Source organism: uncultured Desulfobulbus sp., from assembly GCF_963662935.2.
GTDB lineage: Bacteria > Desulfobacterota > Desulfobulbia > Desulfobulbales > Desulfobulbaceae > Desulfobulbus.
In genome coordinates, this window is sequence record NZ_CAXXTL010000002.1 from 2479718 (window position 1) to 2537155 (window position 57438).

At 54.5% G+C, this 57438-nt stretch carries 49 protein-coding genes, 2 tRNA genes, 1 pseudogene and 1 riboswitch (2 of these 53 only partly in view); of the genes and pseudogenes, 23 read left to right on the forward strand and 29 right to left on the reverse strand.

Annotation, left to right across the window (positions count from 1 at the left end):
• Positions 1 to 311, reverse strand: partial view of a DUF1566 domain-containing protein gene (locus ACHZCX_RS15220; protein WP_319588054.1) — the 5' end (the start) only. It extends 631 nt beyond the left edge of the window; 311 of the gene's 942 nt are visible here — the first part of the coding sequence; it begins with the start codon at positions 309 to 311; its stop codon lies off the left edge, out of view.
• Positions 312 to 590: 279 nt separating this feature from the next.
• Between ACHZCX_RS15220 and ACHZCX_RS15225 the strand changes: the two genes are divergently transcribed.
• On the forward strand, positions 591 to 1673 hold the full coding sequence (locus tag ACHZCX_RS15225) for a transposase (RefSeq protein WP_394708828.1): 1083 nt from the start codon (positions 591 to 593) through the stop codon (positions 1671 to 1673).
• A 133-nt stretch (positions 1674 to 1806) separates the two neighbouring features.
• Here the strand turns inward: ACHZCX_RS15225 and ACHZCX_RS15230 are convergent, their stop codons facing one another.
• Both ACHZCX_RS15230 and ACHZCX_RS15235 read right to left on the reverse strand, forming a co-directional pair.
• Complete coding sequence (locus ACHZCX_RS15230) at positions 1807 to 3726, reverse strand: potassium transporter Kup (RefSeq protein ID WP_319588055.1); 1920 nt, start codon at positions 3724 to 3726, stop codon at positions 1807 to 1809.
• Between the two features lie 56 nt (positions 3727 to 3782).
• A riboswitch (cyclic di-AMP (ydaO/yuaA leader) is annotated at positions 3783 to 3912 on the reverse strand.
• 189 nt (positions 3913 to 4101) lie between these two features.
• The gene (locus tag ACHZCX_RS15235) at positions 4102 to 5811 is read right to left on the reverse strand and encodes an NAD(P)-dependent oxidoreductase (protein WP_319588056.1); all 1710 of its coding nucleotides are present in this window, start codon (positions 5809 to 5811) and stop codon (positions 4102 to 4104) included.
• A gap of 229 nt (positions 5812 to 6040) precedes the next feature.
• Here ACHZCX_RS15235 and ACHZCX_RS15240 point away from each other — a divergent pair, with 229 nt between their 5' ends.
• From ACHZCX_RS15240 to ACHZCX_RS15250, 3 genes are all read left to right on the forward strand, one after another.
• A complete protein-coding gene (locus tag ACHZCX_RS15240) occupies positions 6041 to 7312 on the forward strand; it encodes an NAD(P)/FAD-dependent oxidoreductase (protein ID WP_319588057.1) in 1272 nt (423 codons plus the stop codon).
• Between the two features lies 1 nt (position 7313).
• The gene (locus ACHZCX_RS15245) at positions 7314 to 9062 is read left to right on the forward strand and encodes a YgiQ family radical SAM protein (RefSeq protein WP_319588058.1); all 1749 of its coding nucleotides are present in this window, start codon (positions 7314 to 7316) and stop codon (positions 9060 to 9062) included.
• Positions 9063 to 9275: 213 nt separating this feature from the next.
• On the forward strand, positions 9276 to 10364 hold the full coding sequence (locus ACHZCX_RS15250; RefSeq protein ID WP_319588059.1) for a hypothetical protein: 1089 nt from the start codon (positions 9276 to 9278) through the stop codon (positions 10362 to 10364).
• A gap of 85 nt (positions 10365 to 10449) precedes the next feature.
• On the opposite strand, the gene ACHZCX_RS15255 is transcribed toward ACHZCX_RS15250, so the two are convergent.
• On the reverse strand, positions 10450 to 10623 hold the full coding sequence (locus ACHZCX_RS15255) for a hypothetical protein (RefSeq protein WP_319588060.1): 174 nt from the start codon (positions 10621 to 10623) through the stop codon (positions 10450 to 10452).
• A gap of 262 nt (positions 10624 to 10885) precedes the next feature.
• On the opposite strand from ACHZCX_RS15255, the gene ACHZCX_RS15260 reads away from it, so the two are divergent.
• Complete coding sequence (locus tag ACHZCX_RS15260; RefSeq protein WP_319588061.1) at positions 10886 to 11068, forward strand: hypothetical protein; 183 nt, start codon at positions 10886 to 10888, stop codon at positions 11066 to 11068.
• A 624-nt stretch (positions 11069 to 11692) separates the two neighbouring features.
• Positions 11693 to 12073 (forward strand): hypothetical protein, encoded by a 381-nt coding sequence (locus ACHZCX_RS15265; RefSeq protein WP_319588062.1) that lies wholly within the window; start codon positions 11693 to 11695, stop codon positions 12071 to 12073.
• A gap of 331 nt (positions 12074 to 12404) precedes the next feature.
• Here the strand turns inward: ACHZCX_RS15265 and ACHZCX_RS15270 are convergent, their stop codons facing one another.
• The 7 genes and pseudogenes from ACHZCX_RS15270 to ACHZCX_RS15300 form a co-directional block, all read right to left on the reverse strand.
• A complete protein-coding gene (locus tag ACHZCX_RS15270; RefSeq protein ID WP_319588063.1) occupies positions 12405 to 12746 on the reverse strand; it encodes an HGGxSTG domain-containing protein in 342 nt (113 codons plus the stop codon).
• Positions 12747 to 12748: 2 nt separating this feature from the next.
• Positions 12749 to 13369 (reverse strand): hypothetical protein, encoded by a 621-nt coding sequence (locus ACHZCX_RS15275; RefSeq protein WP_319588064.1) that lies wholly within the window; start codon positions 13367 to 13369, stop codon positions 12749 to 12751.
• A 288-nt stretch (positions 13370 to 13657) separates the two neighbouring features.
• Positions 13658 to 14029 (reverse strand): hypothetical protein, encoded by a 372-nt coding sequence (locus ACHZCX_RS15280; protein WP_319588065.1) that lies wholly within the window; start codon positions 14027 to 14029, stop codon positions 13658 to 13660.
• A 191-nt stretch (positions 14030 to 14220) separates the two neighbouring features.
• The gene (locus ACHZCX_RS15285) at positions 14221 to 14544 is read right to left on the reverse strand and encodes a helix-turn-helix domain-containing protein (protein WP_319588066.1); all 324 of its coding nucleotides are present in this window, start codon (positions 14542 to 14544) and stop codon (positions 14221 to 14223) included.
• Between the two features lie 377 nt (positions 14545 to 14921).
• The gene (locus tag ACHZCX_RS15290; RefSeq protein WP_319588067.1) at positions 14922 to 15965 is read right to left on the reverse strand and encodes a hypothetical protein; all 1044 of its coding nucleotides are present in this window, start codon (positions 15963 to 15965) and stop codon (positions 14922 to 14924) included.
• Between the two features lie 16 nt (positions 15966 to 15981).
• Positions 15982 to 17241 (reverse strand): annotated as a pseudogene (locus ACHZCX_RS15295) (tyrosine-type recombinase/integrase).
• A 182-nt stretch (positions 17242 to 17423) separates the two neighbouring features.
• A tRNA-Ala gene (locus ACHZCX_RS15300) sits at positions 17424 to 17499 on the reverse strand.
• 225 nt (positions 17500 to 17724) lie between these two features.
• Here ACHZCX_RS15300 and ACHZCX_RS15305 point away from each other — a divergent pair.
• The 5 genes from ACHZCX_RS15305 (at position 17725) to rodA (ending at position 23623) form a co-directional block, all read left to right on the forward strand.
• Positions 17725 to 18762 (forward strand): rod shape-determining protein, encoded by a 1038-nt coding sequence (locus tag ACHZCX_RS15305; protein ID WP_319588070.1) that lies wholly within the window; start codon positions 17725 to 17727, stop codon positions 18760 to 18762.
• 84 nt (positions 18763 to 18846) lie between these two features.
• Entirely contained in the window at positions 18847 to 19731 is an 885-nt protein-coding gene (mreC, locus tag ACHZCX_RS15310) for a rod shape-determining protein MreC (protein WP_319588071.1), read from the forward strand.
• A gap of 88 nt (positions 19732 to 19819) precedes the next feature.
• Positions 19820 to 20362: a hypothetical protein gene (locus ACHZCX_RS15315; protein WP_319588072.1), complete on the forward strand. Its 543-nt coding sequence runs from the start codon at positions 19820 to 19822 to the stop codon at positions 20360 to 20362.
• A 58-nt stretch (positions 20363 to 20420) separates the two neighbouring features.
• The gene (mrdA, locus tag ACHZCX_RS15320; protein WP_319588073.1) at positions 20421 to 22502 is read left to right on the forward strand and encodes a penicillin-binding protein 2; all 2082 of its coding nucleotides are present in this window, start codon (positions 20421 to 20423) and stop codon (positions 22500 to 22502) included.
• Positions 22503 to 22552: 50 nt separating this feature from the next.
• Positions 22553 to 23623, forward strand: a complete 1071-nt coding sequence (rodA, locus tag ACHZCX_RS15325) for a rod shape-determining protein RodA (protein ID WP_319588074.1) — start codon at positions 22553 to 22555, stop codon at positions 23621 to 23623.
• Here rodA and hemH read toward each other — a convergent pair.
• Positions 23613 to 24602, reverse strand: coding sequence for a ferrochelatase (gene hemH / locus ACHZCX_RS15330; protein ID WP_319588075.1), 990 nt, complete (start codon positions 24600 to 24602; stop codon positions 23613 to 23615). The genes rodA and hemH overlap by 11 nt on opposite strands.
• Before the next feature lie 275 nt (positions 24603 to 24877).
• On the opposite strand from hemH, the gene ACHZCX_RS15335 reads away from it, so the two are divergent.
• The 4 genes from ACHZCX_RS15335 (at position 24878) to ACHZCX_RS15350 (ending at position 30620) form a co-directional block, all read left to right on the forward strand.
• Positions 24878 to 25420, forward strand: a complete 543-nt coding sequence (locus tag ACHZCX_RS15335; RefSeq protein WP_319588076.1) for an HPF/RaiA family ribosome-associated protein — start codon at positions 24878 to 24880, stop codon at positions 25418 to 25420.
• Positions 25421 to 25656: 236 nt separating this feature from the next.
• A complete protein-coding gene (polA, locus tag ACHZCX_RS15340; protein ID WP_319588077.1) occupies positions 25657 to 28341 on the forward strand; it encodes a DNA polymerase I in 2685 nt (894 codons plus the stop codon).
• 404 nt (positions 28342 to 28745) lie between these two features.
• Positions 28746 to 29126 (forward strand): PilZ domain-containing protein, encoded by a 381-nt coding sequence (locus ACHZCX_RS15345; RefSeq protein ID WP_319588078.1) that lies wholly within the window; start codon positions 28746 to 28748, stop codon positions 29124 to 29126.
• A gap of 69 nt (positions 29127 to 29195) precedes the next feature.
• Positions 29196 to 30620: a DUF4139 domain-containing protein gene (locus ACHZCX_RS15350; protein ID WP_319588079.1), complete on the forward strand. Its 1425-nt coding sequence runs from the start codon at positions 29196 to 29198 to the stop codon at positions 30618 to 30620.
• Positions 30621 to 30714: 94 nt separating this feature from the next.
• Here ACHZCX_RS15350 and ACHZCX_RS15355 read toward each other — a convergent pair whose 3' ends face one another.
• Entirely contained in the window at positions 30715 to 32016 is a 1302-nt protein-coding gene (locus tag ACHZCX_RS15355) for a citrate synthase (RefSeq protein WP_319588080.1), read from the reverse strand.
• Positions 32017 to 32357: 341 nt separating this feature from the next.
• On the opposite strand from ACHZCX_RS15355, the gene ACHZCX_RS15360 reads away from it, so the two are divergent.
• Positions 32358 to 33032 carry a hypothetical protein gene (locus ACHZCX_RS15360; RefSeq protein WP_319588081.1) on the forward strand — a complete coding sequence of 225 codons (675 nt, stop codon included), beginning with the start codon at positions 32358 to 32360 and terminating at the stop codon, positions 33030 to 33032.
• Between the two features lie 121 nt (positions 33033 to 33153).
• Here ACHZCX_RS15360 and hflC read toward each other — a convergent pair whose 3' ends face one another.
• The 3 genes from hflC to ACHZCX_RS15375 all read right to left on the reverse strand — a co-directional run bounded on the left by hflC (position 33154) and on the right by ACHZCX_RS15375 (position 36362).
• Positions 33154 to 34095: a protease modulator HflC gene (gene hflC, locus ACHZCX_RS15365; protein ID WP_319588082.1), complete on the reverse strand. Its 942-nt coding sequence runs from the start codon at positions 34093 to 34095 to the stop codon at positions 33154 to 33156.
• 54 nt (positions 34096 to 34149) lie between these two features.
• Entirely contained in the window at positions 34150 to 35271 is a 1122-nt protein-coding gene (gene hflK / locus ACHZCX_RS15370) for an FtsH protease activity modulator HflK (protein WP_319588083.1), read from the reverse strand.
• A 203-nt stretch (positions 35272 to 35474) separates the two neighbouring features.
• Positions 35475 to 36362, reverse strand: a complete 888-nt coding sequence (locus ACHZCX_RS15375; protein ID WP_319588084.1) for a rhomboid family intramembrane serine protease — start codon at positions 36360 to 36362, stop codon at positions 35475 to 35477.
• A 217-nt stretch (positions 36363 to 36579) separates the two neighbouring features.
• Between ACHZCX_RS15375 and ACHZCX_RS15380 the strand changes: the two genes are divergently transcribed.
• Both ACHZCX_RS15380 and ACHZCX_RS15385 read left to right on the forward strand, forming a co-directional pair.
• Positions 36580 to 37551, forward strand: a complete 972-nt coding sequence (locus ACHZCX_RS15380) for a Tim44 domain-containing protein (RefSeq protein ID WP_319588085.1) — start codon at positions 36580 to 36582, stop codon at positions 37549 to 37551.
• Positions 37552 to 37706: 155 nt separating this feature from the next.
• Positions 37707 to 38045 (forward strand): tRNA-binding protein, encoded by a 339-nt coding sequence (locus ACHZCX_RS15385; protein WP_319588086.1) that lies wholly within the window; start codon positions 37707 to 37709, stop codon positions 38043 to 38045.
• 110 nt (positions 38046 to 38155) lie between these two features.
• On the opposite strand, the gene ACHZCX_RS15390 is transcribed toward ACHZCX_RS15385, so the two are convergent.
• The 10 genes from ACHZCX_RS15390 to ACHZCX_RS15435 form a co-directional block, all read right to left on the reverse strand.
• The gene (locus tag ACHZCX_RS15390; RefSeq protein ID WP_319588087.1) at positions 38156 to 39073 is read right to left on the reverse strand and encodes an electron transfer flavoprotein subunit alpha/FixB family protein; all 918 of its coding nucleotides are present in this window, start codon (positions 39071 to 39073) and stop codon (positions 38156 to 38158) included.
• 9 nt (positions 39074 to 39082) lie between these two features.
• Positions 39083 to 39853 (reverse strand): electron transfer flavoprotein subunit beta/FixA family protein, encoded by a 771-nt coding sequence (locus tag ACHZCX_RS15395; protein ID WP_319588088.1) that lies wholly within the window; start codon positions 39851 to 39853, stop codon positions 39083 to 39085.
• A 62-nt stretch (positions 39854 to 39915) separates the two neighbouring features.
• Positions 39916 to 41895 carry a heterodisulfide reductase-related iron-sulfur binding cluster gene (locus tag ACHZCX_RS15400; protein ID WP_319588089.1) on the reverse strand — a complete coding sequence of 660 codons (1980 nt, stop codon included), beginning with the start codon at positions 41893 to 41895 and terminating at the stop codon, positions 39916 to 39918.
• Positions 41896 to 42036: 141 nt separating this feature from the next.
• Entirely contained in the window at positions 42037 to 43182 is a 1146-nt protein-coding gene (locus ACHZCX_RS15405) for an acyl-CoA dehydrogenase (protein ID WP_319588090.1), read from the reverse strand.
• A gap of 180 nt (positions 43183 to 43362) precedes the next feature.
• Positions 43363 to 43812: a PaaI family thioesterase gene (locus tag ACHZCX_RS15410; RefSeq protein WP_319588091.1), complete on the reverse strand. Its 450-nt coding sequence runs from the start codon at positions 43810 to 43812 to the stop codon at positions 43363 to 43365.
• Between the two features lie 31 nt (positions 43813 to 43843).
• Positions 43844 to 44695, reverse strand: coding sequence for a 3-hydroxybutyryl-CoA dehydrogenase (locus ACHZCX_RS15415; RefSeq protein ID WP_319588092.1), 852 nt, complete (start codon positions 44693 to 44695; stop codon positions 43844 to 43846).
• A gap of 63 nt (positions 44696 to 44758) precedes the next feature.
• The gene (locus tag ACHZCX_RS15420) at positions 44759 to 46048 is read right to left on the reverse strand and encodes a thiolase family protein (RefSeq protein ID WP_319588093.1); all 1290 of its coding nucleotides are present in this window, start codon (positions 46046 to 46048) and stop codon (positions 44759 to 44761) included.
• A gap of 39 nt (positions 46049 to 46087) precedes the next feature.
• Positions 46088 to 46879 (reverse strand): enoyl-CoA hydratase-related protein, encoded by a 792-nt coding sequence (locus ACHZCX_RS15425; protein WP_319588094.1) that lies wholly within the window; start codon positions 46877 to 46879, stop codon positions 46088 to 46090.
• A gap of 478 nt (positions 46880 to 47357) precedes the next feature.
• On the reverse strand, positions 47358 to 47738 hold the full coding sequence (locus ACHZCX_RS15430; RefSeq protein WP_319588095.1) for a RidA family protein: 381 nt from the start codon (positions 47736 to 47738) through the stop codon (positions 47358 to 47360).
• Positions 47735 to 49147: an FAD-dependent oxidoreductase gene (locus ACHZCX_RS15435; RefSeq protein ID WP_319588096.1), complete on the reverse strand. Its 1413-nt coding sequence runs from the start codon at positions 49145 to 49147 to the stop codon at positions 47735 to 47737. The genes ACHZCX_RS15430 and ACHZCX_RS15435 overlap by 4 nt, the downstream gene beginning before the upstream one ends.
• 373 nt (positions 49148 to 49520) lie before the next feature.
• Between ACHZCX_RS15435 and ACHZCX_RS15440 the strand changes: the two genes are divergently transcribed.
• A complete protein-coding gene (locus ACHZCX_RS15440) occupies positions 49521 to 50501 on the forward strand; it encodes a class II fructose-bisphosphate aldolase (RefSeq protein WP_319588097.1) in 981 nt (326 codons plus the stop codon).
• A gap of 153 nt (positions 50502 to 50654) precedes the next feature.
• Positions 50655 to 51194 (forward strand): oligoribonuclease, encoded by a 540-nt coding sequence (gene orn, locus ACHZCX_RS15445; protein WP_319588098.1) that lies wholly within the window; start codon positions 50655 to 50657, stop codon positions 51192 to 51194.
• 100 nt (positions 51195 to 51294) lie between these two features.
• Here orn and ACHZCX_RS15450 read toward each other — a convergent pair whose 3' ends face one another.
• From ACHZCX_RS15450 to ACHZCX_RS15460, 3 genes are all read right to left on the reverse strand, one after another.
• Entirely contained in the window at positions 51295 to 53784 is a 2490-nt protein-coding gene (locus ACHZCX_RS15450) for a glycogen/starch/alpha-glucan phosphorylase (protein WP_319588099.1), read from the reverse strand.
• 457 nt (positions 53785 to 54241) lie between these two features.
• A tRNA-Leu gene (locus tag ACHZCX_RS15455) sits at positions 54242 to 54328 on the reverse strand.
• 71 nt (positions 54329 to 54399) lie between these two features.
• Complete coding sequence (locus ACHZCX_RS15460) at positions 54400 to 54609, reverse strand: hypothetical protein (RefSeq protein ID WP_319588100.1); 210 nt, start codon at positions 54607 to 54609, stop codon at positions 54400 to 54402.
• A gap of 93 nt (positions 54610 to 54702) precedes the next feature.
• Between ACHZCX_RS15460 and ACHZCX_RS15465 the strand changes: the two genes are divergently transcribed.
• The 3 genes from ACHZCX_RS15465 to ACHZCX_RS15475 form a co-directional block, all read left to right on the forward strand.
• A complete protein-coding gene (locus ACHZCX_RS15465) occupies positions 54703 to 55701 on the forward strand; it encodes a bifunctional riboflavin kinase/FAD synthetase (RefSeq protein WP_319588101.1) in 999 nt (332 codons plus the stop codon).
• Positions 55702 to 55831: 130 nt separating this feature from the next.
• Positions 55832 to 56464, forward strand: coding sequence for a tetratricopeptide repeat protein (locus tag ACHZCX_RS15470; RefSeq protein ID WP_319588102.1), 633 nt, complete (start codon positions 55832 to 55834; stop codon positions 56462 to 56464).
• Between the two features lie 5 nt (positions 56465 to 56469).
• A protein-coding gene (locus ACHZCX_RS15475) for a DVU0298 family protein (protein WP_319588103.1) crosses the window boundary here: on the forward strand, positions 56470 to 57438 show its 5' portion. The gene runs 183 nt beyond the window's last position; only the first 969 of its 1152 coding nucleotides appear in the window; the start codon lies at positions 56470 to 56472; its stop codon lies beyond the right edge, outside the window.

Sequence of the window (57438 nt, forward strand, 5' to 3'; positions counted from 1 at the left end):
GCATCAAGGGCATGCACTCGGCGCAGAATGGAGGTTGTCTCCGGGTTGGCGACACAGGCGCGCACTGTTTCGTCCGGGGCGTTGATTTGCGCCAAAACCCTCGCGTATTTGACTCCCTGCTCCATCAGCAGGAGTTTGGGCGTCTCTCCCCAGGTGTCGACATAGCAGTAAAGCACCCTCTGTTTGGTCGAGCACTGTTCTTCATGAAAGCCGGAACAGGTAAACATCCGGTAGGCCAAATCCGGGGTCATCTCCAGGTCGAAGGCCCGAACCGCGGTTTCGCTGATGTCTAGTTGCTCGAATAAATCCATGCTCTCTCTCGGAGGATTATGGTCCATAAGCCATTCGGGAAGGCATTGCTGAACCATTGAAGTCTACCGGGCAGGACGACTACTGGGAACGATATCACCTACGAGCCTTTTGCAAAAAGACGAGAACTATCGGTAGCCGAGAGGGGCGACTGCCGCACAATTTTCAGTTTAACAATCTGAAATAATTGAGCTTAATGGCATTTCACGGTAAAGTTTTGTATCCAGCAAAACAGAACCGAGGAGAATGCCATGAAGCTCACGGAAAAGATATCATGGTTGATGGGGCGTGTCCAAAGAAGTCTGTTCCCCCATCTGAACGAATGTTTGCCAGCGCCGCTTACCGAGCAGGAGAAGCGGTTGGTGTCGATCCTGGAAATCGTCCAGATAGAACGACATGTGCCCAGGATCGTCACCCGGTATCGGTATCCCGGCCGTAAGCCTCTTGACCGGCAGGCTTTGGCCCGAGCGTTCGTAGCCAAGGCGCTCTATCGTCATCCGACGACCAGCGACCTGCACCGCGCCCTGCAATCGGCAACCAACCTGCGAAGGATATGTGGATTCGGGGCTTCAGGTACTCTGCCGTCAGAGGCCACCTTTTCACGTGTCTTTGCTGCATTTGCTGCTGGCAGTCTGGGCAATGTGGTGCATGATGCGTTGGTGGTGGAATACCTGTCGCGTGAGCTTGTGGGCCACATAAGTCGGGATTCCACGGCGATTGTTGGCCGCGAGAAACCGGTGAAGAAGGTTGCCAAAGAGCCGAAGCCGCGCCGCAAAAGAGGCCGTCCCGCCAAGGGCGAACAACGTGAAGCGGACACTTTAATAAAGCGGATGGATCGCCAGGTGGACCAGACCGCAGAGGAGGCCATTGACGAACTACCGATTGTCTGTGACCGCGGGGCCAAGCAGAATGCCAAGGGGTACAAAACAGCATGGAACGGCTACAAGCTGCATCTGGATACCAATGATATCGGTCTTCCGATCAGCGCCCTTGTTACCTCTGCCTCTCTGCATGACAGCCAGGTAGCTATTCCGCTGATCAAACTGACCAGCCAAAAGGTAACCTACCTCTACGACCTGATGGATGCCGCTTACCACGCCCAGCGGATTGAAGAGACCAGCCGGGAGTTTGGGCATGTCCCGATTGTCGATAGAAATGGACGGGGCAAGGAGGTTGTACCCATGGCCCCTCACGAGGCAGAGCGCTACAAGATTCGATCGTGTGCGGAACGGGCGAACAGTCGGTTGAAAGAAGACTTCGGAGCCAGCAATGTCATGGTCAAAGGGCACAGCAAGGTAAAACTCCACCTGATGCTTGGTGTTGTCGTCCTGTTTGCCGATCAGTTGCTTCGACTGGCCGGATAGAATATCAAAGATCAGAAAATGAGGTTTGTACCCAACGGGGCAAATAGTTCATTTTGCAAGAGGCTCCTACAATAACAACTTTCGGTTTGCCACTTATTCGCCAGGTCGTTGAAAGAAGAAAAAAACAACAGCCTCAGATCTCGACCTGATTGCCGAGCTCAACCACCCGATCCGGTGGAACCTTGAAGAATGAGGTGGCGTTCCAGGCGTTGCGGGACATGAAAATAAAGAGGTGTTTGCGCCACCGGGCCATGGGGGCCGTTCCAGTGGGGAAGAGGGTTTCACGGCCAAGAAAAAAGGAGGTTGTGTAGATATCAATCATTAATCCGTTTTTCCCTAGCAATTCAATGAGTTTTGGCATATTGGGGCTTTCCATGAAACCATAATAAGCCTTGATCCGATAAAATCCCTGGCCCAAATCCTCGAAATGCACCCGCTCCTCGACAGGGACAGTCGGCGTCTCTGCCGAAAGCATGGACAGCATCAGCACTCGCTCATGCAAGGCTTCATTGTGTTTAAGATGATGCAATAACGTATGAGGAATGCCTTGAGGATTGATGGACATGAAGACAGCGGTGCCGGCAGTCCGTTGCGGACTGTATTTGGCAAGATCATTGAGAAAAATATCGGTCGGCATCCGCATGAGCTCGTAATGCTTGGCAAGCAAGGCGCGGCCGTCACGCCAGGTAATCATGGCGGTCAGGATTGCCGCGGCAATACAGATGGTGATCCAACCGCCGTCAACCACCTTCAGCATATTGGCAGCCAGAAAGGAACTGTCGAAAAAGAGAAAAAGAACAAACAGGGCCAGGCTCTGCCACAACGGCCAGTTCCATTTGATCCGTGTGACCTGAAAATACATGATCGAGGTAATGGTCATCGAGGCTGTCACCGCAAAGCCGTAGGCTGCGGCAAGACGCGAGGATTCTTTGAAAACCAGCACCAGGGTCAGGCAGGCGATCATCACCATCCAATTCACTGTCGGGATATAAATCTGGCCCTTGGCTTTATCAGAGGTATGGACGATGCGCATACGCGGGGTGAACCCCAACTGCACAGCCTGCTGGGTGAGGGAATAGACCCCGGAAATCATCGCCTGTGAGGCAATGATTGTTGAAAAGGTGGCGAGCACCACCAGGGGATAGAGTAATGATTTGGGCGCAAGGGCGAAGAAGGGATTGATGTCGGTGATGTCCGGATTCTGTAAAAGATAGGCTCCTTGTCCGAAATAATTGAGCAGCAGGCCAGGCAGAACCACGAAGTACCAGGTCAGTCGAATGGGTAGGCGCCCAAAGTGCCCCATGTCGGCATAGAGCGCTTCGCAGCCGGTAATACAGAGGACAACAGAAGCCAGGGCCACCGTGCCATGCAGGTGATTGGTGGCAAAATAGTTGATCATATAGTACGGGTTGAGGGCATTCAGGACCTCGGGTTGCTTGAGGATGGAGAGAAGCCCCAGGGTTCCCAAGGTGCCGAACCAGATAATCATGACCGGGCCGAAAACCTTGCCGATGACTGCCGTGCCGTGCCGTTGTACAAAAAATAAGGCAGTCAGAATTATGCAGGTCAGCGGGACTACAAAATTTGCGGCCGCGTCGGTGGCCATATTCAGCCCTTCAATGGCCGATAGAACCGAGATGGCCGGGGTTATCACGCCGTCGCCATAAAGCAGCGATGCACCTGAAGCGGTCAAGAGGGTCAGGATAGCCCAGCGTCTTTTATCGTTTTTCAGACGACTGCGCAGCATGGCCAGCAAGGAAAAGGTGCCGCCTTCCCCCTTGTTGTCGGCCCGGAGGACAAACAGAACATATTTAAGGCTGACCACGAAAATCAACGACCAGAAGACCATCGAGAGAATCCCCAGGATATTGGCCGGTGTGGTCGCCACTCCGTGGGTTCCGGAAAAACATTCCTTGATGGTGTACAGGGGGCTGGTGCCGATATCACCGTAAATAATTCCTAGGGCCGCCAGGGCTAAATGGGCAAAGGGGACATTGGGGTGGTGAGCGTGCGTGTCTGGCTGGGGTGGTGCGGATAGAGCGGTTGCGTCCACAAAGTTCTCCTGTTGACATGCCAAGGCATAAGCAGCCTCCTCTGGCGTAGACTACCGGAGGCTCCCATTGACGCAGGCGAGGTTAGCTGACGGGCTCAGGCTGAGAGATGCCTTACGCATATGCGATCCGCCCCGTAAATCTGGTTCCCCCGCTCCCGCTGCCGCAGGATTAAGCGTTGTGTGTACTGCGCTTTCTTCAACTTGTTAAAAACGTAATATTTACCCTCGTTGCATTGCCTTTTGCAATTGAATTCTTCCCAGGGATGATCGTCATAGTTCGTAAAGGGGAAGGGTGAAAGCCCCATCATACGATAGGCTACGGGGCGAAGAAAAGACGCGCTGAATCGTTTCCCGCTTCCCTGTCGTGCTTCGCCATTAATCCTTGACCAACGGGCTGGTCCAGGATTGACCGGAAATCGTCTCGCTGCATAAGTCCTCCAGTTGGGTGGCAATTTTCTCCAGACGTTTGTTGGTTTTCGGCGGCGGCATCTTCTTGAGTTCCTCCAGCAGAAGGGGGGATTGCAGCCGGGACAGTTCGATATGATCCTCAATCTGATCGATGGCCATGTGGATGGTCATGGTGATATAATCGTCGGCCTGGGGTGTCAATTGCTGAAACTTTGACTGGGCCCGGAAACGCTGGATCAAGAACTCACCGATGATAAACAGGCTGCGGCTCACCAGGCCGTTGTCGAAACCTGATGTCATAGGGAGGAAAGCAATAGTGTGGGCATACTGTTGCATCATCGGGCGGTTTCGAGTCCGCATGACCGTAACAATCAATTGGCACAGGAGCTTGATGAACGAGTTGGCAACTGTTCTATCCATGGCCTGCAATGCCCGGATGCAACTCGATTGCGCGTGGGGTTGTTCCGCTTCCAGCAGCGGTGTCGTTATTGATTGAACCACGGCATCACGAGCCATTAATTGAGCCATTATTGATTGAACCACCGTGTCACGGTCTGTATCCATGGCATCACACAGCAGGTCATGAAGGACAAGATGAGGTCGGTCGGAACCTTTATGAAGCATGGCCTCATTCCAGTTGCGCCAGAGTTCCGGATTCTTTTTCATGTTTTCGATAAGAAAGACCAACCGCCGGGTAATGGATTTGCGCGGCGTCGGCTTCCAGGACAGCTCGCGGCGGGTCCGAGAACTGTCCGCGACAAGTTGTTGATCAATATATCGCAGCATCCACAACTGCTCGAAGGACTCCTTGCTCTGCAAATGACACAGGGCCAGCCGTGCCATGATCATGGGGGTGAGCAGCCATCTGGGGGCAAAAAAAGGTTTGACGGTCTTGTTGTAATAAAACTGGGTCGCGATGCTAAACAGCTCCAGGTGAGACACCGTGCCATCCGGTCCTGCATTGAAGGTGCAGAGCCGCTCCAGGGTGTCACTTTTTTCGATGACCCGCAGGAAGAATTGTGCCAGATCCTGGACATGGATATAGGGAATAGCCGATAGGCCGCGGCCGGCAAGGATATGCGACTCGAGAAATTTTCCGGAACACCAGTTGTTGAGCATGGTGTAAAGTGGCGGATATTCGCACCAGTCGCTGAACACCGCCGCGATTCGGATGATGGCACCGGGAACCCATGGTGCGTATTCCTGGACCAACTCCTCGCCTGCTCGTTTGCTCCGCGCATAGGGAATGTCGGCATCGGGCGGGGTCTCCTCGGTCACCACCGCGCCAAACGGGCAGGCCGCCTGCGAACTGGCAAAGACAAACCGTTTTGCACCCAGCTCTTTCGCCAAATCGAGCATGTTTTTTGTCCCCCACACATTGGTGCGGACATATTCGGCATGTTCCTGGTTGGTAAAATCGTAGTATCCAGCCAGGTTGACCACATAATCAACCCCACCGTAATCCCGTAACCGTTGCGCAAATCCCAGCACTTTGTCCCGGTCGGCGATATCCACCTGGATCCAGCGCAGATTGGCTTCCGGCTGCACTCCGGCCTCCTCCATGGAACGCCGGGCAACGCAGAACAAACGATACCTGCCGGCTGCAGCCTTAATGAAATTACGCCCGACAAAGCCAGAGGCGCCGGTCAGTATCAATCCTGGTAACGCATTGTCCATTGAACTCCCTCCGAGAATGCTTGCGGCTCTCTAACCGGCCATGCTTCTGGCAAATATGCATGCCTGTTATGGTTAGTGGAACAAAAGCAATCTGTCAAGAATGAGAACGCCGCTGTTCAGACTCCTGGCGGCAGAACTGCGGATTGTGGTGTTTTTTTTCGTGGCTTGGTGTAGTACAGGGGACATGCATTCCACCTCTCCTTCCCGACCGAAAAGCCGCAGCACCTCGATGAACGCAACGGGACAAGCGCGTCTGGTGGTCGTGGGGGGCGGCGCCGCCGGCCTGATGGCCGCCGGTCAGGCTGCACTTCTTGGGGCGGATGTGGTTGTCCTGGAAAAAATGCAGCGGCCGGGCCGCAAACTCTGCATCACCGGCAAGGGCCGCTGCAACCTGACCAACGTCGCCCCCCTGGCCGAATTTCTTGGCCATTTCGGCCCGACCGGCCCCTTTCTCCGCCAGGCCTTTCATCGCTTTTTCACCCCGGAACTCCTCGAGTTTTTCCAGGAACTGAGACTTCCCGTGGTCACTGAACGCGGTGGCCGCGTCTTTCCCACCTCGGGCAAGGCCCCGGAGGTGCTGGCAGTGTTTGAGCAGTGGCTGGCGCGCTGCGGGGTGACCATCCGCACCGGAGCGACGGTTGATCGTCTGCACATCGAGAACGGTGTGCTCACCGGAGTTTCTTGCGCCGGCGCCACCATCACCTGCTACGCGCTCATCCTGGCCGCTGGCGGAGCCTCCTATCCACTCACCGGCTCCACCGGCGACGGGTACTGGATGGCCGAGCAGGCGGGCCATCGGATTGTCCCGATCCGCCCGGCCTTGGTGCCCCTGATCACCGGGGGCAGCTTTGCGGCCCGGATGGAAGGCCTGCAACTGCGCAACATCCTGGCGCGGCTGTTCGTTGACGGCAAGAAACGGGCAGAAGCATTTGGCGAGCTGGCCTTCATGGAGTTCGGTCTGAGCGGCCCAGTGATCCTGACCCTCAGCGGCCGGATCGTCGATGCCCTGCACGAGGGCCGGGAGGTCGAGCTGCTGCTGGATCTTAAGTCCGCCCTGGATGAGAAAAAACTTGATGCCCGTCTGCTGCGCGATCTTGAACAACGCCGACTCGAGCCTCTTGCCGATGTCCTGCGCGGCCTGCTGCCCAAGGAGATGGTGGCCGTTGCTTTAGAAGAGATCGACCTGCCCGCTGAACGTCTTGCCGGAACCATCCGCGCCGAAGAACGCAAGCGCTTGCGCCACTGGCTGAAGAATTTCCGTCTGCGGATCACCGGCCACCGCCCACTGGCCGAGGCCATCGTCACCGCCGGCGGCGTCGACACCCGCGAGGTCGATCCCCGCACCATGGAATCACGGCTGGTGCGTGGCCTCTATTTTGCCGGCGAGGTGCTCGACATCCAGGCGGACACCGGCGGCTATAACCTCCAGGCCGCCTTTTCCACCGGCTGGCTGGCTGGATGTGCGGCGGCAGCCCGCCTCACCTCTCGCGCCGAGGAGTAAGATGTTTCTCCCCGCCACTCAAGAAGAAATGGCCCAATTGGGTTGGGATGCGCTTGACGTCATTCTGGTCACCGGCGACGCCTACATCGACTCGCCCTTTATTGGCGTGGCGGTGATCGGCAAGATCCTGGCCCAGCACGGTTTCCGGGTCGGCATCATTGCTCAGCCCGATCTCCTGTCGGAGCGCGACATCACCCGCCTCGGCGAGCCCGCACTTTTCTGGGGCATCACCGGAGGCTCGATCGATTCCATGGTCGCCAATCGCACCGCTTCAAACCGCAAGCGCAAAACCGACGATTATACCCCCGGCGGCCTCAACACCCGCCGTCCGGACCGGGCGGTGATCGCCTACGCCAACCTGATCCGTCAGCATTTCAAAGGGACCGTGCCCCTGGTGCTGGGGGGCATTGAGGCCAGCCTGCGCCGTATCGCCCACTACGACGCCTGGGATAACAGGATCCGCCGTTCGATCCTCTTTGATGCCAAGGCCGACTACCTGCTCTACGGCATGGCGGACCGGAGCGTGGTCCAACTGGCCCAGGCCTTGACGGCCGGACAATCGCCGCTCTCGATTCGCGGCCTCTGTTATGCAGCCGCTGCCCCGCCGGAAGGAGCCCTGATGCTGCCCACCTACCAGACGACTGCGGCCAATAAAAAGGCCTTCATCTCGATGTTCCGGACCTTTTACGACAACAACGATCCGGTCTCGGCCCAAACCTTGGTCCAACAGCAGGACAGCCGTTTTCTTGTCCACAACCCGCCGCAGCCACCGCTGTCCACCGAGGAACTCGATGCGATCCACAGCCTGGAGTTCGAGCGCGATCTCCATCCCCGGGACCGGCAGGCAGGCCGGGTTGCAGCCCTTGACACCATCCGTTTTGCCCTGACCACCCACCGGGGTTGTTACGGCGAGTGTCATTTCTGCGCCATCGCCGTGCACCAGGGGCGAACTATCCAGAATCGCAGCGTCGATTCGATCGTGCGGGAGGCCAAAGTGCTTGCCGCCCACCCGGCCTTCAAAGGCACCATCGCCGACGTCGGCGGCCCGACCGCGAATATGTACGGGTTTGAGTGCACTAAGAAACTCACCAAGGGCGCTTGCCGGGACAAGCGCTGCCTGTTTCCCTCGGTCTGCCCCAGTCTCAAGGTCGACCACGGGCCGCTCATGGCTCTGCTGCAACGGCTGCGCGCCATCAATACCATCAAGAAAATTGTCGTGGCCTCGGGCCTTCGCTACGATATGATTCTCGCTGATCGCAAAAACGGTCTCAACTACCTGCGCGAGGTTGTTCGCCATCATGTCTCCGGACAGATGAAGATCGCGCCGGAACACAGCAATGCAGGGGTGTTGGCGGCCATGGGCAAACCGAGCGCAGACGGCCTCGTCCAATTTCGCCAGTTGTTCAACCGCCTGACCAAGGAAGAGGGCCTGGAGCAATTCCTCACCTATTACCTGATTGCCGCCCATCCGGGCTGCACCCAGGCGGCCATGGAAGAATTGCGCTCTTTCTGCCAAAAGGAGCTGCATCTCCTGCCCCGGCAGGTGCAACTGTTCACCCCCACTCCCTGCACCTGGTCCACCCTGATGTACTGGACCGAGACCGACCCCTTCACCAACACACCCTGTTTCGTCGAAAAAAGCGAAGCGGGCAGGGAGCGGCAGAAGGCGGCGATAGTCGGCGATGCCGGCCGGCCAAATAACGGCCCAAGGGCCAACCGTTTCGCCGCTCCCAAGAAAAGAAATAAATGATTTCCCCGCCTCCCTGTTTCGAGAAAACAGCGGGCTGCTCCGCCATTACTCTCAAGGTTGGTGTCCTCCCGGAAAAGAGTTCTCTGGCCGCCCCTTCCGGCAGATACTCCATGCAATCTTCAGCGTTTTATCGTATATAACCCGACACAACCGGCTGTTTACCCGCTCTGGATTCTCAGCCCGATCTCTGTTCTTTTCCGCGAAACACAAGCGATGACATCTTCAGGAACAACAACGCAAGCGCAGGCCACTAATTTCTCGAATGTGGCTGGAAACTGGTTTCCGGAAAATCTGGCGCAGATCACAGGCAGACTCAACGCCATCGTCACGCAACCAGCGACAGTGAAACCGGTGGCCGTGTTTGATTTCGATAACACCTGCATCTTCCGTGATGTGGGGCAGGCCGTGTTCCGCTATCAGGTGCAGCACCTGCACTACCGCCTGACCCCGAAACAGCTGGCCGCCATCCTGCCCAAGACCGGCGGCGCGCTGGACGGTCGGCCGATGACACTACTCACCACTGTCTTGACAGAGGCCTATCGGGCACTCTACCCCCTGATTGCCGCCGGCAAGCAGGAGGAGGCGCAACTCCTGCCGGAATATCAGCTGTTTGCCGTATTGATGCTCTGGATTACCGACAAGGCCCGCAAAGACGAGCACCTGGGGCCGCGTTTTGTGCTGCCGTTTATGGGTAAGATGCTGGCCGGATTTTCCACTGCCGAATTGCGGAATCTGGCTGTTGAAGTGGTGCAGGTGGTCCGCAGGGAACCGCTGCGGGAGGAGACATTGACTGTGGCGGCCCCGGAACCGATCGGCCGGATCGAGGCGAGTTACCCGCTGGGCCTCCATCCCCACCCGGAGATGCTGGCCCTGATGCACAGTCTGGCGAATCTGGGGATAGAGCGATATGTGATTTCGGCGAGCACCGAATGGCTGGTGGAAGGGGCCGCAACACTGCTGGGATTCCCGGTGGATGCGGACCACATTTTTGGCATCCGGGTCGGCCTGGAGGAAGGCGAAGTGCTCACCATTGACGATCCCGCCGCATACCCGGTCACCTTCCGCGAGGGCAAGGCCGAGATTATCGGGAAATGGATCAGTGGCAGGCCAGTACTGGTTGCCGGCGACGCCGATACCGATTTTGAGATGCTAACGCTGCCCGGGGTTGACATCCGTCTACTGGTCAACCGGCGGCAACGCGGTCTGATCAGCAGTCTGTACGAGGACCCCCGCGTTCTCCTCCAGGGGCTGGACCTGAACAGCGGGCGCTTCCGGCCTTCGCGTGAGTCGATCGGCGATTGAAGCGGCTCGATCGCTCTCCCCGGGGTGAAACAAAAAAAGCAGAGCCGTTTGGCACTGCTTTTGGTCTTTCGGATTTGGGGAAAATTTAATCTTTTGATTTTTCGGCAGCCTTAGCCAGCAGAAGTAAACCGATACCGAAGAAAAGCATGCTCTCCGATTCAGGTATCTGTACATGGGCAAGGAAGGCAGGGCCTGCAACGGCGCTTGTAATTGTTCCAAGCATCATGACGGCTGCAAAAATAACTGATAACTTTCTCATCTCGATGCCTCCTTTGGTCGGGTTGAACTCTTATTAATAAGTGAGCAACAACCGGGCCATTTTACACTGGAAGGCGCCGCGAATAATTTAACGTGAAATCAGCACATTAAAAAAAGGTCATTTTTTTCAAACGCGCTGCCTTTTCCGGTTTTCCACTTTTCCGAAAAAAAATCCGTAAAACTGGAAATGTGGCCTTGTGGTTCGATGGCCACGGAAGTGGCCCGTCTTTCAACTCCAGCCTTTGTCATTTTTTGACGCTCTCGTGCTCAATACCCAACATCAACGCCTGCTCGACCGGCTGATCAAGGAAGATGGGGGGCTTGCTCCCGGACCGCACCCCGTGGTGTATCGGGGCGAGGTAAAGAGACTATCATCAGGGGGGCGACATCGGCGCCGCTGTCCGGCAAGTGATCGACGGAGCGGTGGATGCCGGGCAAGTGATTGATCTCTTCGCGGTGGCGGAACTTTCGACGGCAAATAAAGAGCAATGAGAAGGGCGGCGGCGCCAGATACGGAGAACGAGAAAAGGGGTTATCTGATTATCTGTAACCCGCTAAGCTCTATCGAATAAACATAATAAATACTTGATTTCGATTAAAAAAATAAACATCAGAAAAGCGACATGCCCCCAAATGTACCCCCAAAAATAAATCCACACCCTCTGTAAAAAAAATCCGCCGACAAGTATCAGTTTGGGGATATCCGTTCAAAGTGATAAAAAAAAGTCGGGTCAGCCTGGCTTCAGGGTAGGCACTTCTCGCCACCCCCTATCTGGTAAGGAGGGTCACCAGTGAAAACCAAACGACTCGACTTATACCAGCCTAATCATTCTGACCTAATCGGATAGCTACCGTTTGTACGTCCGATCAATAATCGGTACGCCCCGAACAAGCCGTCGGGCATCCGTTTGGGGGAGGGCAGAATTTCATTGACTGTAGTATTATAATATGAACGACAGATGACACTGACAAGGCCCGCGTTTCTTTTGCCCTTTTCCTTGAAGTGAAAAATTGCCCGCCAGCATGCGCTAATTGATACTTGGGAGAGGGCAGGGGGATAAAATTTTATTATGATCCACAAAATACTAATCAATTGCATAGTATTATTCCTGTTTTCCGTGCCAGCAGTTGCCCAGGTGGCCGTGAATCTTGGGACAAAACCCGATGGGTTCGGGACATCAGCCCAGGCACTCGCCATTATCGATCTGATCATTCGAAACCCTGGGAAGGCCAATTACCAGATCACATATAAGACCAGCACCGACATTGTCGTTTTTGAGTGTGATTTCAACCAGGACACTATCACCCGCACCTATAAAAAATCGAAAGGAAGGAATACCATTGAAAAATGGACCGGGCAGGCTATCCCTCGCCTAAAACATGCCGCGAATGGTGGAGACTTGAATAACACGCCGGAAGGGTATATCCCTGGTACAATTCGGACCTTTTGAACGATCAACCCAAAACTAGAGTCCTAAAAAGGCAGTCCTTCCGTTACCGTGGTATGTTCTTTTACTAATTGTTTCCGTGGAAACCATTGTGGAAACCATTTCCTTTGAAACCCGCTCGGGGCTGCGCACCTGAGTCGCACCTGTGCCTCTTTAATAAGCCAGTCGTGCTATCAACCCCGCCCAACAGTACTAGCTTTGCCTCTTGCTGTTTGATAATTCCTTTGATTATGGTTGGCGAATATCAAACCCGGGAAAATTATCTCCGAATGCGAGGACAAGCGGTTTCCGAAAACGAAAAGCTGTGAAGATTGATCCCATACCCGCCGGACAATCAAAGAACATTATCCTTTGCCTGAATGATGATCTTTGAAAGGGTATGGTGCCCTTTGATGGTTGTGCATTTGTTAACTTCCTCAGTAATGCGCGGATAGACCTCACATAGCTTCATCGTGTCTTTCACTTCCTGCAAGAGCACCGCAAGTCGCCGCCTCTCTTCCTTTGCGATTTTGGTAAACTGCCCGTGCTTGTACCTGCCATGAGCTTTGCCTGATAGGCTCTTACCGCCGTGGAGTCTGCAACGTCCGTTTTGCATAGAGGGTTGCTTGCATGAGCCTCCTGAGCGCGTCTTTGCACCGCAGAATGCCCGTGGCATGGGGTAAAGGTTGTTTTCCATACTCACCCCTCCCTCCGGTCGTTAGATTGCTCCACGGTCCCTACAATCGCTTGGCCGCCATCGTTGACGGTGACATGGTGCACGGTCACTTTCTGTTCGCCGCCGGTACGGTATCGCTTTAAGGTCTCCATTTGTGTGGCAAATGTTCGGGCCAGTTTGTTCAAGGCACGCTCGTTGCTGTCCTGTTGTGGGATGGTTTCTGAATTGGCCAGCCTTCGAGCTTGGGTCATGGTCGCCGCATGGATAGCGGCCATTTGAGTCGCCAGCATCGTTTCCAGTTCGTCACGGGGTTTGATGCCTGCTATAACAGCAAAAGCAAAGTTTATTGCTGCCGGGTCCGGCTCTTTCCCTTTTGAGAAGGCGCTGTTGAGTTGATTCAGGATTGCCACTGAAAAATCGATAGAAGTTGTTCCGAGAGATTTCACCAGTATGGCCCATCCCATCCCTGAATCAAGGTGATCCATTTCAATCTTGCCCTGGTTCACCTTGACCGCTGGAGTCGGCGGTTTAGCAGCTATCGCTGCACGGAGCGCCATCCTTAGTTCCCGTTCTTGGTCCGTTGGTTCATATTTTGCCACAGCCTTGTTTTCTTTCTGAAGGACTGGCGTTTTTTTCCGTGCCATCTATGTTTTCTCCATCAAAAGTAATTGCGCTTTTTGACCCGTCCGCGTTTTCACCCTCATTTCCTCACCATTGAAAGGGTCGAAAGGCCTGCCTGAATTTGCCATGGTATGGCTTAAATTAAGTACATGCAGGTTCGCAGTAGTAAGGGCTGTTTTTGACATGGGGTGCAATTTCGCCCGCAATCCCTTGCCCTGCCTTGGTTTGCTGTGATTTTCCTACTACTGCGAGTTCGCATGAGAAGAAGTGAAATTCCAGTTTCTTCTCATGCGAGTCTGCATGTAAGGTTCTCATGCGAGTTCGCACCCCTTTTCTAATTTTCGAGCAGGGCAGAACACTCCACTGCCGGGAAGGCAAAATCCTTTTCCTTTGCACATCCCGGCCTTGGTGTGGACTTCGACGTCACCTTTTCGCCAGACTCGCCAATCATGTATCAGGCGATACTTGCTCATGTCTCCTTTGCCTCGACCACCAATTGCCACGGGCTCTAAAAAACTAACTCGCATCAAATTAATAACCGCCCGCGTGATCGTGCTTGGAACCGGCGGTGGTGCCTTCATTCGACTGAAAAACTCTTTGACTGCAATATGCGGGATTGTCATTTCATGGCCATTCAATGGCGACCAATAATCCCTGGGATTTTTCTTTTTCCCTTTGGCCATCGGATAACTCCGCCGTGAATAAATGAAAAGGAGCAGGTCACTTTCTATTTTGGTTAGATCGCGATACGCATCTGAGTGCAGCAATTCGGGAACAATCCAAAATACTCTTGGCTGAGGAGACCAATCAAGTTCGGGTCGCGTCCGCTTCGTGACAGGTTTATACGCCTCGAATTGATCCAAGGGCGATACCATCACCGGTCACCATCTTCAACTTGTTGTAAAATGTACCTGCCTACCCGGTGGAGCCCCCCTGCATCGGAAAGTTCCAATGTCCAGACAGTCTGAATATTGTACCCCATTCGCCGCAGCTCCATGCATCTGCCGCCGGGGTGCATGATGTCAAGTTTCTCCCGCGCTTCCAGAGTGGTTAGAGATGAACGTTGAAGCCAATCCAAAATTCGCTGACGTTGTGCTGCTGCCGATTGACAGTTGGCAGGAGTAGCGGTAATCTTTTTAATAAGGTTTGTTTTGTCTTTTGCCTCACCCTGGCCGGTGAGGCTTTCTTTTTTGGTCATCGCATCATCCTCCCAGCCGTTCGGCAAGATTCAGAATATCTCGGACTCGCCAAGCTGTGCACCGCTCCGACAGCTTAACAGGTTGTGGATAGCGGCCCGATTTTACACCAGCCCACCAAGTCGATTTTGAAACAGGAATGATTGCAGGGGTCGGCGGTTCAGTTTTATTGTCACCGACAATTTGGGAGAGCCGGATGAATCCGGTTTCGGAAAGGGAATTTTGCATGTATCACCTCATGTCTTAATAACGGCCAAGGGGAATCCATGGCCTTTGAGGTGATAGTATGACGTTTTAATTATGTTTTCATTGCAACTGCAACAATTTGCATTGCAACTGCAATTACGATTGTTGCGGTGAAAAAAATCGCTTTAGATTTTCAGTCTAGCTCTTCACTGATTGATTTTTTGGCTAAGGCGAATTTTTCAGAGAGAGTTCGTTCTGATATTCCCGAGAATCCGGCATATTTTTGAGTTAAATAATCTTTCAGATCAGTCTCGGTGGTAAACTTACCCTTGCCATGGTCACCCTTGAGGACTTCAAGCATAGCACCAATGATATTGAGGTAGGTTCTTTCCGCTCGAGGACCTTGTGGCTTTTTCTTTGATGGTTCTTCCAGCGATAGCTTTTCCTGAAGGTTAATCAGTGCTTGGGTGCGAACCACCAGAACACTATCCTGGGGCAGGTTAAAAGTACGGGAAAAATTGTCAGAGTATTTTTTCTTTTTACGTGAATCCAGATACTCTTTACGATCTATCTTATGTTGACTTAAAAGTTCCTGCGTCTTCTCCTCTTCGATATTGTTTTTTGCTATGTATTTATTTATTTTTTCCAGTTCAGCGGCAGAACCACTATGAAATTCGTTTTCATCAAAACCCGTTTGAAGCTGGCATATTTCACCATTCTCTCTTTCAACAAAAACGCCGTTATTTACCCGTAATCCTTTTTTTACCTCTGGACCATTTGTTAATATCTGATATTTATTTTCAATTTCATCCCGCTCAATTCCGATCATTGGCAAATCCCAAACGCCCTCAATGGATAGAACCTCACCATCTAAAAGGACATAACCACGATGTGAAAAAACATCAGGAAGTGCTGTAAGGAACGAATTGATAATCTCATGTGATAATTCAACATCCACATCTTCTCCCAGTGACTTGTGATGTAGCCATTCTTTATCAAATATAGAATTCCATGCCACACATTTTCCAAACATTGCACTGGTATAATTGACGAAATTAACAGACAATTTTAAATGCCCATCCAACGCAAACCTCAATACATCGGCCTCAGTAACCTCTTCACCGAAAACGATCGATAAATGTCGGGCAGCGTCAGGAACAGTCAGCCATTCTTTCAATTTGAACAGCTTACTTTTAGTGTTTCGATTATTTTTTGGCTCATTGGTATTGCTCAACATAACACCATCTCCTTCCTCAAGCCGCTGTCCGGATTGGTATGATTTCAGCTCCGGCCTTGAGCTTGTCCAGATAGTCGGCCCAAGCCTGCATCATCTTCTTGCGTTCTGGCAGATGGGTTGTGCGGTTGTATGCTCTGCCCAGGGGGTCGCGTACGGCATGAGCAAGCTGGTGTTCCACGATCTCCGGGCGTACATGTAGCACTTCATCAAGTATTGTCCGGGCCATTGCTCTGAAACCATGACCTGTCATTTCTGTTTTGGTGTCGTAACCAAGCCGCCGCAATGCCCCGTTTACGGTGTTATTGCTCATTGATCTTGATGCTGATCTTGTAGATGGGAAGACGAAGCGGCCAGAGCCGGTTAACGCGTGGAGCTCTCGCAGAATAGAAATTGCCTGAGAAGCCAAGGGGACGAGGTGAAATTCTCCACCACGTCTGATTTTCTCCGACATCTTGAGCTTCAATCGCTCAACCGGAACATTCCACGTTGCTTGATCAAGGTCGAACTCGGCCCATTTTGCCTGCCTCAGTTCTCCTGGCCTCAGGAAAAACAATGGTGCCAGCTTTAATGCGCAAATCGTGACAAGCCCCCCATTATAGCCGTCAATGGCTCGCATGAGCTTAGCCACCTCGATTGGGTCCGTTATGGCCGCATAGTGTTGTTTCTGGACGGTGGGGAGTGCGCCGCGAAGGTCTGGCGTAGGGTCTCGGTCTGCCCTGCCAGTGGCAATGGCGTAGCGGAACACCTATCCGCAGTTTTGCTTTGCCCGGTGCGCTGTGTCGAGAGTGCCTTTTTCTTCAAGACGTCGCAAGCATGCAAGCAGGTCAGGGGCTGTGATGGAGCGGATTGATTTGTTGCCTAGCCAAGGGAAAATGTAAAGTTCAAGGCGGCGAATAATTTTGTCGGCGTGGCCAGATGCCCAGGAAGGAGAAAATTTATTGTGCCACTCTCTCGCGATAACCTCGAGAGTTTCAGTCTCTTCAGTATCTGCCGCCTTTTGAGCCTTTTTTACTGCTCCGGGGTCAATGCCTTTCTCGAGTAATGACCTGGCGTCGGTACGTTTCTGTCTGGCTTCGTTGAGTGTGGTTTGGGGGTACGTGCCAAGGGTGAGGGATTTCTCGGTACCCCCAAAACGATATTTTAATCGCCATAGCTTGCCGCCGGTGGGGGTGATCAGCAAGAAAAGACCACCGCCGTCAAATAATTTTATTTTGCTGGTTGATGGTTTGGTGCTCTTAATTTTGATATCCGTCAATGGTACGATTTGCCTAGGCATAGCGGGCATCTCCACTTTTTGGGGGTATCTGTGTTGGGGGTATGGCCCGGTACCCCTACACGTACCCCCAAACCTTGTGGATTTTATCGTATCATGACGTACATCACTGGACAACAAAAAACCCGCAATCCTTGGAGGAGTGCGGGTTTATGAACGGTGTTGGACACCGTTGGACTGTCTAATGGTGGAGCTAAGCGGGATCGAACCGCTGACCTCTTGAATGCCATTCAAGCGCTCTCCCAGCTGAGCTATAGCCCCTTGCGTTCATCGGGGCAATTACCATGCTTTGCCGGGGCCTGTCAAGTTTTTCTCAATTCTTTTTCGGGTGATTGCCATATAGATTGCCAAGCTCCGGTTCTATTGGTAATGTGCCGAGATTATCCACATCAACATTTTTCATTGTTTCGGCTCCCGGCTCCACCCCTATCATCTTTGCGATGATGAGCGGGCTGATAACATTTAGACTTTATAGGTGACACCGGAATGTTCTCTCCGTTTAATTTTCTCTTTGGCTGGCTGTCCAACGATTTGGCGATCGATCTCGGGACCGCGAATACGGTTTTGTATGTGAAAGGAAAGGGGATTGTGCTGCGCGAACCCTCGGTGGTTGCGGTCCGCAAGGACAGTCGCGGCAGCCGGGTGCTTGCCGTGGGCAAGGAGGCTAAGGAGATGCTGGGCCGGACGCCCGGCAACATCGTTGCCATTCGCCCCATGAAGGATGGCGTCATTGCCGATTTCGAGGTGACCGAGGCTATGCTCCGCTACTTCATCAACAAGGTGCATAACCGTCGCACCCTGGTGCATCCACGGATCATCATCTCCGTACCCTCGGGTATCACCCAGGTGGAGAAGCGGGCGGTGCGCGACACGGCAGAATCCGCCGGCGCCCGTGAGGTGTATCTGATTGAGGAGCCAATGGCGGCCGCCATAGGGGCCGGCCTGCCGATCACCGAACCAACCGCCAACATGATTGTCGATATCGGCGGCGGCACCACCGAGGTAGCCGTCATCTCGCTTGCTGGCATCGTTTACGCCAAATCGGTGAGGGTGGCGGGCGACAATATGGATGAGGCCATCCTGCAATACATCAAGAGAAAACACAACCTGGCCATCGGTGAACGAACCGCTGAGGAGATCAAGACCACCATTGGCAACGTTTTGCCGGAGGAACCCTACGAAACCATGGATATCAAGGGGCGTGACCTGGTAGCAGGCATTCCCAAAACCTTGACCATCACCTCCAAGGAGATCCAGGCCGCTATTGCCGAGCAGGTCGACGTGATTGTCGATGCTGTGCGGGTTGCCCTGGAGCAGACTCCCCCTGAATTGTCCGCCGATATCGTCGATCAGGGCATCGTCCTCACCGGCGGTGGCGCCTTGCTGAAAAATCTCGACAAACGGCTGAAACTCGAGACCGGAATGCCGATCATCGTTGCCGACGATCCGCTCTCGTCCGTTGTGCTCGGTTCCGGGCAAGCTCTCGATAACCTCGAGATTCTCCGGGAAATCGCCATCGATTAGCCGCAAAAGAAACCGTACGGGGCGTTTGGTGTTTCAAGTTTATTGCTTTATTGCCTTGCCGATTTCCGCAGCCACTCCTCTCCCATGAGAAAAAAGCCCACCAGAAAACGAAGCGACCACTATCGCCTTTTTCGCATCGTCATTCTTGCCGGTTTTTTACTGACTCTGGCGTTTATTTTTCTCGTTTCCACTTTAGGGAGCCAGAAGTTCGGATCCCTGCACAAACTGGTGCTCGAGGCGGTGGGGCCGTTGCAGAAAGTGGTCACCATGGGGAGCTCCTATGTCGAGACCTTTAAGAGCGAATATATCGATATCCTTCAGGACAGTCTCCGTCTTCGCGAAGAGAATAAACGGCTGATCCAGCAGTTGCAGGAAAACGAAAACATCCTCAATAAGAGCCGCGAGGCCATGGCCACCAACGCCAGCCTGCGCAAACTGCTTGAGTTCAAGAATACGCTGGACCAACAACAGTCCGTGGCGGCGACGATTGTCGGTAAAGACCCCTCCACCCTGTTTCGCTCGGTGATTATCGACCGAGGATCAAACAGCAGCGTGATGAAGGGGAATCCCGTGGTGAACAACGACGGGGTTGTCGGTCAGGTGTTCACCGTTACGCCCAACTACGCCAAGGTGCTGTTGGCGATTGCGCCATCAAGTGCCATTGACGTTCTTCTGCAGAAATCGAGAGTGCGCGGCATCCTTAAGGGCGACGGCACTTTGACCTATCGCCTTGAGTATATTCTTAAAACCGCTGAAATCGAAGAGGGGGAACATGTGGTCACCGCTGGTTATGGCGGGGTCTTTCCCACTGGATTGCAGGTGGGCGTGGTCTCGAAGATCATTAAGAAACCTCGGGGCATGTTTCATGAAATCGAGGTGACGCCTTCGGTTGATTACCAGAAGCTGGAACACCTGCTGATTCTCCAGCAACCGAAACTTGGCGAAATCAAAGAGATGACTCGTCCTTAAAAGGCTGCAAGCAAGCCCCCTTGGCTGCGCCTGAAGTGGTCTTGCGCCGGCAGGTTGCAACAGGGCGGTGCGAACGGGAAAGAGGAAGATGGTTATTTTTAACTTCATAGTCGTTGGCCTTTTGCTGGCCATCCTGCAAACGACCATCTGTATGCCCTCACCTATATGGCTGCCAGCACCCGACTTTTATTATATTCTGGTGGCCTATCTGGCCTTTCGGCTGGACCTGATGCGCAGCCTGATCATCCTTTTTCCCCTGGTTTGCATTCTCGATGTCCTTTCCGGTACGATTCTGGGGATGTATGCCCTGCTTTGTTTCAGTAGTTATTTCCTTCTTCGTCTGCTTTCCGCAAAGCTGCCGGTCAACCAATTTTTATATCAGATCCCGTTGGTCGGTTTGAGCTATTTGGCAGTTTCATGGGTGGTGTATCTGCTGCTGGAATTCCTCGAACCCGGGCAGCAAGTTTCCTGGTCTTGGTGGAAGATGATCGTGCGGATGATGCTGGTCGCTGGTTTATCCTATCCCATGTTTTTTCTTTTCGATTGGCTCCTGAAACATTCCCATCGCAGTTTCCTGCCCTGGAACAGATTGCGGCTGCGCACCGACAACCGGCGCAGGCGACAGGCCTGAGCTCCCTTTTCTTGGGCTGTGAGATAGTATAAACGTGGTGAATATGTTTGGCGACAGTATGAAGAATCTGAGGAAACTGAACCGGAAAAGAGCGGAGCCGCTGCTTGATGCCGAGCGCAAGAAGGATAGCGGCGTTACCCGGCTGCCTCAGCGCGACGAGAGCGAACTGAGCGGGTTTAAAAAAAAGGCGCTTTATTCGTTTGTCATTATCATTGTTTTCTTTGCACTTGCCATCACCCGCCTCTGGTTTCTCCAGGTCCAACAGGGTGATTATTACAACCTCTTGGCGGATTCCAACCGGGTCCGCTCCATCGAGATTGCAGCGCCGCGCGGCAATATCTACGACCGCAAGGGCCGGGAAATCGTCACCAACCGCCCTTCGTTCAACGTCGTCTGGATTCGGGAAAACAACAAGATTAATGACGAATGGCTCAAGCGTCTGACCCGTCTTCTGAAACTGGACGCCACCACCCTCCTTGAAAAAATCCGCAAGATGGCCGGTGGCCCGGGGCATATTCCGGTGCGGCTGGCCGAGGATATCGACTGGGAAACGGTGGCCCGGATCGAGAACAACCGGATGTATCTGCCGGACATCAAGATCGAGGTCGTGCCTCTGCGCATTTACCATTACGGCAACCTGGCTTCGCACCTTATCGGCTACATGGGAGAGATCAACAAGGCAGAGCTGGACAAGGCCGACAAAACCCTCTACAAAGGCAGCGACCTCATCGGCAAGATGGGGCTTGAGCGTTTGCGCGAGACCGATCTGCGCGGCGAGAAGGGGCATGACAACATGGAGGTCAATGCCCTGGGGTTTGAACAGGAGAATCTCAAGGGAGACGAACCACTGCCCGGCAAGGATATGTATCTGACCCTTGATGTCGAGTTGCAAAAAATTGCGGAAGAAGAGATGGCCGTGAAAAACCGGGCCGGGGCCGTGGTCGTGATGGAGGCCAACACCGGTCGCTTGTTGGCGGTGGCCAGTGCTCCAGAGTTGAATTTAGAGGAGTTCGTCGGCGGCATCTCCCAGAAGGCCTGGCAAGGCATGCTCGACAACCCTCTGCATCCGCTGATCAATAAAGTGATTCAGGGGCAGTATCCTCCCGGTTCGACCTATAAACCCATCACTGCCTTTGCCGGTCTGGCCGAGGGCGTCATTACTCCGGAGACCACCTTTTTTTGCCCTGGTTCGATGCAGTTTGCAAACCGGACGTACCGCTGCTGGAAAAAAGGCGGCCATGGAACGGTTAGTCTGAAGCGGGCCCTGGGCGAGTCGTGCGATGTCTACTTTTATAACGTGGGTTTGAAATTAGGGGTCGATCGTCTGGCCAAGTACGGCAAGATGTTCGGTCTGGGGGAGAAAACCGGGGTGGAAATGGAATATGAAAAACCCGGAATAGCGCCTAGTTCGGAATGGAAGAGGAAGCGGTACAATGTCAAATGGCACGAAGGGGAAACCCTTTCCGTGGCCATTGGGCAAGGGTATAATCTGACCACGCCGTTGCAGGTGGGCATGATGACCATGGTCGTTGCTAACGGCGGCACCCTGTATAAACCTTCGGTAGTCGAACAGATTATCGATCCCAACGGCAAGCAGGTCAGTGCCTTTAAGCCGGAGGTTCTCTCCATGTTGCAGGGGCAGGGGAAAAATCTGAAACTGGTTCGTGAAGGTATGGTCGAGGCCGTCAACAGCAAGCGGGGAACCGGCCGGGAGGCACAGATCGACTCCTCTCACGGAATCATTGTTGGTGGCAAGACGGGCACTGCCCAGGTCGTCCGCCTTGCGCAATACATCCATCTGAAAGAAGACGATATTCCCTATAAATACAGGGACCATGCCTGGTTCACCTGTTTTGCTCCAGCCTCAAACCCGGAAATAGTGGTCACTGTTCTGGTTGAGCACGGTTTGCACGGCGGCTCGGCATCGGCACCTATTGCTTCGAAAATACTCAATAAATATTTTGAAGATAAATTTAAAGAGCAAGAAGGGGGGGGGGCTGCACTGGGACAAGGGGGGCGCCCTGTTCACCGGGTTGTTCTCTCCCAGGAAATGCTTGAGGATACCGACCCGCCACCCATTGAAGATCCTGAAGAGGGCAGTGGTGGTCCTTCTCCAGAACCAAATGATTCAGCCAATTAACTGATATGTTTCATTTTGACAGACGTTTGCTTCAGCATTTTGACTGGGTTATGCTGCTGATGCTCCTCCTTGTGGGCGGAATGGCGCTAACCAATCTCTATAGTTCTACTTACATAGCGGATACCGGGGCCGCTTCGCTCTTTTACAAACAGTTGATTTTCTTTACCGCTGGTTTGGGGATGATTCTGCTGATCCTAACTCAGGAGTATGAAAGGGTCGTAAAATTAGGGTATGTGCTCTATGGCCTCGTTTTGCTCCTGCTGCTCTATACACTGCTGTTTGTCAAGGCGATCGCCGGTGCCCAGCGGTGGATCGATCTTGGTTTTTTCAATCTTCAGCCCTCTGAGCCGGCCAAATTGGCGTTGATATTGGTCCTGGCCGCCTGCTATGCCAACACCGACGTTGCTGGCGGCTATCGTCTGCGCGACCTGATCAAACCTGCGATTCTCACTGTCCTGCCCTTTGTGTTGATAGCAAAGCAACCGGATTTGGGTACGGCCCTGATTTGCGCCATTGTTTTCGTGTCCATGACCCTGTTTGTCCGCCTGCGATGGGCAACCCTCAGCATCCTCAGTGGCACCGGTCTGCTCTGCATTTTCGTTGGTTGGAAGTTTCTTCTGAAAGAATATCAGCGAAAGCGAATCGAGACCTTCCTTAATCCTGAGGGGGATCTGATGAACCACGGCTATCAGATCATGCAGTCCAAGATCGCCGTCGGCAGCGGGAAAATTTTTGGCAAGGGATTCATGGAGGGTACTCAGGGGCATCTCCATTTTTTGCCGGAGCGGCATACTGACTTTGCCTTTGCGGTCTGGGGGGAGGAGTGGGGGTTTGCCGGTTCAGTGTTCTTTCTGAGCTGCTATTTTTTCATGCTCATCTGGGGGGTGAATGTCGCCATGTCGGCCAAGGATAAACTCGGTTCTATCCTTGCCTTTGGCTGCACTATGCTGATTTTTTGGCAAGCGGTGATTAATCTTTTCATGATCATGGGGCTTCTGCCGGTGGTCGGGGTACCGCTGCCGATGTTCAGCTACGGCGGTTCCTCGCTTCTCACCAACATGGCCGCTATCGGTATCATCATGAGTGTCCGGATGCGAAGCTTTCCGTCGGCTACAACTTAGTAGCAGCCCGCTCTCTGATTTCGGAACGGAGGCTGGTGAGAACCAGCTCGCGGAGGCCGGCGATGAATTGTGGGTCGGCGTTGAGTCCCCTCGTGGAGGCAAATCGTATACCTAGGCCTTCGGCCATGTCCCGGTATTGGATGTCGATTTCAAACAGGGTTTCCACATGATCGGAAACAAAGGAAATAGGCATAACCAGCATGTTGGCGCAGCCCTCGGCCGCCAGTGCCGCAATCACCTCCGGCAATGCCGGGCCCAGCCATTCCACCGGGCCGCTCCGGCTCTGGTAACAGAGTCTTCCCTCGATTCCAGTGCATTCCTCGATGGCCCGGATGGATTGCTTGAGATGCTCCACATAGGGGTCGCCCTCCTGGATGAACTGCACAGGGAGACTGTGCGCACTGTATACAACCTGCACCGGTTCGCCCTGAAAGGACTGGATGCCATCCCGAATCCTCTCTGCCAGGCAGGCGATGTATGCGGGTTCAACCGGCCAGGAGTGAATCTCCCGGATGGGAAAATCCATCCGGAGTCGGGCCTTGGTCCGGTGGAGGTCACTGAGCGACGAGCCAGTGGTGGCGATGGAATAGTGAGGGTAAAGGGGCAGGGCGATAATCTCCTTGACCTGGGCCTGTTCCATCTCTTTGAGTGCAGCATCGGCCAGGGGGTGCCAATAGCGCATGCACGGCCGGACGATGAAGTCACCGTCCTGGCGCAGGACCTGTTCCAGGGCTCCCGCCTGTTCCTCGGTTTTTTTCCGGATGGGAGAACCACCGCCGATACGCTCGTAATTGGCCATGCTTTTCGGGGCACGGCGATGGGCTATTATCCGGGCGATGGTTTTCTGCAGGAATTTGGGACCAAGACGGATGATCTGCCGGTCGGAAAACAGATTGAAGAGAAAGGGGCGGACGTCCTCAAGCCGTTCGGGACCACCCAAGTTTAAGAGTAACACACCAATTTTATTCCGAGTATTCATATCGGTAATGTACCGGCCCACTCGCCTGCCCGTCAAGAAAATGTACGGCTCCCCCTTGATTTACCCGCTGGTCAATGGCTATAATTAAATTATGGTTAAGCGGTATCCTTTCAAAATCAATTACTTCTCGTGCTCTTCGCACACCATTACACCACGACTTTCCATCTGGGGCAAGCAGGGAAGACTAGACTGCGGCCTTTCAGCAAAGGATGCCGAAGCATGACCTTAAGGCAGCGGCATGGGGCCGCTGACGTCTTTCTCTGCGGAGGATGTTTATGGAACTGAAAATCGAAGCCAAAAATCTTGACATACGAAAGAGCTGGCAGGAAAAGATCGAAGAGGAGCGGGATAAACTGACCCGACACTATGCGAGTTTGGTTTTGCACCTGCGTGTGACCATTGAGGCCACCCCAGGATATAAGGAAGGCGGTTATGAGGTTCGGATTGTCGCCACAGTGCCCAACGATACGGTTGCCGTCAAGCGGTGGGGCGAAAGTGTCCGCCCCCTCTTGGTTGAGACCTTTGACGTGCTCGGGGCGCAGCTTAAGGAAATCGTCAAGAAAAAACAAAATCATAAGGCGGTCAAAGTCCAAGGAGCTGTTGTTGACGGCAAAGCTTCGGGAATTATCCGCAAGATTGTACCCGCCGAGTCCTATGGTTTTATTGTCACCGACGACAAACTCGATGTCTTTTTCCATGCCAATAGTCTCAAGGATGTGGGCATGGGCGATCTCTCCGAGGGGGATGAAGTTTTGTTCGCCATGGAAGAGGGGGACAAGGGCTTGCAGGCAACCTGGGTGAAGGTGGGTAACGCCTAAGCAACGTAATTTTTTCCTTTCCCGGGTTTCTTGAGGTTCCGGGCTTGAGTGTAAACCCGCCATTATGGCGGGTTTTTTTATGCCCTCGTCTTGAGTGTGGGGGCGGGGCGAGGGAGTCGATAAAATAAATCTTGGTTCTCATGCCGTTGCTGTGTAAACAAGAAGCTGCGCCTCGACCAGTAAGGTGCCAGTATTTCAATAACCGGTAGCCAGTCCTTTTTTACACCAGAGATTCCATGACCACGTCCGAACTGTATCTGATTGACGGTAGCGCCTATATTTACCGGGCCTACCACGCCATCAAACCACTCTCCAATTCGCACGGTTTGCCGACCCACGCTGTCTTCGGGTTTATCGCCATTTTGCGGCGTCTTCTCAAGGAGCGCAATCCGCGCTATCTGGCGGTGGCCTTTGACACCAAGGGGCCGGTGTTTCGCCATCAGCTTTATGACAAATACAAGGCCCACCGCCCACCTATGCCCGAGGATCTGGTTCCGCAGATTCCCTATATCCGCAAAATGGTGGCTGCCTACCGAATTCTCAATCTCGAACAGGACGATCAGGAGGCGGACGACCTCATCGCCTCGGCCGTCGAAAAGATGGTTCAGCAGGGATTCAAGGTGGTGGTGGTCTCCGGTGACAAGGATTTGCTGCAACTGGTGTCGCCCAATGTCAGCCTGTGGGATCCGATGAATGACCGGGTGATGGATGAAGCCGCAGTGCAGGATAAATACGGTCTGCCTCCTGCCCGGCTGCTCGACTATTTTGCCCTCACCGGTGACAGCTCGGACAACATTCCGGGTGTTCCTGGCGTTGGGCCGAAATCGGCGCAGAAATTAATCAGCGAGCACTGTGATTTGGAGGGGCTCTATCAGGCCCTTGACGGCTTGAAATCCTCAAAGATCATTCAGCAGATCCGTGATCACCGGGCGATGGCCTTTCTGTCCCGCGATTTGGTGCGTCTCAATACCGCTGCGGAGGTTCCAGGAGATATTGAACAGTACCGGATGGTTGACCCCAACAATGAACTTCTTCGAGGTCTGCTAACCGAACTGGAGTTTCATTCCCTGCTCAAGGAGGAGACCCGGGCCGCGAAGATTGAGACTTCTTGTTTCCATTTGGTGCGTGGATTGGACGAACTTGACACCCTGGGACAACGACTCGCCGCCGCAAACCTTTTTGCGATCGATACCGAGACCGATTCTCTTGACACCCTGGACGCTCATCTGGTCGGGGTTTCGCTCGCCGTCGAGGAGGGGGATGCTTGGTATCTCCCTTGCGGTCACCGTGATGGCGGCGGCAAGCTGGTGGCAGGTCAGTTGCCGCTCTCCCGGCTGGTTGAATTTTTGCGACCCTTTCTTGAACAGCCGCACAGGTTCAAAGTCGGGCATAACCTTAAGTTTGATCTGGCGGTTTTTGCAGCGCCGCAGAACGGCGGCATCCAGCTTGCCGGTCCGCTCTACGATACCATGATCGGCGCCTGGCTGCTTGACCCGGACCGGCATTCTTACAAGCTTGATGACCTCTGCCAGGAAATCAATCTACGAATGACCAGTTTTGCCGAGGTCACCGAGAGCGATAAGGCTGGAGACGCATTTTGTCGGGTTGGGTTGGAGGCAGCCAAGGATTATAGTTGTGAGGATGTCTACGGAGCCTTGCAGCTTTACAAGCAGCAACAACCGAAGCTTCTGCAAGCAGATCTACTGCCCCTGATGCAGGATGTGGAAGGGCCGTTGATTTCTGTGCTGGCTGCCATGGAGCGGGCTGGTATCCGGGTGGATAGTGGCAAGCTCGCCGCTCTTTCCAGCGAATTCGGGCAGCGGCTGGAGGCTGACGAGCAGACCATCTACACGTCGGCGGGGGAAACCTTTAACATCAATTCGCCCAAGCAGTTGGGCGAGATCCTGTTTGATAAGCTGCAATTGCCCAAGGGGCGTAAAACCAAAACCGGCTGGTCCACGGATGTCAAGGTTCTGGAAAATTTGAGTCTGACCCATGAGTTGCCGGCGCTTATTCTCCAGTATCGCAATTTGGCCAAGCTGAAGTCCACCTATGTCGATAAACTGACCAGTCTGTGCAACCCGCGAACCGGCCGGGTGCATACTTCGTTCAACCAGTGCGGCACCGCCACTGGCCGGTTGAGTTCCAGCAATCCCAATCTGCAGAATATCCCTATCCGTACAGAAGAGGGGCGGCGGATCCGTTCAGCCTTTATTGCCTCCGAGGGTTGCAGCCTGCTTGCCGCCGACTACTCCCAGATCGATCTCCGCGTCTTGGCCCATTACTCCGAGGACCCGGAGCTGCTGGCCGCCTTCAAAGGAGGACTGGACATTCACCGCCGGACCGCCGCTGAAATATTTTTTGTGGCACCGGAATTGGTGACCTCGGAGATGCGCCGGGTGGCCAAAACCATCAATTTCGGCATTGTGTATGGCATGTCAAGCTTCGGGCTGGCCAGTCAGCTGCACGTCAGTAGAAAAGATGCGCAGACCTTTATCGACCGGTATTTCGCCCATTTTTCCGGAATAAGGGAATTTATGGAGTCGATTGTCGGGAAAGCGAAAAAAGACGGTTTCGTCACTACCCTGCTGGGAAGAAGACGATACCTTCCGGAGATCAACAGTAGCAACCGTAATCAGCGCGAATTTGCCGAACGAACAGCCATCAACACACCCATCCAGGGGACAGCCGCCGATATCATCAAGTTGGCCATGCTGCGAGTGCAACGTGAGTTGGAACAGCGTCAATTGCAGACCCGTTTGCTGTTGCAGATCCATGATGAATTGGTTTTAGAATCGCCGCAAAGCGAGCTTGAGGTGGTTGCCGCTCTTGTCAAGGAGCATATGGAAGCGGCGATGACCTTACGCGTTCCCCTAGTGGTGCACCTCGGATACGGGCAGAGTCTGGAAAAAGGAGACTAATTTCCTTTTCTTTTTTTTTGTTCATACGGTATAGAACTCGACAATGTTTCTTTTCGAGTCTTTGGCAGAGAAAACTGTTTGCAACGAGCGGATGATGTTTAGTTTTTTCCGTTATTTCGGAATGAAAAGGGGGCCGGATAAGCCTTTGGGATGGAGATTGTTCTTTCGCATGCTGTAACTGTCCAGTGTTTTGTCTTTTTTTAAACAGGTTTGTTTTTTGCATTAGATTAGGCAAAGGATAACCTGGAGGTGTGATCATGAGTCCGCGCGAAGCCATTCGAATCCTGATGCTCAGTCCTGTGTATTTTCGTTTAAGTCCACCCCAACGATGGCAACTGGTGTTGGAATACTGCCGGAACTTTAATGCCGGTAAAACAAAATGACAGGTTGGAAAACATTCCCCCATGGAATTGAATTCGCAAACCTCCGGTGGCGTCGAGCGGCGGCGTCACAAACGATACCGGGTCAAGAGTGAGACCTTTGCCTTTCTCGGCGAAGACTCCGGCACCATCTTCGACATCAGTAAAGGCGGATTTTCATTCCATTTTGCTGTTTTTGAGAAAGAACCGGTCATCCCTTCCCACCTTGACATCTTTATAGCCGAACCCCACTTCTATCTGCCTAAAATTCCCGTTTCTTTTGTCAGCGAGGTACAGACTGTTCCCGCCTCGATCTTTAGTCTTCTCAGGATTAAACGACTCAGTATACGATTCGGTTCTCTGTCCAGCGAGCAACTGGCTCGGATCGAAGACTTCATTGCCTGCAATACGGTTACCGAAAACTGATTTAATTTCCATTTTGTAAGAGAGTGCGCTGTTCTGCAGGTATCCTTTTTTTTTCTCATGGAGAATTGAATGAAAAAAGCGCTTGTTTTGGCTGCAGCTTTTCTCTGCTGCTGGGGATCGGTGCAGGCAGGTGATGAAATAGCTGTGAGTGCCAGGGAGCAGCAATCGGTCAGCGTGACCATCTATAACAAGAATCTGGCCCTGATCAAAGATCGTCGAGCCATCACCCTTCCCGCAGGCATACAAATTCTGGCTTTTCGTGAAGTGAGCGCCAAAATCAAACCGGAAACAGCCTTGATGACTGGCGGGGATGTGGCTGTTTTAGAACAGAACTTCGAATATGACCTCCTGACCCCGCAATCCCTGCTGCAAAAATATGTGGGGCGCGAAGTGACCATGAGCAGGCGCCATCCCACCACCGGCGAAGAGCAATCCGTCCATGCCAAGGTACTCAGCGCCGGCAACGGCGTGGTGCTGCAGGTCGGCAATCAAATTGAAACCGAGGTGAGCGGCCGGCTGATCTATCCAGACGTTCCCGGCACCCTGCGTGACCGGCCCACGCTGACCATGCAGGTCGAAAGCGCCACGGCGGGCGCCAGGGATGTCGAACTGTCCTATCTGACCGGAGGCTTGTCCTGGCAAGCGGATTATGTGGCGGAACTCAATGCGACGGACGATCATCTCAATCTGAGCGGATGGGTGACGTTGACCAATGAAAGCGGCGCCCAATATCCGCAGGCGCGGTTGCAGCTGGTCGCCGGTGACGTCAATATGGTGCAGCGGGAGATGGAACCGCGGGCAATGAGGATGGAGGCCATGGCTGCCGGTATGGCTCCTGCGCCCAAACCTATGGCGGAAGAGTCGATGTTCGAATACCACCTCTACACCCTCGGCCGCCCGACCACCCTCGGCGAGAATCAGAAAAAGCAGGTAGCCTTGCTTCAGGCCGATGGTGTTGGGTGCCGGAAGGAATTTTTGCTCAAGGGGCAGGACTATTATTTCAGTTCTCAGGCTGGAGAGATCGGGCGTAAAATGAAGGTGGGAGTCTTTGTTGAGTTAAAAAATGACAAAGAATCAGGTCTGGGGCAACCCGTCCCTGCCGGTGTGGTCCGGGTGTATAAAAAAGACGGCAGCGGATTCCTCCAATTTGTTGGTGAGGACAAAATCGATCACACCCCAGAGAAGGAATTGCTCCGCCTTCACCTCGGCGACGCCTTTGATGTGACGGCTGATAAGCAGCAGTCGGATTTCAAGAAGCTCAAGGGCATTGGTTCTGCCAATTACGCCTTTGAAAGCGAATATGCAATTCAATTGAAAAATGCGAAAAAAGAGCAGGTCATCGTGAAGGTGCAAGAGCCCATTCCTGGCGATTGGGAAATCTTGAGCGAATCGGTCAAGCATGTCAAGGAAGCCGCACACACCGCCTCTTGGCTGGTGGCCGTGCCGCCCATGGAGACCACTACTCTCACCTACAGAGTCAGGGTGAAATATTAAGAGCGATTTTTAGCGGGAATATTGGATCAAGCAAACGGACCGTGCCTGATAAGGTACGATCCGTTTTTTTGTGGAGGATAGGTGAGCAAACCGTTCACTTTCGTTCAGCCAGGGGGACAAATTTGCGGGGCGGGGCGCCTATGTAGATCTGGCGAGGACGATAGATTTTGGTTTCCGGATCCTCGCGCATTTCTTTCCACTGGGCAATCCAGCCGGGGAGCCGCCCAAGGGCAAACATGACGGTGAACATGTTGGTGGGGATACCAAGAGCCCGGTAAATGATTCCTGAATAGAAATCGATATTGGGGTAGAGGTTGCGGCTGACGAAATAGGGGTCGTTGAGCACGATTTCCTCGAGATTCCTAGCGATATCCAGAAGTGGGTCCTTAAAGTTGAGTACTCCCAGAATACCGTCACAGGCATCCTTGATGATAGTACCCCTGGGGTCAAAGGTCCGGTACACCCGATGGCCGAATCCGGAGAGGCGGAAAGGATCGTTTTTGTCTTTAGCCTTGGCAATATATTTTTTGTAGTCGTTGTTATCTTTATGGATAGCCTCGAGCATTTGAATAACCGCTTCGTTGGCGCCGCCGTGGAGCGGTCCCCACAGGGCATTGATGCCTGCCGAGATAGAGGAATACAAGTTGCCGCCGGCACTGCCGACCAGTCGGACCGCCGAAGTCGAGCAGTTCTGCTCGTGATCTGCATGGAGGATCAGCAGTTTATTGAGGGCGGCGACGACCTCGGGCAGAACTATATACGGTCTGACCGGGGTGTTGAACATCATGTTAAGGAAATTACCGCAGTAGCTAAGATCGTTGCGTGGATAGACTAGGGGTTGGCCGATGGATTTCTTGTACGAAAAAGCGGCAATGGTTCTGATCTTGGAAATGAGACGGCTGGCGGTCATGTCAATATTTTCCAGCGGATCGGCGCTCATTTCGGGGTAGAAATTGTGCAGACTGTTGACCATCACCGAGAGAATCGACATCGGTGAGGCATTAGGCGGAAATTTGTCAAAGAAATGGACCATGTCCTCGTGGATGAGGGCATGATGTTCGAGCAGGGTCCGGAAACTCTCTAATTCGTCGCGGTTCGGCAGCTTGTTGTGGAGCAGCAGGTAGGCAACCTCGATGAACAGACATCTCGATGCAAGGTCCTCGATGTCGTATCCGCGATAGCGCAGGATACCCTTCTTGCCGTCCAGGAAGGTGATCGTGCTGCTGCAAGAGGCAGAGTTTTTATATCCGGTGTCAAAAACAGTGCATCCGGTATCGCGGAGCAAGTCGCGGATATCGATCGATCGGTCACCCTCAATCCCCTCGAGGATAGGCAAATGGTAGGTGGTGCCGTCGATGGTCAGTTCCGCTGTTTGGTCGAACAAGTTTTCAGACATGGATGGCATCCTCCTGCAGGGATGATAGGAACTGAGGTTGAGCCGGATGCGTGATCCGTGCATCGGTAGTTGGCGTCAAATCGTTGAAAAAGAATGCACGGGTGGCGCGGTTTGGTTAAAGTAACAGAAATGGCGTCCTGTTTCCTGTTCCGTACTCTTGGGAGGGCACTCGGGCGTATGCCCGGCACGGTGACGCTCCCCGAATACCTTCAGGGTCCCACCTTATCGCATTTAGCTTTGAAATTCAAGGCGGGCTCTTGGCGATGGGGGCCGGAGAGGGGACTGCCGGAAGAGGGACACGAGCACCGGGAAGATAAGCAAAACCTGAAGAAAGGAAGACGATGCAAGAGAATGTGGAAGAGACAAGAAGAGCGATTCGAGAGGCCATGGAGTATGCCGTGCCCGAAAACGATCGGATCGAGGCCGAAGATGTGCTTGATATATACCGAGAGGACCGAATAGCATTAGCCCTGTTGCATGAATTTTATAGCCATATGCCGGATGCGCAGGATGATTGGATTCGGGAAATCCGGGTGGTCAACCGTCAGCGCGGGCTTTTTCTTTTGGCGGCAATAACCCCCCAGAGGCAGTATCTCTATCTTCTCTCCAGCGAAGGGCTGGAATTCCAAGGCAGCATGACCGATGGGTATTTGGCCGAGGAGCTCCTTGATTTTTTTGGTTATGACAGCGCTGAGGCCTTTAAGGTGGTCTGTGCTTCGCCTGAAACCTTGCCGATTTATGAACCCTTGCAGATGGATGAGGATATCTGTCCGGCCTGCCATGCCGTAGCCGGTGAGTTGCACGAGCTGGGGTGTCCGGTGGAACTTTGCCCCTGGTGTGGTGGGCAGCTTATTTATTGCGACTGCCGCTATGAAAAATTGGGTCTGGATTCGATTGGTTCGGAAGTGGAACTGCTACAATTCGAGGCACTTCTGGAGGAGCGGGGGAGAATACCCTATTCCCCGGAGCAGCGACCGAGCTTTGCCGGGGACGGACCGGAGACTGTTTTCGAGTAAAAAGACCGTGTCCGCCCGTGTGGAAATGCCGATCCGTTTGGACCACATACACAAAAAAAGAGCCGGGGGCTTAGCTCCCGGCTCTTTTTTTGTGCAAAAAGGAAGAACGATGTTTTCCCTGCTACTTTCGAGCCTTTTGATTATCCAAGTAGCGGAAAAGGTCCGAGTCGGAGGAAAGCACCAACGAGGAGTTCTTGCTGATGATGTTGCGGTAACTCTCCAGACTTTTCTGGAAGGCATAGAATTCGGGATGACTCGAATAGGCCTGCGCGTAGATCCGCGTAGCCTCGGCATCCGCCTTGCCACGGATTTCGGTGGCTTCCCTCTGGGCCGCTGAGGTAATTTCTTGCAACTCACGGTCTACCCGGCCCAGGATCTCCGCCTTGCGGCCTTCACCGGTCGAGCGTTTTTCTGCCGCGATCCGTTTCCGTTCGGAAATCATCCGGTCATACACCTTCAAACGGACCGATTCAATGTAGTTGACCCGTTTGAACATAATGTCCATCAACTCGATGCCGTATTGCGGTGTAATTTTTGAGGCATCATCCAGCACCATCTGGCTGATTTTGTCCCTGCCCACCTTGGGGGGAAGGACCATGTCTCGTGATTCGACGACTGCTGCCATGAAATCCGGTGACCAGTCCGAGCTGCGAATAATTTCGATCAGGTTGTTTTTATTGACCAGATCCCGCACCGTCCCATCGAGGATGTCGTCGAGCAGGGACATCGCCCTCTTTTCTGTACCGACGGCCTGAAGGAATCGCAAAGGGTCGGCAATGCGCCAGCGGGCGGTATTCTCCATGTAGATGAAGGTTTTGTCATTGGTCGGGATCTGGTTGGGATCACCGTTCCAGGTCAAGACCCTTTTGTCGAAATACTGAACTTGCTGGATGAAGGGTGTTTTGAATTTCAACCCGGCTTCGGTTAGCGAGTTACCGACCGGTGCTCCAAATTGGGTGATGACGGCCTGCTGGCCCTCGGGGAGGATAAAGAAGCCGTCCCAAAGAGTAATGGTGGCGGCGCCGATGATGAGCAGTATGATGAAACGGAGTATTTTTTGCATTTGGCCGTATCTCTAAAAGAGTTCTAAGAACAGGGAGACCCGCAAGGGACGTGATTATTTCGTCTCGATCACGGGCGGCTCTTTGCCCGTTTTCCTGGTAAGGTCGAGCAGCGGAAAGATATTCTGCTGGTTTTTGTCCATAATATAGACATGCTCGACGCGGGGGATGATCTCTTGCATGGCCTCAAGATACATCCGTTGCCTGGTGACCTCTTCTGCCCCCTGGTACTCTTTGACGATCGCCTTAAACCGATTGGTTTCGCCATTGGCCCGATTGATTCGCTCCGCAGCGTAGCCTCGGGCCTCTTCAATAATCTGCTTGGCGCTACCGCCAGCTTTGGGAATAACCTTATTGTAGGTCTCCTCTGCTTCGTTGATCAGCCGTTTCATATCCTGGTCCGCTTCGTTGACCTCGTTGAAGGCCGGTTTCACCTGTTCGGGCGGGTTGATATCAAGCAGTTGGATGGTGACAAGAGTGATGCCGCATTGCAGTCTGTCGATCTGACTCTGTAATTCCCGTTTGGAATTGGCGGCCAGAAGTTCACGATTACTGAGGACGTAATCAAAATCCATATTGCCGACGATTCGTTTGATGACCGTTTCCGAAGCGTCACGAACCATCTGGGCGACATCACGAACTTGGAAGAGGAATTTGACTGGGTCGCTCACCTTATATTGGACGATCCAGGCAACCTCAATGACATCCTTGTTGCCGGTGAGCATGAGTGCTTCCATGCCAAACCCTTTCCGGTCAAAGGAGGAATTGACACCTGGAGTGCGGGTACGAAATCCGAATTCCTCTTTTCGGACGCTTTCCACATCGACTTTCGACAGTTCTTCGAGGAACGGCACTTTGAAATGCAGCCCGGATTGAGATGTTCGGTTGTACTTGCCGAGGCGAAGGACGATTCCGACTTCACCCGGTTTGATGGTGTAAAAGCTGGAAAAGGCAGTTTGCAAGAGGAGGGCTACCGCGACGATCGCAATAATTTTACCCGCACCGGAAAGAAGGTTGGGTGGTGTTTCGGGTGGCGGACTGCCCGATCTGTCGGGTGTTGATTTCTGCCCCTTTTCGGCAAAGAAGTCTCTGATCTTTTGGATAAGAACGGCGAGCAGATCTTCCGGTCCGGAAGGGCTCTTTTTCTTGCCCCAGGGCGGTTGTTCGTTCATCGGCATGAATACGGCTCCATCGGTTGCTGTAACAAGTTGGTTGATCAAGACGGCCGCAGAACAATGATGATTATAAAGGTTCATGCAAGGCGGCGAGAGATTAACAGGGCTTATAGTATGCACTGCAGCCGGTAAGGTCAAACAAGATTGGAGCTAATCCAACATTTCCTCCCCCTGCAATCATTGGCCGTGCCAGTGTGGGCCATTCTTCAGCGAAGTGCCCATATCCAGGCAAGGATGAGGAGGGCCAGCGCCAGGAATAATTGCAGGCCCTGGAGTGCAGGGGCCTGGAACCGCTCAACCAAGCCGGTCCGCCCGCCCAGCCAACCTCCTCCGATGCCGCTGAAAAAGCCGAAAAGATGCGCTCCCAGATCGGTCCGTATCCCTTCGCTGCCGAGAAAAGCCAGGAGGCCCGCACCCGCACCCAAAGGCAGCAGGAATTCCTTGTAGGAGCGGATCGAAGATTTACCCAGTTGCAGGCCGGTCAAAAGGCCAATGGCCGCGAAGACCGAGGTGGAAAATCCCACTGAGAGATGGGGGTGTTGCCGGAAGACGATGTTGCAGAGATTGCCGATTGAACCGGTGAGAATCACGAACAACCAGGATTGGCCATAGCCGATCATCCGGCCGAGCAAATCAATGACCAGGCCACCAATGAGGCAATTACCGAGAAGATGGGAAAGATCAGCATGGAGGGTCAGGGCCGTGATCAGCCGCCACCATTCGCCGTGGTTGAGAATAGCCGCACTGTCGATTGCCCCCTGCGCGAACCAGGCGCTTCCCGACGACCACGGACCGGTATGAGCGAAAAAAAGAGCGAGCAGAACCATCAGGGGGAGAGTGGGCAGGGCCTGTGTCGACAAGCTCTGGCGCAAAGGAGGTGGGGGCGGCCAGTTGAGGTTTTCCTGGCGATACTGGTTCAGGTGATAAAGGGCAGACGGAACATCGTCTGCGGCCACCAGCAAGCGGCCGGTGTCATGATCTTGCCAATGATCAATGCCCACAGCCGAGAGCACCAACGACAGCGTATCCAACTGGCCAGAAGGACCATTCGCTATTGGGATCAGATCATTCTCGTGCAGGTCTTCATTATTCATGGGGTTGCTCTTCGATCAAGTCCACGATCCAAGTCGTGAACGGCGTTATTGAAAAAGGCACCGGTGTTGTCACCCGGAACGTCTTGACAATAAGGAAGCCATCATTAAAGTAATTTAACTTAAGCGTTGACAGGGCTGGCAGGTGGTTTGCACGGCCCAGCCTGTCCTGGCGGGATCAGATTCGACTAACCCCTAATGTACTTACGGAAGAATAACCATGCTTGTAATTATGAAACGATGTACCCCCTTTCTCCTTGTTTTTTTGACGCTGACCTTTATGGAGGCTGGGATAACAGCTGATTCTGCCGACGCACGTTCTCAGTCCGGTGGCCGCTCGTTCAGCAGTCCGTCCAGCCGGCCTTCTCCCCCGCCGGTGCCCCAGTCGTCACCCAGCCAGTTCGGCCAGCAAAGGCAGCAGCAGATGCCACAGCAACCCGGCGGTTTCGGGCGTGGGCTGATGGGCGGTCTTCTTGGTGGCGCCATCGGAGGGATGCTCTTTGGCAGTCTCTTTGGCGCCAGTGGCAGCGGCATGGGGATTTTGCCGCTTTTACTCCTGGGCGGTGTGGGCTATTTTCTGTACAAGCGTTTTGCCAATCGACCAGCGGCCCCTTCCAATTCTGGTTATCAACCGCCTTCGGCCCCCAACCTGTTTCAGGGAGGAGCTGGTCAATTTGGCGGCAGTTCAATGCCTCCTGTGCCACCAGTGCCGCCCGTGGCCCCTCTTGGCGCAACTAACACACTTGAGCAGGGCCTCGCTGAAATTCGTCTCAACGATCCGGGGTTTGATGAAAAATATTTTCTGGAAGTGGCTTCGGATGTTTTCTTCAAGGTGCAGGCTGGCTGGATGCGGCGCGATCTTACCGCCTATAGTCATTTGCTCGGCAGCCAATTGGCGGCAGAATACGATCGCCATTTTGCTGAAATGAAGGCCAAGGGGCACCTCAATAAGCTGGAAAGCATTGCGGTGCGCAAGGTCGAGATAGTGAATGCCGGTAGCGACAACGGCGAGGATTTTTTGACCGTCCTCTTCACCGCTAACCTGCTTGATTACACCGTTGATGAAAAAACTGGCGCCTTAGTGGAAGGCAGTATGACCGAACCGGTGAAATTTGCCGAAAAGTGGACTTGGGCTCGACCGCTTCGCACTGAAAATTGGAAACTGGAAGGCATTGAGGTCGTGGCCTCCTGATTTTTCTTACCCGCATTGAATGGTTGATTGAGCCGCTTCCCGCCAAAGGAAGCGGCTCTTTTTGTTACCACGGAACAGTGCGCCCGTGCCATCAATCCGAAACCTTTGCCTGTGGTCCTTCCGTTCTCTGCGACGGCTCCAGTAGGAGAAGCAAGATGGAAACCATTAGTTGGGACGATTTTGCCAAGGTGGAACTCCGGGTTGGCCAAATCACCAAGGCGGAAGTCTTCGCCGAGGCGCGCAAACCTGCCTATGTCCTCTCCGTCGATTTTGGGCCGGAGATCGGGGTGAAAAAATCAAGCGCTCAGATTACAGCCCTCTATCAACCGGAAGAGCTCATCGGTCGGTACGTCGTGGGCGTGATTAACTTCCCGAAGAAACAGATAGGGCCAGTGATGTCCGAGTGTCTGATCACCGGTTTTCACAATGAGAGCAAGGAGGTTGTTCTCTGTGTACCGGACGGTCCGGTGCCTCTTGGAGCAAAAATGTTGTGAAGAATACGGAAGCAGGCAGGGAATGTGAAAAAAAATCGCGCAGACTGGCAGCAGTCTGCGCGAAGGGTGCGGCGAAGTGTACGTGGGGAAAGATGCTGGGGATGTCTTTTCTACCGGGCGTTGAGCTTTTCGGTCAGAACCGGCAGAAACTGTTTGAGATCGGCCACCACCAGGACATTGGCCACCTCACCGATGGGGGCATCCTTGTCGGTATTGATCGCGACAATGAAATCGGATTTTTTCATTCCGGCCAGGTGCTGGATCGCGCCGGAGATGCCGCAGGCGATATAAAGTTTTGGAGTGACTGTGCTGCCGGTGGTGCCGACCTGGCGATTGTGGTCCACCCAACCGGAATCGACCACCGGCCGGCTGGCGCCGTATTCGCCGCCCAGAGCCTGTGCCAGAGCTTGCACCATGGCAACGTTTTCCGGCTTGCCCACACCGCGGCCGGCGCTGACGATCACCTCGGCCTTGGTCAGGTCAACACCGCCAATCGTTGCCGCCTCATAACCGGTGCACTGCACCTTGCCGCTGGCACCCGTCTCAATTGATGTGACCGTCGGAGTGCCGGTTGGCTCCTCGTCCAGGCCGAAGGCCCCAGCTTGGAGGGTCAGGACAGTTTGGGCGGTTGTCACTCTGACCTTCCGCCGCAGTTTGGCATTGCACACAGGGACGACCGGCAAGCCCTCCTCAATGGCGACGACCTCGGCTATCTGGGCGGCCTTAAGAGCCACGGCGATTCGGGGGGCGAGATCCCAGCCGTAGGATGAGTGCAGAAAGACGATCTGCTCCGGTTGTTCCTTGGCGATGACCTCAAGGAGCAGCTGTTTATGCACGGTGGGGTTATATTCGCCGTATTGGGCAGCATCCGCCAGATAGAGGGTGCCGTTGAACAGGGGCAGCTCGGCACTGCTGCCGACGACAAACATGGCAGCTTCGGTCTGCTGTTGTTGGGCAAAGGCGATGAGTTGGGTATATTCGGCACGCAGTTTTCCTTCCCGGAATTCCGCCACAAGTAAGGTTTTCATTGGTGTCTCCTAGGCCAAAACGCCGGTTTTTTCTTTGAGCAATTGGATCAATTTGTCGGCCAGTTCGGCGACGTCGCCCTCAAGCACAAGGCCGCCGCCTTTTTTCTCCGGGAAATAGAAGGCTGCCGTCTCCTGACGCGGACCAATACCGCCGGTATCTGGTGCCAAGCTCAGTAATTCCTTTTTCTTGGCCTTCATGATGTTGGGCAGGGTGGGGTAGCGCGGTGTGTTCAGTCCCAGCTGGCAGGTGAGCACCACCGGAGTAGTGGCCGAAACTAAGGCCTTGCTGCCGCCCTCCAGCTCACGCTTGACCTGGACGGTGCCGTTGTCAAAGGCAAAGCCGACAATGGTGGTGATCGCCGGGATGCCGAGCAGTTCAGCGACCATGACGCCCACCTGAGCGCTGCCCCGGTCCTGCGACTGCATACCGGTGAAAATGATATCGAAGTTCTTGTCTTTGGCAAAGCCGGCGATCATTGCGGCGATTTCGATGGGCTCCCGCTTGTAGGATTCGGCGTCGGCGATGTGCACGCCGCGGTCGCAACCCATGGCCAAGGCCTTCTTCATGGTCTCAGTCACTTGATCCGGGCCGATGCAGAGCACGGTCAGGTCGGCATCCTTCACCTGTTCCTTGAGGCGTACGCCTTGCTCGACGGCATACTCGTCGTACTCGTTCATGCGCCAGGCCAGGTCAGCCCGATCATACCAGTTGCCCTCGCCGTTGATCTTGAATTTGGATTCCATGTCCGGAACCTGTTTGATGCAGATCAGTATTTTCATCGCTCTCCTCCAGCAGTCAGACTAGATATTATTTATTTTACTCTTTGATACGCAGGCGATTCTCACAACCTTTCGGCAAGAACCTCGGCAATGTCTCTTGGTCGTACCTGTTCCTCGACATTGGCGCCCTTAACGCCATCCTCAAACATTGTCAGGCAGAAAGGGCAGTTGGACAGTAATTGATTGGCCCCGGTGGCCACCGCCATCTGTATCCGTTTGATGTTGATCCGTTCGCCGAGCTTTTCCTCGGCCATGATTCGCCCACCGCCGGCGCTGCAGCAGAAGGCCTGATCACGGTGCTTGGCCATTTCGGTGATTTGCCCCCCAGCTGCTCGAATCAGGTTTCTCGGGGCATCGTAGATGTCGTTATGTCGACCCAGATAACAGGAATCGTGGTAAGTGCAAGCAAAGTTTTCCGCCTTGATCGGCAACCTGCCGGAGGCGATCAATTGTTCGAGAAAAACAGCATGAGACAGGACTTCGATATCAAAATCAAAATCGCGATAATCCTTGGTCAGGGTGTTGAAACAGTGGGGGCAGGTGGTGACGATTTTTTTGACGCCATACCCCTTGATAATTTCCACCGTCTCCATGGCCAGAGTTTGATAGAGGTATTCGTTGCCCATCTTGCGCATCGGCTCGCCGCAGCATTTTTCCTCTTTCCCCAGGATGCCGATCTTTACCCCGGCGGCCTGGCAGAGTTTGACAAAACTTTTAGCCACAGCAATGTTGCGTTTATCAAAGGAGGCGTAACAGCCGACAAAGTAGAGCAGATCAGCCTCGGAATCCTCGGCCAGCGTCTTGATGCCTAAGTCGACGGCCCAGTCGCCGCGGGAGGCATAGCCCATACCCAGCGGGTTGCCGTTGACCTCGGTCTGTTCCATGGCGGCCATGACCTCATCGCCAGGGAATTCGCCTTCCATCAGCACCAGGTTGCGGCGCATCTCGATGATTTTACCCACATGCTCGATCGAGGCCGGGCAAATGTCCTGGCAGGCCCGGCAGGTGGTGCAGGCCCAGATGGCTTCGCGGCCGATGGTGTCGATGAGATTGACCTGCGGATTGGTAAAGGCGATCTCGCCGATCTGGTTGACCAGTTGCATCGGCGACAATGGTTTGCCGGTGGTATAGGCCGGACAGCGGTCCTGGCAGCGTTTGCACAGGGTGCAGGCATCGGCGTCGAAGATGTCCTTCCAGCGCAGATCGGTCAGTTCGTTGGCACCAAATTTTTCGGTGGTTTCGTCCTCCAGGTTGACCGTGGTCAGTTTGCCGGTGGGGCCACGATCGGCCAAAAAGGCATTGGCGCTGGTCGTGACGATATGGCGAAATTTAGAGAAGGGGATGACTGCGACAAAACCGAGCGCCAGCAGGAGGTGGAACCACCAGAGGCCGATGTGCAGGGTGCGCAGACCCGGTTCGCCAACACCGGTAAGCAGCTTGGCGACCACCAGTCCGACCGGTGACCAGCCAGCCAGGGGCGTGCCCATCTCGGTCACCGCCATCCGGGCGCCCTCGATGAGGAAACCGGTGATGAGAATGGCGAACAAGAGCCCGTGCATGAGGGCGTCATCGCCCTTGGTGACTAACCCCTCCGGACGCACCAGATAACGGCGCACCAGCAGGCCAGCCAGCATGATGATGGCCACCAAGCCGGCGAGATCGAGCGTCAGGGAAAACAGTTTGTAAAAGGTTCCCTTGAGAAACTTGACCCCGAAGAACAGATCCGTAAAATCGGCCTGGGCGACAATCAGCGAGGTGCCGATAACAAGGACGAAAAAACTCCAGAAAAAGAGAGCATGCGCTGTTCCCGAACCCGGAACTCGGAACACCTTGGTCTGCAGGAGCACATTCTCCAGCATCTGTTTGATCCGTTCTCCCCGCTGGCTGGTCCGGTCCAAAGGTTGCCCGAGGCGGTAGACCTTGATTCGCTTGAGAAATCCGAACACAAAGACAGTCAAGGCCACCAGCAACAGGCCGTACATGGGCGCCAAGGTTGTGAACCCATGACCGACATTCCAATATATTTCACGGGTAAACTCCATCCAGCCTCCCCCTTCCTTCACACAAGCAAACGTCGTGTTCCATGCTTTTACAGAAGAAGAGAGGCAGCTTGCGCCGACACTCTCTTCTCGTTTCTCATCAACAGGTTAGGTGCCGAGATCGCACTGAGCGACCTCGGCGGGTTATCGGGTCAATGCGGCACCGATAACCACGCGCTGGACCTCACTTGTGCCCTCGTAGATCTCGGTGATTTTGGCGTCGCGCATCATTCGCTCGACCGGGAATTCCCGGGTGTACCCATACCCGCCGTGGAGTTGGACCGACTGGGTGGTGACCCGCATTGCGGTCTCAGAGGCAAAGAGTTTGGCCATGGCCGATTCCTGGGAATAGGAAAGACCGGCGCTGGCGCGATAGGCGGCGTTATAGATCAGCAGGCGGGCGGCCTCGATCTGGGTGGCCATGTCCGCCAGCTGGAAGGAAACGCCCTGGAAGGCGGCGATCGGTTTGTTGAACTGCTCGCGCTCTTTGGTGTAGGCGAGAGCTGCGTCGAGAGCGCCCTGGGCAATGCCGAGAGCCTGGGCGGCAATGCCGATACGGCCGCCGTCCAAGGTTTTCATTGCCACCTTGAACCCCTGGCCTTCCTGGCCGAGCAGATTGTCGCCGGGAATACAGCAGTTCTCGAATACCAGCTCCATCGTGGGTGAGGAACGGATACCCATTTTGGCCTCTTTCTTGCCAAAAGAGAAGCCTGGGGTGCCCTTTTCGACGATGAAGGCACTGATACCGCGATGTTTTTCCGCTGATTTGTCGGTCCGGGCCAGGACGACATAGGTCTCGGCCTCGCCGGCGTTGGTGATGAAGATCTTGGACCCGTTGAGGATCCAGTCGTTGCCGTCGCGGGTGGCGGTGGTTTTGGTGCCGCCTGCATCGGAGCCGGCGGAGGGCTCGGTCAGGCCGAAAGCGCCGAGTTTTTCACCCTTGGCCAGCGGCACCAGAAATTTTTGTTTCTGTGCTTCGGTACCGAACATGTAAATAGGGTTGGCGCAGAGGGACAGGTGAGCCGACAGGGTTACGCCGGTTGACCCGCAGACACGGGACAGTTCCTCAACGGCAATGGCATAACTGATGTAATCGGCGCCGGCACCGCCGTATTCTTCCGGGAAAACAATACCGGTCAGGCCCAGTTCGCCGAGCCGATCATACATCAGAGCCCGGTCAAAACGTTCTTCTTCGTCACGCTCGCGCGCCGACGGAGCGACTTCAGTTTCGGCAAAACTTCTGACCATATCACGGATAAGATTTTGTTCTTCAGTCAACTCGAAATTCATGTGCTCTACTCCCCAAGCTTGTCTGTGTTGTCTTCTGAGATTGGCGCTGATCTTCTCTCTGAGGAGGGACGATCAGCACCCCATGTCGGCCGCTCACCCGCCCAGGTGAGCTGTTGCCGGAATCCCGTCTTGCCGGTGCATCACGGGATGCGCACCGTTTTCGCCGTTCCATTCGACGCCTTACTTTTGATCTTTAATCTGCACCATCACCACTGTACCGGTGGCGCAGATGGTGCCAGCAGCGGTTACCGTCATGTCGACGATAACCTTGCGGCCCTTGATCTCCACTACTTTGCCGCGAACCTCCAGTTCCGTATTAATTGGCGTCGGCGCCAGATAATCCACCTTCAGCGAGGCGGTGACAAAGCGCGAGATCGGTTTGTCGTCTGCCTTGGCCTTGGCTGCCGCAGCCGTCCCCGCGCCGTGACAGTCGATCAGCGAGGCAATCATGCCGCCGTACAAAAAACCGGGAAAACCGCCGGTAAATTTTGGGTCCGGGGTGTGGCGGCAGACCGTTTCCTCCCCGTCCCAATAGCTTTTCAGATGGTGCCCCTGGGTGTTCAGCCGCCCACAGCCATAGCAGTAGGCATAATCATCGGGGTACTGATCCTGAAACGCCGGTTCGCGCATTGATCGCCCTTTTGCGGAGATGCGGAGGTTGTTATTCGTACGAGTAAAAGCCCTTGCCGCTTTTGCGTCCCAGCCAACCGGCTTCGACATATTGGCGGAGCAGCGGACAGGGGCGGTACTTGGAATCGCCCAATCCCTGGTACAGGGTATTCATAATGGCCAGGCAGGTGTCGAGACCAATGAGATCGGCCAGGGCCAACGGACCCATGGGATGATTCATTCCCAGTTTCATCACCGTGTCGATGTCTTCTTTGGTGCCGACCCCATGGTAGAGGCAGAAAACCGCCTCGTTGATCATCGGCAGGAGAATGCGATTGGCGATGAATCCCGGGAAATCATTGGATTGGGCCGGGGTTTTCTCCATGCGCTTGGTGAGCGCCAAGGTGGTCTCCAGGGTCTCGGCCGAGGTGGCTAGGCCGCAGATGACCTCCACCAGCTTCATCACCGGCACCGGATTCATGAAATGCATACCGATGACCTTGTCGGGCCGCTTGGTGTGGGAGGCAATCCGGCCGATGGGGATGGAGGAGGTGTTGGAAGCCAGGATCACATGCGGCGCGCAGATTGCTTCCAGGTTCTCAAAGATTTTGAATTTGATGACCTCGTTTTCGGAGGCAGCTTCGACCACGAAATCGGCAGCGGCCATATCCTTCAAATCGACACTGGTTTTGATCCGGGCAAGGATCGCGTCCTTCTCGGCGGCTGCCAGTTTACCCTTGTCGACGTTGCGCTGCAGGTTCTTAGCGATGTTGGCCAAGCCTTTAACGACAAATTCCTGCTTGATGTCATTCATGATGACGGACAGGCCGCTGGCCGCTGCAACCTGGGCAATGCCGTTGCCCATCTGGCCGGCGCCGATCACGCCGAATGTTTTCACTTCCATTGTTGCTCTCTCCCTTTCCTGAAGACCTGTTGAACCGGCCGGTATACCGAATCCGGTGGATGATTACTTGCTGCTGATCACCATAGCCATACCCATGCCGCCGCCGATGCACATGCTGATCAAGCCGGTGGCATACTGCTGGCGTTGCATCTGGTACATGGAGGTGACCATCTGGCGGGCGCCGGTGCACCCAACCGGATGGCCCATGGAAATACCGCTGCCCAACTGATTGGGTTTGTCTATATCTATCCCCAGTTCGAGCATGCAACCGATGGCCTGGGCGGCGAAAGCCTCGTTGAGTTCGATCATGTCGATATCACCGAGTTGACGCCCGGAGAGCTTCAGAGCCTTTTGGATGGCCGGAACCGGTCCCAGTCCCATGTAGGCGGGATCCAGGCCACCGGAGGCAAACCCTTCGATGGTCACCAGGGGCTTTAAGCCCAGCTGTTTGGCCTTCGCTGCGCTCATCAGGAGCACGGCGGCGGCGCCGTCGTTGATGCCCGAGGCGTTGCCGGCCGTGACCGAGCCGTCTTTGGCAAAGGCAGGTCTCAGTTTGGCCATCTTTTCCATGGAGGTCTCCATGGGCCGTTCGTCCTGGGCAAAGAGGATCTCCTGCTTGCCGGACCGAACCGGAATCGGCACAATCTCCGATGTAAACAGGCCATCCTTGATACCCTGCATCGCCCTGGCGTGGCTGAGCACCGCGAGGCGGTCCTGATCTTCGCGGCTGATGTTGTAGAGTTTGGCGATGGCCTCAGCGGTGACACCCATGTGGTAGCCATAGAAAATTTCGTACAGGGCGTCGTAGACCATCAGGTCATAGACTTCACCGACCCCGGTTAACTCCATGCGGTAGCCCCAGCGGGCCTTGGGCAGGGCCATGGGCACCATGGACATATTTTCCTGGCCGCCAGCCAGGACTACCTCGGCCTGTCCGGTCATGATCGATTGGGCAGCCAAGGCGATGGCCTTGAGGCCGGAGCCGCAGACCTTGTTGATGGTGAAAGCTGGCGTTTCCTTGGCGATTCCGGCTTGAACCATGGCCTGGCGGGCGGTGTTCTGGCCCTGACCGGCTTGGAGGACATTCCCCATGATCACCTCATCCAAGGTGATTTCGGTGGCAGCTGCGTCCCAGGCCGCATATTTCTGTTCCAGCTCAATGGTGCCCTGATCCTTGAGTTTGTTCGGCGCTACCGCCAGCATGTCAGTGCTTGCTGTTGGCCGGAGTCCCACCTTGCGCAAGGTCTCGCGCATGACGGCTGCTCCTAGGGTGACCACGGGCGTATTTTTCAGGCTACCGCCAAAGGCGCCGACCGCAGTCCTGCATCCACTTACAATCACAACCTCGTTCATAGACCTCTCGCTCCTATATTCCAATTCCACGATCTCTTGTCAGCCGTTCAAGTCGCCCTTGAAGACCGGTTTGCGTTTCTCCAGAAAAGCGCTTGTTCCTTCCTTGGCATCGGCATTGGCCAAACAAAGTGCAAAAGCGTCACGCTCGATGCCGAGCCCGGTGGCCAGGTCAGCGTTCAAACCCTGGCTGACCGTCTGTTTGGCCGCACAGAGGGAGGCCTTACCTTTGGCGGCGATAGTCTTGGCAACCTCGACGGCTGCAGGCATGAGTTCTTCCGGGGCAAAGGTTTTGTTGACCAAGCCGATCTCCTTGGCCTCGGTGGCCGTCAGGTGTTTGCCGGTAAAAATCATTTCCTTGGCCCGATTGGCGCCAATCAGGCGTGGGAGCCGTTGGGTGCCGCCGAACCCGGGGATAACGCCCAAAGTGATTTCGGGCAGACCGAAGATCGCTTTTTCCGAGGCATAGATGAAGTCGCAGGCCAGAGCCATTTCACAACCGCCACCCAGGGCGTATCCATTGACTGCGGCAATGACCGGAATGGCCAATCCCTGTAGTTTGCTGATGACATCTTGGCCGAATTGGGCAAATCTTTTGGCACCAAGCGGTGTCAGGGTAGCGATTTCGGTGATGTCAGCCCCGGCAATAAACGATTTTTCCCCGGCTCCGGTCAAGATCAATACCCGGATGGTTTCGTCCTTGCCAATGCTGTTAAGGGCATCGACAAGTTCTTCAAGCAGGGCGGTGTTGAGGGCGTTGAGAGCCTTGGGGCGGTTGAAGGTCAGTGTTGCAATGCCGTCGGCGATGGTGAGGTCAAGGGATGAATAGGCCACCGTTTGCTCCTTATTTCAGAGTTATGATAAGATCGCTTGGATTGGGGATGGCGATTTGTCTCAAGGGTAAAAGGATGGTTGCTTTCACGTTCCGCAGCCACTGAGACACACTTTTGCATGCTCGGATTCTGTATGTCTCGAGAAGGCGGCAGAGCGCCCGGTTGCCCGGTGCAAGGGCGGAAACGTAAACAGCGTACTGTCTATTGTAAAAGAGTCGGGCTGTCAAACATTTTTTCCAACCCCGGTAGAGGCGTCACGTCGTCATTCAACAGTAAAGTTAAGGTGTTGACCGTTGAAGAGGTATAAGGCGGAAGCCGTGGGGCATGTCAAGGACTTGTGCCAGTGGCACCCTGTGGTAGTCATTGCTGGGCGGAAGCCGGGTCCGGGCAACGCCGGACTATTACGATCTGGTCACCACGGCAAAGGTTCTGGTCGCCTTGCCGAAAAAAGGGAAGGAACGGGGTGGGGGCTGACGAGTTTACAAGGCGATAATTGCCTCCACCTCAATGGCCGCACCGAGGGGCAGGGCGGCCACCTGGAAAGCACTACGGGCTGGGTAAGGCTCGGTGAAATATTGGGCGTACACCGCGTTGACCCGCCCAAAATGGGTGATGTCGGTCAGGAAAACGGTCACCTTGACCGCTCTGTCCAGACGGGTTCCCGCTGCCTCGGCAATGGCGCCAAGGTTGCGGAAGACCAGGTGGGCATGGTCCTCGATACTGCCTGCGGGGATGGCGCCGGTTTGCGGGTCAATCGGAATGGCTCCCGAGGTGAACAGCAGGGAATCGGTGGCGATCGCCTGGGAATAGGGACCGATCGCTGCAGGGGCCTTGTTGGTTTGTACGGGGATCCGTTTCATGGGAGGTGCTCCTTATGGCAGGTGCCGATGATCGCCTTGGCCGAGATAAGGCCGGTGGCCGCAGCGGAAACGATGTTGCCGGCCACGCCGGGACCGTCGCCGGCCACATAAAGCCCTTGGACAGAGGTTTCCAGGTTGTGGTCTGTTTCCACCTGGGTGGCGAAGAATTTGATTTCCGGGGCATAGAGCAGGGTTTCGTCGTTGGCGACGCCGGGGATGATCTGGTTGAGTTGCTCCAGGCCGTCGACCAGGTTGGTGAGGATGCGCTCCGGTAGAGCCATGGCGATATCGCCACAGATCACATTTTTCAGGGTAGGCTCGATGGTGCTGTTGCGGATGCGGTTCCAAGTGGATCGCCGGCCGCGTTTAAGATCGCCGTAGCGTTGCAGGATCGGCTTGCCTCCACCGATCAGGCTTGCCAGTTTACCGATGGACTCACCGTAGGCTTGGTTGTCTTCCACCGGATCGGTCAGCACCACCTTGGAAAGAAAGGCGAAATTGGAATTCTCCGATTTTTGGTCCATCAGGGCGTGGCCATTAACGCAGACAAAATCCTGGTAATTTTCTAGGGCGACATAGCCGCCGAAATTGGTGCAGAAGGTGCGGGTCTGGTCGTCGTATTTGGAGGTGCGGATAAAAAAGGTCGGGTCGTAAATAATCGAACAGAGGTCCTGGAGGATTTCATTGTGCACCTCGACCCGCACCCCAACCTCAATGCCACGCTGCGAGACCCGGATGGAGTTGCGGCCTGCTATTCCGGCCACCCACTCGGCCCCGACCCGCCCCGGCGCCAGGATGACGTGGGCGGCCCGGTAGGTGCCTCGCTCGGTTACCACACCGGTCACCCGGCCCTTTCGGACGAGGATGTCCTTGACCGATTCGGAGTGGTGAAAGGTCACCCCCTTTGCCTCGATGGAGCGGGCCATGGCCTCGATGTGCCGCGGCAGATTGTCGCTGCCCAGGTGTTTTTGTCTGATGAGCAGGAGGTCGATGCCGTTTTTCCGCGCTTCTTTACGGATGGACCGGGCTGCCTCCATGTCGGTGGGAAAGATTTGACCGTCCATGCCGAAACGGTTGAAAATGGCCTCGGTTTCGTCGATCAGAGAACAGGCCTCAGCTGTGCCGAGGAACTGGGTCAGGTCGGTCTTGCCCAGTTTGTGGATGAAATTGAGTTTGCCGTCGGAAAAAAGCCCGGCACCGCCAATGCCACAGAGGATGTTGCAGGGCTGGCAATGGCTGCAACCTCGCTCGCCGATTGGGCAGGCGCGTTTCAAGGGGGCCTTGCCTTTTTCGATCAATAGCACCCGGAGCGAGGAATGCTCGCTGAGGTAGTAGGCGGCAAACAGTCCCGCCGGTCCGCCGCCGACGATAATGACATCATAGGTCGGCCCATTTTTGGCTGTGGTCATACATCTCCAATTGGTTGCCGGGGAGGAGGCAGGACGGCCTGTTGGTTTCTCTGGCTCCACAGTGGTTGCGAAGGAGGGTCGGTCAATTTTTTCGCTGATTCTTTTGTAATTCTGCCATATTTCTAAAGGGTTGACCACTCTATTTTTTCAGAAGTCAGCGTAAAGGGCGGCGGCCAGGGGGGGAGGGAATTGTCCCCCGGTAACAGACGTTTCCGGGTTCTTTTCAGCAGATGTGGAAAAAACTCTCTATTTTCCATCAACGCTTGCCCTTTTTTAGTGTATTCTTTGGCAAGATTTCTTGAAAAGGTGATTTTGGCTATGTGCCGTTTGCCCTGTTTCCCCCCAGTTTCCTTTCCTCCCGGAGAAGAGCGCGATGAAAAAATATCATTTTACCGAACTCGGGCTGGTCAACACCAAGGCCATGTTTCAGCAGGCCATGGTGGAGCGATTTGCGGTTCCCGCGTACAACTTTAATAATATGGAGCAATTGCAGGCTATCGTTGTCGGCTGCGCCAAGTCAGCCTCGCCGGTGATTCTCCAGGTCTCGGGCAGTGCCCGCAGCTATATCGGCAATGCCTTTCTGCCCCACATGGCCGCCGCCGCCGTGGAACTGGCCAAAGAGACCGGGCTGGCTGTTCCCCTAGCCCTTCATCTCGATCACGGCTCCAGCTTCGAATTGGCCAAGGACTGCATCGATTCCGGCTTTTCCTCGGTGATGATTGACGCCTCCCATCACTCTTTTGCCGACAACGTTGCCCTTACCAAGCAGGTGGTGGAGTACGCCCATGCCCACGAGGTGACGGTGGAAGCTGAACTCGGCGTGTTGGCTGGGATCGAGGACGAGGTCAGTGCCGAGCATTCCTCTTATACCCGGCCCGAGGAGGTCGAACGATTCCTTGAACAGACTGGGGTTGATAGTCTGGCTATTTCGATTGGTACCTCGCATGGGGCCTTCAAGTTTAAGCTTCAACCCGGTGAGGAGCCGCCGCCTCTGCGCTTCGACATCCTAGAGGAAATCGAGAAGCGGGTGCCCGGGTTTCCCATCGTCCTGCACGGCGCTTCCTCCGTCACCCGTACCCACGTCGAGATGATCAACCAATACGGCGGCAAGATGGACAACACCGCCGGTATACCCGAGGAGCAGTTGCGCCGAGCCGCAGCTTCAGCGGTCTGCAAGGTGAATATTGACAGCGACGGCCGCCTGGCGATGACCGCCATTATCCGCAAAATTTTCGCCGAGAAGCCGGGCGAATTCGATCCCCGGAAATATCTCGGACCGGCGCGCGATGAACTGATCGCCATGGTTATACACAAGAACGGTGAGGTCTTAGGCAGTGCCGGCAGGATTAAATAATCCGGGCCGTCCCTTGTGCATCCCATGGGTCAAGGGGCGGATTCAGCAGCAAAAAACGGGAAAAAGGTTGAACTGAGCACCGAGCTGTGGTCCACTGCAACAAAAGGCTGGATGCGCGGCATGGTTCGACGGAGTTGAAAGGATCGGAATGTAATGAAAGACGACGGCAATTTGGTGTGGATCGATCTGGAGATGACCGGGTTGAATCCCCATGTCGACAAGATTCTGGAAGTGGCGACGGTGATTACCGATTCCCATCTGGAAATCCTCGCCGAGGGGCCGGTCATTGCCATTCACCAGCCGGAAGAGGTCCTCAAAGCTATGGATCCCTGGAACTGTAAGCATCACCGGGAGTCGGGCCTGGTTGATCGCGTCCGCCAGAGCCCCCACTCCTGCCGCCAGGCCGAGTTGGAAACCCTGGATTTTCTCAAGCTATGGGTTGATCACCGGGTTTCACCCATGTGTGGCAATTCGGTCTGGCATGATCGCCGTTTTCTCGCCCGCTTCATGCCGGAGTTGGAAAATTATTTTCATTACCGCAACATCGACGTCAGCACCCTCAAGGAACTGGCCCTGCGTTGGGCCCCGAATCTGCCCAAGTTCACCAAGGAATGCCACCACCTGGCCCATGAGGACATTCGCGAGTCCATTGCTGAACTCAAACATTACGGCGACTGCTTTATCAGGAAATGAAGAAAATGGTTAGAATGTTTGGTCTGTAGGGAGGCAGTTTTTTTTCGTTACTCCTTTCCGTCCCTACAGACGATCTCCTGCCGCCTCAACCGCTGCCTTCTCAGTCCCCGACCTTCACACCCCAAATTTCTTTCGCATACTCCTTGATCGTTCGATCACTGGAGAATTTGCCCATCCGGGCCACGTTGAGGATCGAGCGTTTGGTCCAGGTGGTCCGGTCAGCATAGACTTCGCCCACCAATTGTTGGCACTGGAGGTAGGATTCGAGATCAAGCAGCAGCAGGTACGGATCGTTTTCGCTGAGCAGGTCATTGACCAGCGGCTGGAACAGCTCGGTATCGCCGTTGCTGAAGGCGCCGCCGCCAATGGCATCGATAATTGCATGTACCTCCGGATTGTTTTCATAAACCTGCCAGGGTTTGCGCGACTTGCATTTCTTTTCGTACTCGGCCTCCTCGGCGGTCATGCCGAAAATAAAAATATTTTCCGCTCCCACCTCTTCCTGAATCTCGATATTGGCACCATCCAGCGTACCGATGGTCAGGGCGCCGTTGAGGGCGAATTTCATGTTGCCGGTCCCTGAGGCCTCGGTGCCGGCAGTGGAGATCTGCTCGGAGAGATCGGCGGCCGGGATGATCCGTTCCGCCAGCGAGACGCAGTAATTAGGGATGAATGCCACCTTGAGCCGATCTCCGATTCGGGGATCGTTGTTAACCACCGAACCCACCGAATTGATCAGCTTAATGATCAGTTTGGCCTTGTGGTATGAGGGCGCAGCCTTGCCGGCAAAAATGATGGTGCGCGGTGTCATCGCCTCGTCGGATCGGGTCAGCAGGCGTTGGTAGAAGTGGATAACATGGAGCACGTTGAGCAATTGCCGTTTGTATTCATGGATCCTTTTCACATGGATATCGAACAGGGAGGTCGGGTCGACAGTGATACCGCAATCTCTGGCAATGATTTTAGCCAGCCGTTTTTTGTTGACCAGCTTGACCGCCTGCCAACGTTGATGAAAGGCCGGATCGTCACTGTAGGGTTCCAGATCGCGGAGTTTGTCAAGATCGACCGCCCAGTCGTAGCCGATTTTTTCGCCGATCAGTTGGGCCAGGTCCTGATTGCACTTCAATAACCAGCGTCGGGGAGTGATGCCGTTGGTCTTGGAATTGATCTTGTTGGGATACATCTCATCGAAATCTCGGAAAAGGTAGTTCTTCAGCAGTTCGCTGTGCAGGGCGGCGACACCGTTGACCGAATGGCTGCCGACAATGGCGAGATTGGCCATGCGGACCCGCCGGACCGGCCCCTCATCGATCAGCGACATCTCTTGGAGTTTGCGCTGGTTGCCGGGGTAGCGGATGGCAACTTCTTCCAGAAAACGCCGGTTGATCTCGTAAATGATCTCCAAGTGGCGCGGCAACACCCGGCCCAGCATGTTCACTGGCCAGGTTTCCAGGGCCTCGGGCATCAAGGTGTGGTTGGTGTAGGCAAACGTTCGGACGCAGATGTCCCAAGCCTGTTCCCAGCTCAATCCCTCGACATCAAGCAGAATACGCATCAGTTCGGGAATGGCGATGGACGGATGGGTGTCGTTGAGTTGCACCGCCACCTGGTTGGGGAAATCGTCGAACGTCTCGTTTTCCTTGCGATAGCGGCGGAGGATATCCTGGAAGGTGGCGCAAACGAAAAAATACTGCTGTTTGAGGCGCAGTTCCTGGCCCTCGCTGATGTCGTCGCTGGGGTAGAGCACCTTGGAAATGGTTTCGGATTTCACCTTGCTTTCCACGGCAAAGATATAGTCGCCGGCATTGAAGGAACGCAGGTCCAGTTCCCGCGAGGCCTTGGCGCACCACAGACGCATGTTGATGACGTGGTCGTTGTTGAATCCCGGCACTAGCATGTCACAGGCCATGGCCATGACGATCTCGGTGTTGGTCCAGCGGGCGCGGTAACGGCCATGCTTGTCGGTAGTGGCGGTAACGTGGCCGTAAAACTGCACTGGGTACATGAAGGAGGTGCGCTCGTACATCCACGGCGAGCCGAGCCGCAACCAACTGTCCGGGGTCTCGACCTGATAGCCGTCGACGATCTTTTGGTTGAACAGGCCGAAATCGTAGCGGATGCCGTAGCCGTAGGCCGGAATCTTCATGGTGGCGATAGAATCCATGAAACAGGAGGCCAGGCGGCCGAGGCCGCCGTTCCCCAAAGCGGCATCTTCCTCACACTCCCGCAAGGATTCCAGGTCATAACCCAACTGCTCCAAGGCCTGGGTGATCTCGTCCATCAGTCCCATGTTGATGAGGGCGTTGCCGAGCGAGCGACCGACGAGAAATTCCAACGAGAGGTAGTAGACCCGTTTCATCTTGCCGGCATAAAAGGTCTTTTGGGTCTTGATCCATTTTTCCATTAACACGTCGCGCAGGGCATAGGACACAGCCCGGTAGACGTCTTGATCGCCGGCCCGATCCGGGTCACGGCCTTGAAAACTCATCAGATGGTGCTGGATACACTTCTTGAAGTCCTCAACCCCGGTTCCTTGAAAAATGGAGGAGTAGGCGTGGTTATTTGCCGGGGTGACTGCGTGCTGGTCCATGGAAACCTCCACTGGCTAGTGATCAAACGACGGGGAAAGGCGGAATAATATTCGTATTGTAGCGGATAAATTTCCGCTCGGCAAATGGGGTTTGTTCAATCGGCTCTGTTTGTCGAGCAATCAGAATAAAGCGGGATGGGAGTAAAGATAAACTTCGCATTTTGGAAACGGGAGGGAAACAATCAATTACTATAGAAGGTTTTGATAGTGCACAAATGATATGGCGGCAGCCGGTCGGCCGAAGTTATCTACGCCGAAACCGTAAAGAGGATCAGTCGAGACAGCCGTTCCTCCATGCTTGGTCAATTCGGCCTTGAAACTGGCCGGACCACGCTAAATCGTGGATGCCAATAGACGGGAATGGACAGGAGGGGTCGAAAAGGCAAAAAAAACCCCGGAAAATCAAGTGATATTCCGGGGTTAAATGACTTCAGGGGTATGTCTCTATACTACAAAATGGTGCCGAAGAGAAGACTCGAACTTCCACGAGCGTACGCCCACTAGACCCTGAACCTAGCGCGTCTACCAATTCCGCCACTTCGGCACTGCGTCGGCAAATATGCTCGCCTCATGGGCTTTTGTCAAGCAATTCTTTGGCGGCAAAGGAGAATGTTTTCAAGGGAGGGTGGCGTGCCGGCGGCAATAATGAACGGTGCGCGATCGGGAATTTTTACCGGCTTTTTGCTCAAATGCAGGATCGGCTCTGGCGCTCAGAGAAAAAGTGCTGACAATATAGACCTCGTCGACAAATGAACAGGAACGTCCGGTTTCTGCCTTTGGCGAAGGGCATGAACTGTTTGCTTGTTTTTCCAATTTGGGGTACATATCCCCTTCTCCATGGTCGCGAGGATAGCCTTGCCAACCGGGGATTTACTTTTTGTTTTGCAATGAGTCCGCCGAAGACCGGCGGCGGCTTCCATGGAAATATATACCAATCTCAGCGAGATACAAAATCCCTTCCCCCAGGCGCACGTCACCATCGGCAATTTCGATGGTGTGCATCTCGGGCATCAGATGCTGTTTGATCAGGTGGTGGCCCGAGCTCGCCAGAGCAAGGGGACCAGTGTTGCCGTCACTTTTGATCCGCATCCGCTCAAGGTGTTGAGTCCGCAGGGGATCCGGCTCATTTCAACCACCCCTCAGAAGATCGAATTGATCGAACGTGCCGGGATTGATGCTCTAGTGATTATTCCCTTTAGTCGCGAGGTGGCGGTGACCACGGCGGTTGAGTTTGTCGATGAGGTACTGTTGCGGTGCGTGGGCATGCGGGATCTCGTGGTCGGCTACGATTACGCCATGGGCAAGGGGCGGCAGGGCGACACTGCTTTTCTGCAGCATCAGGGGGAGGAAAAAGGGTTTTCCGTGATGGTGATGCCTGCCCATTATGAACAGGGCATGCTCGTCTCGAGTACCCGGATCAGGGAACTGGTGGCCGAGGGCAAGATGCGAGACGTTCGTCGGCTGCTCGGCAGGTATTATCAGATACGTGGCGATGTGCAATGGGGGCGGCAACGCGGCGGCAAGCTGCTCGGCTTTCCCACCGCCAATCTCTACCTCTCCGAAGAAGACTTGTGTCCGAAGCGCGGCGTGTATGTTACCCAGGTTATCTATGACGGCAGGCAATATGGCGGGGTGTCCAACATCGGCTATAATCCGACCTTCGGCGATACGAGCCTGGTGGCTGAGACCCATATTTTTGATTTCAAGGACGATATTTACGGTCGGCCGTTGAAAATTAATCTGCTGATGCATCTGCGCGGCGAAATCACTTTCAGTGGGCCCGAGGCGTTAGCCCGGCAGATTTGTAAGGACATCGAAGTGGCGCAGAAAGTCCTGGTCAAGGAGCAGCAGAGACGACTGATCGCCTACCACGGCAACAAAGGCGCAGAAAATGCGGTCAGGGTGCGGCCTTCCTGAGTGGATCGGCCACTTGCATCTGCGGCGTTCATGGCTATACTGTACGAAATTTTCCTGTTCAACCCTCGGCTATTGCCGGTAAACGTTCGTTACCATTTAGAGTCACTCTAGCATCAGAGAAGGTTTTTTTATGACGGAAGCACAAAAACCAGCCGACCTTTCGGCTGTTATCAGCGAGCTTGAAAAGGTGGTAGAGGAAAAACCGAACAACGTCATGGCCCGGCACCACCTCGGTCTGGTCTATCGCCAGGTGGGACGTGTCGACGATGCCATCACTCAGCTCGAAAAGGCTATAAAACTCGACAATCAGTCCATGGAAAGCATGATCAATCTCGGCGCCATCTTTTTTGATCGCGGCGATACTGATCGTGCTTTAGAGCTGAACCAGCAGGCACTGGCCATCAGTCCCGACATGGCCGAGGCTCATGTCAATATCGGCCTGATTCGTCAGCATCGCAACGAGGTCGATCAGGCGATCGAATGTTATTCCAAGGCGGTGCAGATTGATCCCAAACTGATCACCGCCTGGATTAATCTGACTTCGGCCTACACCATGCTTGAGGAGGATGAAAAAGCAGTGGATGCCGCCCGTCAAGCCGTCACCCTGGAACCCGATTCGCCAATGGCCCGCAACAACCTGGCGGTGGCCCTTTATTTTAAGGGCGATTTCACCGAGTCCCAGCGAAATATGGAAAAGGCCCAGGAGCTAGGATACAGCGTTGATCCTCGTTTTGTCCAAGCCCTGCAGGCAAAATTGGCATAAGAATCATGGGCAGTAAGGCGGAATCAGCCCTCAAACCTTGGTGCCCGTTTTGCGGCATGGATGTCGGCAAGCCAACCGAGGGCATCCAACGCAAGATGCGGGAGTTTCCCATGGGCATCTGCGAGTGCGGGGCGGTGTATGTCAGCGATACCACGGGCCATAACATCGGCGCGGCCATGGTCGAATGTTTGGTCATCGCCTGCAACAATCAGTGGGACCTCGCCTGGGAACTGATTCCCGAGGATGATTATCTGACCGGGACGCTTGAGAATTACGACGAGGTTACCCATCAGGTCGTTCCCAAACGGAATCTTGACGGCCGGGCCGTGCGCGGAGTGCTTTATTTTGTTCGGCTGCACAAGGAGATGGCGGAGCTGGTCAAGCGCTTTGAGCACAAACTCAGTGCAGAGCAACCTGTACTGGTCAATGATGAGAGTGGACACAGCGAGCCCGCAGTTGCGGTTGAGCCGGACCGCGATCCTAAACGGACGAAAAAGCGAGCGGACAAACAGGTGGTCAAGCAGTTGGCCAAATCTCGCGATATCAGCGCCTTGGTTGATCTCTATCTCGACGACCGTAAAGTTCTGCCGTTTCTCCAGCGTTTGCTGTATGAGCCCGATCCAGGGGCCCGCTACAGTATTGCCTGGGTGATTGGCCAGGTCTGCGGACGGGTGGCCATCCGTGAGCCTGGTCCCGTGGCCGATCTGCTCCACCGGCTGTTCGAGGCCTGTTCCGACTCGGCTGCCAGCTCCTGGGGCATGGTCGAGACCATCGGCGCCATCATTGCCGCCCGGCCCGATATCTATGGTGCTTTCACCCGGCATCTCTTCAACTTCATGGGCGATCCCGCAACCCGTGAGGCCGTACTTTGGGGCTTGGGCGAGATCGCTGCTACCCGGCCCGATCTGATTCGAAAAACCCCTTTTTATTCCCTGTTTCCTGTGCTCAATCACAGCGACCCGGTTCTGCGAGGC

Excerpts from the sequence above, each read along its gene's own strand:
- ACHZCX_RS15225 (WP_394708828.1), top strand. The coding sequence starts at position 591 with ATGGGGCGTGTCCAAAGAAGTCTGTTCCCCCATCTGAACGAATGTTTG.
- ACHZCX_RS15235 (WP_319588056.1), bottom strand. The coding sequence starts at position 5,811 with ATGGACAATGCGTTACCAGGATTGATACTGACCGGCGCCTCTGGCTTT.
- ACHZCX_RS15240 (WP_319588057.1), top strand. The coding sequence starts at position 6,041 with ATGAACGCAACGGGACAAGCGCGTCTGGTGGTCGTGGGGGGCGGCGCC.
- ACHZCX_RS15245 (WP_319588058.1), top strand. The coding sequence starts at position 7,314 with ATGTTTCTCCCCGCCACTCAAGAAGAAATGGCCCAATTGGGTTGGGAT.
- ACHZCX_RS15250 (WP_319588059.1), top strand. The coding sequence starts at position 9,276 with ATGACATCTTCAGGAACAACAACGCAAGCGCAGGCCACTAATTTCTCG.
- ACHZCX_RS15255 (WP_319588060.1), bottom strand. The coding sequence starts at position 10,623 with ATGAGAAAGTTATCAGTTATTTTTGCAGCCGTCATGATGCTTGGAACA.
- ACHZCX_RS15265 (WP_319588062.1), top strand. The coding sequence starts at position 11,693 with ATGATCCACAAAATACTAATCAATTGCATAGTATTATTCCTGTTTTCC.
- ACHZCX_RS15270 (WP_319588063.1), bottom strand. The coding sequence starts at position 12,746 with ATGGAAAACAACCTTTACCCCATGCCACGGGCATTCTGCGGTGCAAAG.
- ACHZCX_RS15275 (WP_319588064.1), bottom strand. The coding sequence starts at position 13,369 with ATGGCACGGAAAAAAACGCCAGTCCTTCAGAAAGAAAACAAGGCTGTG.
- ACHZCX_RS15280 (WP_319588065.1), bottom strand. The coding sequence starts at position 14,029 with ATGGCCAAAGGGAAAAAGAAAAATCCCAGGGATTATTGGTCGCCATTG.
- ACHZCX_RS15285 (WP_319588066.1), bottom strand. The coding sequence starts at position 14,544 with ATGACCAAAAAAGAAAGCCTCACCGGCCAGGGTGAGGCAAAAGACAAA.
- ACHZCX_RS15290 (WP_319588067.1), bottom strand. The coding sequence starts at position 15,965 with ATGTTGAGCAATACCAATGAGCCAAAAAATAATCGAAACACTAAAAGT.
- ACHZCX_RS15305 (WP_319588070.1), top strand. The coding sequence starts at position 17,725 with ATGTTCTCTCCGTTTAATTTTCTCTTTGGCTGGCTGTCCAACGATTTG.
- mreC (WP_319588071.1), top strand. The coding sequence starts at position 18,847 with ATGAGAAAAAAGCCCACCAGAAAACGAAGCGACCACTATCGCCTTTTT.
- ACHZCX_RS15315 (WP_319588072.1), top strand. The coding sequence starts at position 19,820 with ATGGTTATTTTTAACTTCATAGTCGTTGGCCTTTTGCTGGCCATCCTG.
- mrdA (WP_319588073.1), top strand. The coding sequence starts at position 20,421 with ATGAAGAATCTGAGGAAACTGAACCGGAAAAGAGCGGAGCCGCTGCTT.
- rodA (WP_319588074.1), top strand. The coding sequence starts at position 22,553 with ATGCTGCTGATGCTCCTCCTTGTGGGCGGAATGGCGCTAACCAATCTC.
- hemH (WP_319588075.1), bottom strand. The coding sequence starts at position 24,602 with ATGAATACTCGGAATAAAATTGGTGTGTTACTCTTAAACTTGGGTGGT.
- ACHZCX_RS15335 (WP_319588076.1), top strand. The coding sequence starts at position 24,878 with ATGGAACTGAAAATCGAAGCCAAAAATCTTGACATACGAAAGAGCTGG.
- polA (WP_319588077.1), top strand. The coding sequence starts at position 25,657 with ATGACCACGTCCGAACTGTATCTGATTGACGGTAGCGCCTATATTTAC.
- ACHZCX_RS15345 (WP_319588078.1), top strand. The coding sequence starts at position 28,746 with ATGGAATTGAATTCGCAAACCTCCGGTGGCGTCGAGCGGCGGCGTCAC.
- ACHZCX_RS15350 (WP_319588079.1), top strand. The coding sequence starts at position 29,196 with ATGAAAAAAGCGCTTGTTTTGGCTGCAGCTTTTCTCTGCTGCTGGGGA.
- ACHZCX_RS15355 (WP_319588080.1), bottom strand. The coding sequence starts at position 32,016 with ATGTCTGAAAACTTGTTCGACCAAACAGCGGAACTGACCATCGACGGC.
- ACHZCX_RS15360 (WP_319588081.1), top strand. The coding sequence starts at position 32,358 with ATGCAAGAGAATGTGGAAGAGACAAGAAGAGCGATTCGAGAGGCCATG.
- hflC (WP_319588082.1), bottom strand. The coding sequence starts at position 34,095 with ATGCAAAAAATACTCCGTTTCATCATACTGCTCATCATCGGCGCCGCC.
- hflK (WP_319588083.1), bottom strand. The coding sequence starts at position 35,271 with ATGCCGATGAACGAACAACCGCCCTGGGGCAAGAAAAAGAGCCCTTCC.
- ACHZCX_RS15375 (WP_319588084.1), bottom strand. The coding sequence starts at position 36,362 with ATGAATAATGAAGACCTGCACGAGAATGATCTGATCCCAATAGCGAAT.
- ACHZCX_RS15380 (WP_319588085.1), top strand. The coding sequence starts at position 36,580 with ATGCTTGTAATTATGAAACGATGTACCCCCTTTCTCCTTGTTTTTTTG.
- ACHZCX_RS15385 (WP_319588086.1), top strand. The coding sequence starts at position 37,707 with ATGGAAACCATTAGTTGGGACGATTTTGCCAAGGTGGAACTCCGGGTT.
- ACHZCX_RS15390 (WP_319588087.1), bottom strand. The coding sequence starts at position 39,073 with ATGAAAACCTTACTTGTGGCGGAATTCCGGGAAGGAAAACTGCGTGCC.
- ACHZCX_RS15395 (WP_319588088.1), bottom strand. The coding sequence starts at position 39,853 with ATGAAAATACTGATCTGCATCAAACAGGTTCCGGACATGGAATCCAAA.
- ACHZCX_RS15400 (WP_319588089.1), bottom strand. The coding sequence starts at position 41,895 with ATGGAGTTTACCCGTGAAATATATTGGAATGTCGGTCATGGGTTCACA.
- ACHZCX_RS15405 (WP_319588090.1), bottom strand. The coding sequence starts at position 43,182 with ATGAATTTCGAGTTGACTGAAGAACAAAATCTTATCCGTGATATGGTC.
- ACHZCX_RS15410 (WP_319588091.1), bottom strand. The coding sequence starts at position 43,812 with ATGCGCGAACCGGCGTTTCAGGATCAGTACCCCGATGATTATGCCTAC.
- ACHZCX_RS15415 (WP_319588092.1), bottom strand. The coding sequence starts at position 44,695 with ATGGAAGTGAAAACATTCGGCGTGATCGGCGCCGGCCAGATGGGCAAC.
- ACHZCX_RS15420 (WP_319588093.1), bottom strand. The coding sequence starts at position 46,048 with ATGAACGAGGTTGTGATTGTAAGTGGATGCAGGACTGCGGTCGGCGCC.
- ACHZCX_RS15430 (WP_319588095.1), bottom strand. The coding sequence starts at position 47,738 with ATGAAACGGATCCCCGTACAAACCAACAAGGCCCCTGCAGCGATCGGT.
- ACHZCX_RS15435 (WP_319588096.1), bottom strand. The coding sequence starts at position 49,147 with ATGACCACAGCCAAAAATGGGCCGACCTATGATGTCATTATCGTCGGC.
- ACHZCX_RS15440 (WP_319588097.1), top strand. The coding sequence starts at position 49,521 with ATGAAAAAATATCATTTTACCGAACTCGGGCTGGTCAACACCAAGGCC.
- orn (WP_319588098.1), top strand. The coding sequence starts at position 50,655 with ATGAAAGACGACGGCAATTTGGTGTGGATCGATCTGGAGATGACCGGG.
- ACHZCX_RS15450 (WP_319588099.1), bottom strand. The coding sequence starts at position 53,784 with ATGGACCAGCACGCAGTCACCCCGGCAAATAACCACGCCTACTCCTCC.
- ACHZCX_RS15460 (WP_319588100.1), bottom strand. The coding sequence starts at position 54,609 with ATGTACCCCAAATTGGAAAAACAAGCAAACAGTTCATGCCCTTCGCCA.
- ACHZCX_RS15465 (WP_319588101.1), top strand. The coding sequence starts at position 54,703 with ATGGAAATATATACCAATCTCAGCGAGATACAAAATCCCTTCCCCCAG.
- ACHZCX_RS15470 (WP_319588102.1), top strand. The coding sequence starts at position 55,832 with ATGACGGAAGCACAAAAACCAGCCGACCTTTCGGCTGTTATCAGCGAG.